55 protein-coding genes and 1 pseudogene (2 of these 56 only partly in view) are annotated in these 55,588 nt (G+C 72.6%); 26 read left to right on the plus strand and 30 right to left on the minus strand.

Annotated elements, in window-relative coordinates:
- The 3 genes from IG86_RS0101360 to IG86_RS0101370 form a co-directional block, all read right to left on the minus strand.
- Positions 1–91, minus strand: the start of a protein-coding gene (locus IG86_RS0101360) for a PadR family transcriptional regulator (protein WP_030817207.1). 560 nt of this gene lie to the left of the window's left edge; 91 of the gene's 651 nt are visible here — the first part of the coding sequence; it begins with the start codon at positions 89–91; its stop codon lies off the left edge, out of view.
- 83 nt (positions 92–174) lie between these two features.
- Positions 175–753 carry a hypothetical protein gene (locus IG86_RS39630; RefSeq protein WP_051784908.1) on the minus strand — a complete coding sequence of 193 codons (579 nt, stop codon included), beginning with the start codon at positions 751–753 and terminating at the stop codon, positions 175–177.
- Positions 754–900: 147 nt separating this feature from the next.
- Complete coding sequence (locus IG86_RS0101370; protein WP_030817211.1) at positions 901–2,559, minus strand: protein kinase domain-containing protein; 1,659 nt, start codon at positions 2,557–2,559, stop codon at positions 901–903.
- Between the two features lie 230 nt (positions 2,560–2,789).
- On the opposite strand from IG86_RS0101370, the gene IG86_RS0101375 reads away from it, so the two are divergent.
- The gene (locus tag IG86_RS0101375) at positions 2,790–4,382 is read left to right on the plus strand and encodes a protein kinase domain-containing protein (RefSeq protein WP_045936290.1); all 1,593 of its coding nucleotides are present in this window, start codon (positions 2,790–2,792) and stop codon (positions 4,380–4,382) included.
- Between the two features lie 58 nt (positions 4,383–4,440).
- Here IG86_RS0101375 and IG86_RS0101380 read toward each other — a convergent pair whose 3' ends face one another.
- The gene (locus tag IG86_RS0101380; RefSeq protein WP_030894078.1) at positions 4,441–4,863 is read right to left on the minus strand and encodes a pyridoxamine 5'-phosphate oxidase family protein; all 423 of its coding nucleotides are present in this window, start codon (positions 4,861–4,863) and stop codon (positions 4,441–4,443) included.
- A gap of 121 nt (positions 4,864–4,984) precedes the next feature.
- Entirely contained in the window at positions 4,985–5,644 is a 660-nt protein-coding gene (locus tag IG86_RS0101385; protein ID WP_030817217.1) for a response regulator, read from the minus strand.
- 326 nt (positions 5,645–5,970) lie between these two features.
- Between IG86_RS0101385 and pdhA the strand changes: the two genes are divergently transcribed.
- The 5 genes from pdhA (at position 5,971) to IG86_RS0101410 (ending at position 11,472) form a co-directional block, all read left to right on the plus strand.
- Positions 5,971–7,179 (plus strand): pyruvate dehydrogenase (acetyl-transferring) E1 component subunit alpha, encoded by a 1,209-nt coding sequence (pdhA, locus tag IG86_RS0101390; RefSeq protein ID WP_030817220.1) that lies wholly within the window; start codon positions 5,971–5,973, stop codon positions 7,177–7,179.
- Positions 7,179–8,159 carry an alpha-ketoacid dehydrogenase subunit beta gene (locus IG86_RS0101395; RefSeq protein WP_030817224.1) on the plus strand — a complete coding sequence of 327 codons (981 nt, stop codon included), beginning with the start codon at positions 7,179–7,181 and terminating at the stop codon, positions 8,157–8,159. The genes pdhA and IG86_RS0101395 overlap by 1 nt, the downstream gene beginning before the upstream one ends.
- Before the next feature lie 13 nt (positions 8,160–8,172).
- Positions 8,173–9,612 carry a dihydrolipoamide acetyltransferase family protein gene (locus IG86_RS0101400; protein ID WP_030894080.1) on the plus strand — a complete coding sequence of 480 codons (1,440 nt, stop codon included), beginning with the start codon at positions 8,173–8,175 and terminating at the stop codon, positions 9,610–9,612.
- Positions 9,613–9,722: 110 nt separating this feature from the next.
- Positions 9,723–10,658, plus strand: a complete 936-nt coding sequence (locus IG86_RS0101405; RefSeq protein WP_030817230.1) for a GNAT family N-acetyltransferase — start codon at positions 9,723–9,725, stop codon at positions 10,656–10,658.
- A 49-nt stretch (positions 10,659–10,707) separates the two neighbouring features.
- Entirely contained in the window at positions 10,708–11,472 is a 765-nt protein-coding gene (locus IG86_RS0101410; protein WP_030817233.1) for a hypothetical protein, read from the plus strand.
- 44 nt (positions 11,473–11,516) lie between these two features.
- Here the strand turns inward: IG86_RS0101410 and IG86_RS0101415 are convergent, their stop codons facing one another.
- Both IG86_RS0101415 and IG86_RS0101420 read right to left on the minus strand, forming a co-directional pair.
- Positions 11,517–11,933 (minus strand): PPOX class F420-dependent oxidoreductase, encoded by a 417-nt coding sequence (locus IG86_RS0101415; protein ID WP_030647703.1) that lies wholly within the window; start codon positions 11,931–11,933, stop codon positions 11,517–11,519.
- Between the two features lie 74 nt (positions 11,934–12,007).
- A complete protein-coding gene (locus IG86_RS0101420; protein ID WP_030894083.1) occupies positions 12,008–13,213 on the minus strand; it encodes a DUF1266 domain-containing protein in 1,206 nt (401 codons plus the stop codon).
- Between the two features lie 104 nt (positions 13,214–13,317).
- Between IG86_RS0101420 and IG86_RS0101425 the strand changes: the two genes are divergently transcribed.
- The 3 genes from IG86_RS0101425 to IG86_RS0101435 all read left to right on the plus strand — a co-directional run bounded on the left by IG86_RS0101425 (position 13,318) and on the right by IG86_RS0101435 (position 16,043).
- Complete coding sequence (locus IG86_RS0101425) at positions 13,318–13,593, plus strand: glutaredoxin domain-containing protein (RefSeq protein WP_045936291.1); 276 nt, start codon at positions 13,318–13,320, stop codon at positions 13,591–13,593.
- Between the two features lie 230 nt (positions 13,594–13,823).
- Positions 13,824–15,695 (plus strand): C1 family peptidase, encoded by a 1,872-nt coding sequence (locus IG86_RS0101430; RefSeq protein ID WP_234348762.1) that lies wholly within the window; start codon positions 13,824–13,826, stop codon positions 15,693–15,695.
- Between the two features lie 15 nt (positions 15,696–15,710).
- Positions 15,711–16,043, plus strand: coding sequence for a hypothetical protein (locus IG86_RS0101435; protein WP_030894091.1), 333 nt, complete (start codon positions 15,711–15,713; stop codon positions 16,041–16,043).
- Here the strand turns inward: IG86_RS0101435 and IG86_RS0101440 are convergent.
- A complete protein-coding gene (locus IG86_RS0101440; RefSeq protein WP_030894094.1) occupies positions 16,006–17,205 on the minus strand; it encodes a DUF418 domain-containing protein in 1,200 nt (399 codons plus the stop codon). The genes IG86_RS0101435 and IG86_RS0101440 overlap by 38 nt on opposite strands.
- Before the next feature lie 194 nt (positions 17,206–17,399).
- Between IG86_RS0101440 and IG86_RS0101445 the strand changes: the two genes are divergently transcribed.
- From IG86_RS0101445 to IG86_RS0101455, 3 genes are read left to right on the plus strand one after another with little or no spacing between them, the layout of a single operon-like run.
- A complete protein-coding gene (locus IG86_RS0101445) occupies positions 17,400–18,050 on the plus strand; it encodes a GntR family transcriptional regulator (RefSeq protein WP_030817245.1) in 651 nt (216 codons plus the stop codon).
- Positions 18,047–19,483 carry an MFS transporter gene (locus IG86_RS0101450; RefSeq protein WP_078905765.1) on the plus strand — a complete coding sequence of 479 codons (1,437 nt, stop codon included), beginning with the start codon at positions 18,047–18,049 and terminating at the stop codon, positions 19,481–19,483. The genes IG86_RS0101445 and IG86_RS0101450 overlap by 4 nt, the downstream gene beginning before the upstream one ends.
- Positions 19,484–19,528: 45 nt before the next feature.
- On the plus strand, positions 19,529–20,518 hold the full coding sequence (locus IG86_RS0101455; RefSeq protein WP_063761484.1) for an AraC-like ligand-binding domain-containing protein: 990 nt from the start codon (positions 19,529–19,531) through the stop codon (positions 20,516–20,518).
- 37 nt (positions 20,519–20,555) lie between these two features.
- On the opposite strand, the gene IG86_RS0101460 is transcribed toward IG86_RS0101455, so the two are convergent.
- Positions 20,556–21,386: a maleylpyruvate isomerase family mycothiol-dependent enzyme gene (locus IG86_RS0101460; protein ID WP_030817251.1), complete on the minus strand. Its 831-nt coding sequence runs from the start codon at positions 21,384–21,386 to the stop codon at positions 20,556–20,558.
- A 163-nt stretch (positions 21,387–21,549) separates the two neighbouring features.
- On the opposite strand from IG86_RS0101460, the gene IG86_RS0101465 reads away from it, so the two are divergent.
- Positions 21,550–22,329 (plus strand): carbon-nitrogen family hydrolase, encoded by a 780-nt coding sequence (locus IG86_RS0101465; RefSeq protein WP_030647720.1) that lies wholly within the window; start codon positions 21,550–21,552, stop codon positions 22,327–22,329.
- A gap of 3 nt (positions 22,330–22,332) precedes the next feature.
- Here the strand turns inward: IG86_RS0101465 and IG86_RS0101470 are convergent, their stop codons facing one another.
- Both IG86_RS0101470 and IG86_RS0101475 read right to left on the minus strand, forming a co-directional pair.
- Positions 22,333–22,695, minus strand: a complete 363-nt coding sequence (locus tag IG86_RS0101470; protein WP_037847085.1) for a hypothetical protein — start codon at positions 22,693–22,695, stop codon at positions 22,333–22,335.
- A 177-nt stretch (positions 22,696–22,872) separates the two neighbouring features.
- A complete protein-coding gene (locus tag IG86_RS0101475; RefSeq protein ID WP_030894102.1) occupies positions 22,873–23,376 on the minus strand; it encodes an LURP-one-related/scramblase family protein in 504 nt (167 codons plus the stop codon).
- A 32-nt stretch (positions 23,377–23,408) separates the two neighbouring features.
- Here IG86_RS0101475 and IG86_RS0101480 point away from each other — a divergent pair, with 32 nt between their 5' ends.
- Entirely contained in the window at positions 23,409–24,209 is an 801-nt protein-coding gene (locus IG86_RS0101480) for an ATP-grasp domain-containing protein (RefSeq protein WP_030894105.1), read from the plus strand.
- Between the two features lie 28 nt (positions 24,210–24,237).
- Entirely contained in the window at positions 24,238–24,783 is a 546-nt protein-coding gene (locus IG86_RS0101485) for a DUF4240 domain-containing protein (RefSeq protein ID WP_030894106.1), read from the plus strand.
- On the opposite strand, the gene IG86_RS0101490 is transcribed toward IG86_RS0101485, so the two are convergent.
- Together IG86_RS0101490 and IG86_RS38265 are read right to left on the minus strand one after the other, a co-directional pair.
- Positions 24,774–25,397, minus strand: coding sequence for an MSMEG_1061 family FMN-dependent PPOX-type flavoprotein (locus IG86_RS0101490; protein ID WP_324610389.1), 624 nt, complete (start codon positions 25,395–25,397; stop codon positions 24,774–24,776). The two genes, IG86_RS0101485 and IG86_RS0101490, sit on opposite strands and share 10 nt — an antisense overlap.
- Positions 25,398–25,460: 63 nt before the next feature.
- Positions 25,461–26,013 (minus strand): annotated as a pseudogene (locus IG86_RS38265) (Uma2 family endonuclease).
- A 141-nt stretch (positions 26,014–26,154) separates the two neighbouring features.
- On the opposite strand from IG86_RS38265, the gene IG86_RS0101500 reads away from it, so the two are divergent.
- A complete protein-coding gene (locus IG86_RS0101500) occupies positions 26,155–27,999 on the plus strand; it encodes an NHL domain-containing thioredoxin family protein (protein ID WP_030894108.1) in 1,845 nt (614 codons plus the stop codon).
- 51 nt (positions 28,000–28,050) lie between these two features.
- Here IG86_RS0101500 and IG86_RS0101505 read toward each other — a convergent pair whose 3' ends face one another.
- Positions 28,051–29,343, minus strand: a complete 1,293-nt coding sequence (locus IG86_RS0101505) for a M18 family aminopeptidase (protein WP_030647744.1) — start codon at positions 29,341–29,343, stop codon at positions 28,051–28,053.
- A gap of 146 nt (positions 29,344–29,489) precedes the next feature.
- On the opposite strand from IG86_RS0101505, the gene IG86_RS45675 reads away from it, so the two are divergent.
- On the plus strand, positions 29,490–29,753 hold the full coding sequence (locus IG86_RS45675) for a helix-turn-helix domain-containing protein (protein ID WP_469999756.1): 264 nt from the start codon (positions 29,490–29,492) through the stop codon (positions 29,751–29,753).
- 146 nt (positions 29,754–29,899) lie between these two features.
- Here the strand turns inward: IG86_RS45675 and IG86_RS0101510 are convergent, their stop codons facing one another.
- Both IG86_RS0101510 and IG86_RS0101515 read right to left on the minus strand, forming a co-directional pair.
- Positions 29,900–30,628 carry a hypothetical protein gene (locus tag IG86_RS0101510; RefSeq protein ID WP_030817276.1) on the minus strand — a complete coding sequence of 243 codons (729 nt, stop codon included), beginning with the start codon at positions 30,626–30,628 and terminating at the stop codon, positions 29,900–29,902.
- Between the two features lie 175 nt (positions 30,629–30,803).
- Entirely contained in the window at positions 30,804–32,630 is a 1,827-nt protein-coding gene (locus IG86_RS0101515) for an acyl-CoA dehydrogenase (protein WP_030894111.1), read from the minus strand.
- A 229-nt stretch (positions 32,631–32,859) separates the two neighbouring features.
- Here IG86_RS0101515 and IG86_RS0101520 point away from each other — a divergent pair, with 229 nt between their 5' ends.
- The 3 genes from IG86_RS0101520 to IG86_RS0101530 all read left to right on the plus strand — a co-directional run bounded on the left by IG86_RS0101520 (position 32,860) and on the right by IG86_RS0101530 (position 35,551).
- On the plus strand, positions 32,860–33,318 hold the full coding sequence (locus IG86_RS0101520) for an SseB family protein (RefSeq protein ID WP_030894114.1): 459 nt from the start codon (positions 32,860–32,862) through the stop codon (positions 33,316–33,318).
- A 36-nt stretch (positions 33,319–33,354) separates the two neighbouring features.
- On the plus strand, positions 33,355–34,317 hold the full coding sequence (locus IG86_RS0101525) for an ArsR/SmtB family transcription factor (RefSeq protein WP_030817282.1): 963 nt from the start codon (positions 33,355–33,357) through the stop codon (positions 34,315–34,317).
- A gap of 238 nt (positions 34,318–34,555) precedes the next feature.
- On the plus strand, positions 34,556–35,551 hold the full coding sequence (locus tag IG86_RS0101530; protein WP_030742353.1) for a pirin family protein: 996 nt from the start codon (positions 34,556–34,558) through the stop codon (positions 35,549–35,551).
- Positions 35,552–35,621: 70 nt separating this feature from the next.
- On the opposite strand, the gene IG86_RS0101535 is transcribed toward IG86_RS0101530, so the two are convergent.
- Together IG86_RS0101535 and IG86_RS0101540 are read right to left on the minus strand one after the other, a co-directional pair.
- A complete protein-coding gene (locus IG86_RS0101535; protein WP_030817285.1) occupies positions 35,622–36,701 on the minus strand; it encodes an AI-2E family transporter in 1,080 nt (359 codons plus the stop codon).
- A gap of 47 nt (positions 36,702–36,748) precedes the next feature.
- Positions 36,749–38,914 carry an ATP-binding SpoIIE family protein phosphatase gene (locus IG86_RS0101540; RefSeq protein ID WP_030817287.1) on the minus strand — a complete coding sequence of 722 codons (2,166 nt, stop codon included), beginning with the start codon at positions 38,912–38,914 and terminating at the stop codon, positions 36,749–36,751.
- Positions 38,915–39,070: 156 nt separating this feature from the next.
- Here IG86_RS0101540 and aspS point away from each other — a divergent pair, with 156 nt between their 5' ends.
- Complete coding sequence (aspS, locus tag IG86_RS0101545; RefSeq protein ID WP_030817289.1) at positions 39,071–40,888, plus strand: aspartate--tRNA ligase; 1,818 nt, start codon at positions 39,071–39,073, stop codon at positions 40,886–40,888.
- 99 nt (positions 40,889–40,987) lie between these two features.
- Here the strand turns inward: aspS and IG86_RS44100 are convergent, their stop codons facing one another.
- The gene (locus IG86_RS44100; RefSeq protein WP_078848062.1) at positions 40,988–42,844 is read right to left on the minus strand and encodes a VWA domain-containing protein; all 1,857 of its coding nucleotides are present in this window, start codon (positions 42,842–42,844) and stop codon (positions 40,988–40,990) included.
- A gap of 294 nt (positions 42,845–43,138) precedes the next feature.
- Between IG86_RS44100 and IG86_RS0101555 the strand changes: the two genes are divergently transcribed.
- The gene (locus IG86_RS0101555; RefSeq protein ID WP_030894117.1) at positions 43,139–45,220 is read left to right on the plus strand and encodes a PhoX family protein; all 2,082 of its coding nucleotides are present in this window, start codon (positions 43,139–43,141) and stop codon (positions 45,218–45,220) included.
- Positions 45,221–45,292: 72 nt separating this feature from the next.
- On the opposite strand, the gene IG86_RS0101560 is transcribed toward IG86_RS0101555, so the two are convergent.
- The 4 genes from IG86_RS0101560 to IG86_RS0101575 form a co-directional block, all read right to left on the minus strand.
- Positions 45,293–46,552, minus strand: a complete 1,260-nt coding sequence (locus IG86_RS0101560) for a sensor histidine kinase (protein ID WP_037847092.1) — start codon at positions 46,550–46,552, stop codon at positions 45,293–45,295.
- Positions 46,540–47,241 carry a hypothetical protein gene (locus tag IG86_RS0101565; protein WP_030817300.1) on the minus strand — a complete coding sequence of 234 codons (702 nt, stop codon included), beginning with the start codon at positions 47,239–47,241 and terminating at the stop codon, positions 46,540–46,542. Before IG86_RS0101565 ends, IG86_RS0101560 begins: the two co-directional genes overlap by 13 nt.
- Before the next feature lie 37 nt (positions 47,242–47,278).
- Positions 47,279–49,273 (minus strand): FUSC family protein, encoded by a 1,995-nt coding sequence (locus IG86_RS0101570; protein ID WP_078848063.1) that lies wholly within the window; start codon positions 49,271–49,273, stop codon positions 47,279–47,281.
- An 80-nt stretch (positions 49,274–49,353) separates the two neighbouring features.
- The gene (locus IG86_RS0101575; protein ID WP_030817307.1) at positions 49,354–50,181 is read right to left on the minus strand and encodes a hypothetical protein; all 828 of its coding nucleotides are present in this window, start codon (positions 50,179–50,181) and stop codon (positions 49,354–49,356) included.
- A 125-nt stretch (positions 50,182–50,306) separates the two neighbouring features.
- On the opposite strand from IG86_RS0101575, the gene IG86_RS0101580 reads away from it, so the two are divergent.
- The 3 genes from IG86_RS0101580 to IG86_RS0101590 all read left to right on the plus strand — a co-directional run bounded on the left by IG86_RS0101580 (position 50,307) and on the right by IG86_RS0101590 (position 51,750).
- Positions 50,307–50,789 carry an RrF2 family transcriptional regulator gene (locus IG86_RS0101580; RefSeq protein ID WP_030817310.1) on the plus strand — a complete coding sequence of 161 codons (483 nt, stop codon included), beginning with the start codon at positions 50,307–50,309 and terminating at the stop codon, positions 50,787–50,789.
- Between the two features lie 91 nt (positions 50,790–50,880).
- Positions 50,881–51,279, plus strand: a complete 399-nt coding sequence (locus IG86_RS0101585) for a RidA family protein (RefSeq protein WP_030817313.1) — start codon at positions 50,881–50,883, stop codon at positions 51,277–51,279.
- 66 nt (positions 51,280–51,345) lie between these two features.
- Complete coding sequence (locus tag IG86_RS0101590) at positions 51,346–51,750, plus strand: hypothetical protein (protein WP_030647794.1); 405 nt, start codon at positions 51,346–51,348, stop codon at positions 51,748–51,750.
- 94 nt (positions 51,751–51,844) lie between these two features.
- Here IG86_RS0101590 and IG86_RS0101595 read toward each other — a convergent pair whose 3' ends face one another.
- The 6 genes from IG86_RS0101595 to IG86_RS0101620 form a co-directional block, all read right to left on the minus strand.
- The gene (locus IG86_RS0101595) at positions 51,845–52,051 is read right to left on the minus strand and encodes a hypothetical protein (RefSeq protein WP_030894119.1); all 207 of its coding nucleotides are present in this window, start codon (positions 52,049–52,051) and stop codon (positions 51,845–51,847) included.
- 90 nt (positions 52,052–52,141) lie between these two features.
- Positions 52,142–52,522 carry a hypothetical protein gene (locus IG86_RS0101600; RefSeq protein ID WP_030817322.1) on the minus strand — a complete coding sequence of 127 codons (381 nt, stop codon included), beginning with the start codon at positions 52,520–52,522 and terminating at the stop codon, positions 52,142–52,144.
- 104 nt (positions 52,523–52,626) lie between these two features.
- Positions 52,627–53,226 (minus strand): class F sortase, encoded by a 600-nt coding sequence (locus tag IG86_RS39640; RefSeq protein WP_051784909.1) that lies wholly within the window; start codon positions 53,224–53,226, stop codon positions 52,627–52,629.
- A gap of 231 nt (positions 53,227–53,457) precedes the next feature.
- On the minus strand, positions 53,458–53,700 hold the full coding sequence (locus tag IG86_RS0101610; RefSeq protein WP_030030486.1) for a hypothetical protein: 243 nt from the start codon (positions 53,698–53,700) through the stop codon (positions 53,458–53,460).
- Positions 53,701–53,721: 21 nt separating this feature from the next.
- Positions 53,722–54,477 (minus strand): CbtA family protein, encoded by a 756-nt coding sequence (locus IG86_RS0101615; protein WP_030817326.1) that lies wholly within the window; start codon positions 54,475–54,477, stop codon positions 53,722–53,724.
- A 47-nt stretch (positions 54,478–54,524) separates the two neighbouring features.
- Positions 54,525–54,740: a CbtB domain-containing protein gene (locus tag IG86_RS0101620; RefSeq protein WP_030817328.1), complete on the minus strand. Its 216-nt coding sequence runs from the start codon at positions 54,738–54,740 to the stop codon at positions 54,525–54,527.
- A gap of 188 nt (positions 54,741–54,928) precedes the next feature.
- Here IG86_RS0101620 and IG86_RS0101630 point away from each other — a divergent pair, with 188 nt between their 5' ends.
- Entirely contained in the window at positions 54,929–55,393 is a 465-nt protein-coding gene (locus tag IG86_RS0101630; RefSeq protein WP_037847098.1) for a histidine phosphatase family protein, read from the plus strand.
- Positions 55,394–55,485: 92 nt separating this feature from the next.
- Here IG86_RS0101630 and pucL read toward each other — a convergent pair whose 3' ends face one another.
- Positions 55,486–55,588, minus strand: partial view of a factor-independent urate hydroxylase gene (gene pucL, locus IG86_RS0101635; protein ID WP_030817333.1) — the end only. The gene runs 815 nt beyond the window's last position; the window shows 103 of its 918 coding nt (coding positions 816–918); its start codon lies off the right edge, out of view; its stop codon occupies positions 55,486–55,488.

A 55,588-nucleotide genomic window follows, 5' to 3' on the forward strand; every position in this document is an offset into this window, starting at 1 on the left:
AGCCGGTCCGGGATTCGAACTCGGTACGCAGCTGGGAGCCGTACCGAGGACCCCGTTCCAGTAGGGCCAGGAGCCCGTGACGGATCGACATACTCGGTATGTATACCGAGTATGTTCACGCAGGGCAACCATCCTGGGGTGTGCTTCGGGCCGGGGGAGGGGTCGGCGGCGGGTCTACGCGCCCCGGCGCAGCCGTACGCCCAGATAGCCCAGACCCAGCCCCATCAGGGCGAAGCCGGTGCCCAGCGGCAGTATGTGCGCGGCCAGGTCCGCGGCGCGGTCGTTCGGCTCGGTGCCGAGCGCGGTGACCGTGTCACGCACCGTCGGGGCGGCCGCCGAGGGCCGCGCCTGCGCCTGCGGCGGCCGCGTGCGCGGCGGGGGCGGCGGGTTCGGCGGTGTGGGCTCGGTGCGCGGGCGCACCGGCAGTGGCCGGGAGGCGATGAGCAGCTCCGGGTTGGCGGGCTCGCCGGCCGGTCGGCCCGGCCGCTCGCGGCCGACCCCGGCGGCGCTCCCCGCCAGCTCCTCGTGGGGTTCGTCGCTCTCGTCCCGCTCGAAGTCCGTGGTGTGCGGCGCCCGCGCGGCCTGGGCCGCCCGGGCCGCCTGGGCGGGGTGCGGCGCGGTGTGCTCGGCGGGGGTGCGGTGCGGATGGGCCGGGCTGAGGGGTCCGGCGTACACGGAGGCGGCGGGCGCGAGGGCGGCGGCGGCCAGTGCCGCGCAGGCCAGCCAGCGTGACGGACGGAAGCCTTGGATCACGGGGAGCCCCTCCCGTCCCGAGCGGCCGGCGTGCTCGCTGGAGTCAGCGATATGCGCTCAGATTTACATAGTGGGGCAAAACCGGCATCCCGGACGCCCTATCGGGTGTCCGGGATGCCGGTGTGTCGTGACGTCAGCGCGGGCCGGCTACTCCGGATTGCCGGTGGACACGGTCAGCGTGTACTCCACGCCTTCCTTGTTGATCTTGTCTCCGGCTGCCGGGGACTGGCTCAGCACCGTGTCCTTGCCGTAGACGGCCTCGTCCTTCGGGACGATGGTGTACTTGCCGCCCGAGGCCTGGATGCACTCCTTCACCGACAGCAGGTTCTTGTACTTGAGGTCCGGCGCCGAGTACTTGCCGGCCTCGCTGTAGTGCTTCGTGGGCTCCGAGCACTTCTTCGGGTCGATCGTGCGCGTGACGTCGGGGCCCTTGAACCCGGCCTTCGCCGACGCGGACGTGGAGGCGCCCGGATCGGCGGTGTCGCCCTTGTCCTTGTCGTCGCCGTTCATCGAGATCGCCGCGATCAGACCGCCGACGGCCAGCAGCGCCACCGCGATCGCGCCCACGACCACCGGCATGTTCCGCTTGCCGTCGCCGCCGGAGCCCGACGGGCTCGCCGTGCCCGTCGGGGAGATCGTGTACGGGGGCGGGGTCTGCGGCGCGTACTGCGCCTGCGGCGGGGGCGTGTGCGGGTAGGCGTAGCCGCCCTGCGCGTGCGGCTGCGGGGCGGGCGTCGGCGCGTACGGGGCCGGCGTCGGGTTGTGCGGCGCCTGGTAGGGCTGCTGCACCGACTGCGGCGGGGCCTGGAAGCCGGAGTCCACCGGCGGGAACACGGCCGAGGACACGCCCGCGCCGCTGCTCAGGGGCCCCTGGCCCTGCACGATGACCGGCGCGCCGGTCTGCCCGGAGCCCAGTACCCGCGCGACCTCGTCGCCCATGGCCGCGGCCGTCGGGAAGCGCTCGTTCGGGTTCTTCTTCAGCGCGCGCGCCACCAGCGCGTCCATCGCCGGGGTCACCGACCGGTTGATGGAGGACGGGGCGACCGGCTCCTCCTGCACGTGGGCGTACGCGATGGCCAGCGGCGAGTCCGCGTCGAACGGGATCCGTCCCGTCAGCAGCTGGAACAGCATGATGCCGACCGAGTACAGGTCGGACCGGGCGTCGACGCCGCGCCCCAGGGCCTGTTCGGGCGAGAGGTACTGCGGGGTGCCGACGACCATGCCGGTCTGCGTCATCGAGGTGACCCCCGACTGCATGGCGCGGGCGATGCCGAAGTCCATCACCTTGACCACGCCGCGCTTGTTGACCATCACGTTGCCGGGCTTGATGTCGCGGTGGACGAGGCCCATCTCGTGGCTGGTCTCCAGGGCGGCCAGCACGTCGGCCGTCACCTTCAGCGCCTTGTCCGCAGGCATGGCGCCGTACTGCCGGATGTCCGCTTCGAGCACCGAGCCGAGCGGCTTGCCCTCCACGTACTCCATGACGATGTACGGCATCACCGCGCCGTCGCCGGAGCGACCGCCGCCGAACGACACTTCGCCTTCACCGGTGTCGAAGACCGAGACGATGTTCGTGTGCGACAGTTTCGCTACAGCCTGGGCCTCACGGCGGAACCGCTCGCGGAAGGACTGTTCCCGGCCGAGGTCGCTGTGCAGGGTCTTGATGGCGACCTGCCGGTCGAGCGCCGAGTCGTACGCCAGGTACACGGAGGCCATGCCGCCGGCCCCCAGCAAGTCCCTTAGCTGGTAACGGCCACCGGCCAGAGAGCCGCCCGCGTACTGGCCCTGAGTGCCGTCCTGGCTCATGACTGTTGCTTCCCCTCGGCGTGTGTCCCCGCGCCCCTGGCGTGGCGCACGTGGCGCCCAGTCTGCCCCAGGGCAAGCACACGTCAAGCCAGGTGCCCGTTCCGTGACCACACGTGCACAGGGTGGCCTTGTCCGAACGGTGACCGGTTCGGAGGCTGTAGCGTTCACCGGAGCACCAATAAAGAGGACTACCGCTGAGCGGCGGCCGAGAGATACGACGGCGAGGACTGATGGCACCCGAACCCGAGGGAAACGGCGCCGGGATGACCGATGGTCCTGAGCACTGGGGCGACGGTGGCCTGGTGGGCGACGGCCGTTACCGGCTGACGCACCGGCTGGGCCGCGGCGGCATGGCGGAGGTGTTCGCGGCCGAGGACGTGCGCCTGGGCCGAACCGTCGCCGTGAAGCTGCTGCGTGCCGACCTGGCCGAGGACCCGGTGTCCAAGGCCCGCTTCACCCGCGAGGCACAGTCCGTCGCCGGGCTGAACCACCACGCCGTCGTCGCCGTGTACGACTCGGGCGAGGACCGGGTCGGCCCGAACACCGTCCCGTACATCGTGATGGAGCTGGTCGAGGGCCGCACCATCCGCGACCTGCTCATCAGCGCCGAGGCGCCGGGCCCCGAGCAGGCGCTCATCATCGTCTCGGGCGTGCTCGAAGCCCTCGCGTACTCGCACCAGCACGGCATCGTCCACCGCGACATCAAGCCGGCGAACGTCATCATCACCGACGCCGGCGCGGTCAAGGTGATGGACTTCGGCATCGCCCGCGCCCTGCACGGCGGGCAGGCGACGATGACCCAGACCGGCATGGTCATGGGCACCCCGCAGTACCTGTCGCCCGAACAGGCCCTCGGCAAGGCCGTGGACCACCGGTCCGACCTGTACGCGACCGGCTGCCTGCTGTACGAACTCCTCGCGCTGCGGCCCCCGTTCACCGGCGAGACCCCGCTCTCCGTGGTCTACCAGCACGTCCAGGACGCGCCCGTACCCCCCTCCCAGCTGCCCGAGGGCCACCACATCCCGCAGGAGCTCGACGGTCTCGTCATGCGCTCCCTCGCCAAGGACCCGGACGACCGGTTCCAGAGCGCCGAGGAGATGCGCGGGCTGGTCCAGTACGCGCTGCAGATGCTGCACGACCAGGGGCCGAACACCGGTACCTGGAACACCGGCCCGGTCACCATGGCGCTGCCGCACGGCCGCGGCGGCGCCGCCGCGACCACGGCCATGCCCGTGGGCGGGGGCGGCGGCGGGCACGGGTACGCCTCGAACGCCTCGACCTCGCAGTTCCAGCAGCCGATGGTGCCGCCGCTGAACCCGGACGACGGAACCGCCTTCCCCGGCGGTCCCGGCGGCGGCCAGGGCGGTCACAGCGGCGGCTACGAGGCCTACGACGACCGGGGCGGCAACGGCAGCCGCTGGAAGATGTGGCTGTTCGCGGTGCTCGCGATCGTCGCGATCGCGGGCGGCGTGGCCTACGCCGTCAACAACGTCGGCGGCGGCAACGGCGGCGAGAAGCAGGACCCGGGCACCAGCCAGACCGAGCCCAGCACCAAGCCGAGCGCATCCGACTCGCCGGACCCCACGCACTCGCGTCAGACGACGGACAACACGCCGTCGAACAACGACACTCCGCCTCCGACGACCCGCACCCGGACGCAGACCGCCAGCCAGTCGCCCACGGCGTCGGCGTCGGCGTCGCCGAGCGCATCGGCGACGAAGAGCGCCACGGCGTCGGCGACCGCCTCGCCGACCAAGAGCGCCCCGGTCACCACGCAGCCCACGAAGTCCCAGCCGCCGCCGGGACCCGACAGCGCGGAGTGAACACGGGACGGGCCCGGCGGAATCAATTCCGCCGGGCCCGTTCCCGTACGACGGCCGGTCAGAGGGCGGGCTGGTACAGCCGGTCGGGATTGCCGTTCCCGGCGAGCGAGTGCACGGTGATGAACTGGGGTTCGATCCGCAGGTAGACGGGGTCGAAGACCTCGCCGTCCACGAAATGCGGACCCGGACCGAAGAGTTCCAGTTCTTCCGTGGTCGGCTCGACGACCTGCGCCGTTCCGGTGAACTGCACCGACCAGAGCCGGGGGTCCGGGGAATTGAAATTGTCGGCCCCGTACGACACCACGCTGCCGTTGCACGCCTGGTGGTGACCGAAACCGGCGTGCATTCTCAGCACGACCCCGCCGTCCACCACGAGGTGGCGGGCCAGCGCGAGGAAGGGCAGCGCGCGCATGCTGGTGGCCACCCGGCCGTACGGCACCCGGCTCAGCAGTTCGATGGCGTGGAGGTCCTCTGGGGGCATGGCGTCCACTGTCCGGTACCGACACCGAGCCGGGAAAGAGGAGCCCGCCCCGACGAACGGGGACGTTGGTCCCGAATGAAACGCCCCGGCCCGTGGAACCGACCGCGCCCCGGACCGGGTGCTACCGCCTCTCCGCCTGCAGCCGGGCCACGTAGGCGGCGGCCTGGGAGCGGCGCTCCATGCCCAGCTTGGACAGCAGGCTGGAGACGTAGTTCTTGATGGTCTTCTCGGCCAGGTGCAGGCGCTCGCCGATGACGCGGTTGGTCAGGCCCTCGCCGATCAGGTCGAGGATCTTCCGCTCCTGCTCGGTCAGGTTGGCGAGGCGGTCGTCGCCCTTGCCGCCCTTGCCGTCGCGCAGCCGCTCCAGCACGCGGGCGGTGGCGACCGGGTCCAGCAGCGACTTGCCGGCGGCGACGTCACGCACGGCGCTGAGCAGCTCGTTCCCACGGATCGCCTTGAGCACGTAGCCCGAGGCGCCGGCCATGATCGCGTCGAAGAGGGCCTCGTCGTCGGCGAACGAGGTCAGCATCAGGCACTTGACGTCCTCGTCCTGGGAGCGCACCTCGCGGCACACCTCCACACCGCTGCCGTCCGGCAGCCGGACGTCGAGGACGGCCACGTCCGGGCGGGTGGCGGGGATGCGGACCAGGGCGTCGGCGGCCGTACCGGCCTCGCCGACGATCTCGATGTCCTCTTCGACCGACAGCAGCTCGTGGACGCCCCGACGGACCACTTCGTGGTCGTCCAGGAGGAATACCTTGATTTTTCCGTCTTCGCGCACGAAGTCAGTTTCACACACTCACCCCTTCCCTGCCGGAGTTACCCGGGATAACGTGCCGTTGTTCCCGGCCCCTGCAAGGCTGTGACCAGTGGTTGTTCCCGTCGCTGCGGATTTACTTGGAAATCCAAGCAAAAACGCAGGTCAAACGGGGTTTCGCAGTTATGCGGCGCACTGGGTAACGTGCATTGCGCAGGGCACTCGCCGGGACGCCTGTCACGCCTGAATCCCGTACGCGACGCGCACCCACCCCGTGCGCTCGTTACGGATGCAGGTGAGCCGCACTGGACCCCGGAGAACCCGGGTGCCGGACCGACGGAGGAGCACAAGTGACCGTGGAGAGCACTGCCGCGCGCAAGCCGCGACGCAGCAGCGGCACCAAGCGGGCGGCAGGTGCGGCGAGCGCCGCCAAGCCCGCCGCTGCCACCGCGCAGACGCAGGACGCTGAACCTCAGCTCGTACAGCTGCTGACGCCCCAAGGGGACCGGGTCGACAACGCGGAAAACGCGGAGTTCGCATCCTTCGTCGCAGACATCACCACCGAGGACCTGCGCGGCCTGTACCGCGACATGGTCATGACCCGCCGCTTCGACGGTGAGGCGACCGCCCTGCAGCGTCAGGGCGAGCTGGGCCTGTGGGCCTCGCTCCTCGGCCAGGAGGCCGCGCAGATCGGCTCCGGCCGGGCGCTGAACGACGAGGACTACGTCTTCCCGACCTACCGCGAGCACGGCGTGGCCTGGTGCCGCGGGGTCGACCCGACCAACCTGCTCGGGATGTTCCGCGGCGTGAACCACGGCGGCTGGGACCCGAACCTCAACAACTTCCACCTCTACACGATCGTCATCGGCTCGCAGACGCTCCACGCGACCGGTTATGCGATGGGCGTGGCCAAGGACGGCGCGGACGCGGCCGTGATCGCCTACTTCGGCGACGGCGCGTCCAGCCAGGGCGACGTGATGGAAGCCTTCAACTTCTCCGCGGTCTACAACTCCCCCGTGGTGTTCTTCTGCCAGAACAACCAGTGGGCGATCTCCGAGCCGACCGAGCGCCAGATGCGCGTGCCGCTCTACCAGCGCGCGCAGGGCTTCGGCTTCCCGGGCGTCCGCGTCGACGGCAACGATGTCCTGGCCTGCCTGGCCGTGACCCGCTGGGCCCTGGACCGGGCACGCCGCGGCGAGGGCCCGACCCTGGTCGAGGCGTTCACGTACCGCATGGGCGCGCACACCACCTCCGACGACCCGACGAAGTACCGGCGGGACGAGGAGACGGCGGCCTGGGAGTCCAAGGACCCCATCCAGCGCCTGAAGGCCCACCTGCTGGCCAGCGGCGGCGCCGACGAGGCGTTCTTCACCGAGCTGGAGGCCGAGAGCGAGGCCATGGGCAAGCGCGTGCGCGAGGCCGTGCGCGCCATGCCCGACCCGGACACCATGGCGATCTTCGAGAACGTCTACGCGGACGGGCACGCGCTCGTCGACGAGGAGCGCGCACAGTTCGCCGCCTACCTCGCGTCCTTCGAGTCGGCCGAGGAGGGTCACTGATGGCTGTCGAGAAGATGTCGATCGCGAAGGCGCTCAACGAGTCGCTGCGCAAGGCCCTGGAGCAGGACCCGAAGGTCCTGATCATGGGCGAGGACGTCGGCAAGCTGGGCGGTGTCTTCCGGATCACCGACGGCCTGCAGAAGGACTTCGGCGAGGAGCGGGTCATCGACACCCCGCTCGCCGAGTCGGGCATCGTCGGCACCGCCATCGGCCTGGCCCTGCGCGGCTACCGGCCGGTCGTGGAGATCCAGTTCGACGGTTTCGTCTTCCCCGCGTACGACCAGATCGTCACGCAGCTCGCGAAGATGCACGCGCGCGCCCTGGGCAAGATCAAGCTGCCGGTCGTCGTGCGCATCCCGTACGGCGGCGCCATCGGCGCGGTCGAGCACCACTCCGAGTCCCCGGAGGCGCTGTTCGCGCACGTCGCGGGCCTGAAGGTGGTCTCCCCGTCGAACGCGAGCGACGCCTACTGGATGCTCCAGCAGGCGATCCTCAGCGACGACCCGGTGATCTTCTTCGAGCCGAAGCGCCGCTACTGGGACAAGGGCGAGGTCGACACCGAGGCCATCCCGGGCGAGCTGCACAAGTCGCGCGTGGTGCGCGAGGGCTCCGACCTCACCCTGGCCGCCTACGGTCCGATGGTGAAGGTCTGCCTGGAGGCGGCGGCCGCGGCCGCCGAGGAGGGCAAGTCGGTGGAGGTCCTGGACCTGCGCTCGATGTCCCCGGTCGACTTCGACGGGATCCAGGCGTCGGTGGAGCGGACCCGCCGGCTCGTGGTCGTCCACGAGGCGCCGGTCTTCCTCGGCGTGGGCTCGGAGATCGCCGCCCGCATCACGGAGCGGTGCTTCTACCACCTGGAGGCCCCGGTGCTGCGCGTGGGCGGCTTCCACGCCCCGTACCCGCCGGCCCGCCTGGAGGACGAGTACCTGCCCGGCTTGGACCGGGTGCTCGACGCCGTCGACCGCTCGCTGGCGTACTGAGGAGCCACGTTCCATGACCATCCGCGAATTCAAGATGCCCGACGTGGGCGAGGGCCTCACCGAGGCCGAGATCCTCAAGTGGTACGTCCAGCCGGGTGACACCGTCACCGACGGCCAGGTCGTCTGCGAGGTCGAGACGGCCAAGGCCGCCGTCGAGCTGCCGATCCCGTTCGACGGCGTCGTGCACGCCCTATTCTTCGAGGAGGGCACCACGGTCGACGTCGGCCAGGTGATCATCTCGGTGCAGACCGGTGACGCCGGCGCCGGGGCCCCGGTCCAGACGGCCGCCGCGCCCGTCGCCGAGGCCGCTGCGGCGGCCGCTCCGGCCGCTCCGGCCGAGGAGCCCGTCGCCGAGGCCCGCCAGCCCGTCCTGGTCGGCTACGGCGTCTCCACCGCCTCCACCAAGCGCCGCCCGCGCAAGGCCACGGCGGCCACGGCCGCGCAGAACGGCACGGCCGCCCCGGCCGCGCCCGCCGCCCCGGCCGCGCCGGTGCTCCCCGCGGTCCCGGCGCAGCCCACCGGTGAGCGTCCGCTGGCCAAGCCGCCGGTGCGCAAGCTCGCCAAGGACCTCGGCATCGACCTGGCCTCGGTGGTACCGACCGGTGACGGCGGTGTCGTGACCCGCGAGGACGTCCACGCGGCGGCCGCCGCGGCGATCGCCCCGCAGGCCGTGCCCGCCGCCGCGGCGCCCGTCGCCGCGCAGGCGCAGGCCCAGGCCCCGGTGGCCGAGGCCGCTGTGACCGAGACCTCGGCGCGGGAGACCCGCATCCCGGTCAAGGGCGTCCGCAAGGTCACCGCCCAGGCCATGGTCGGCTCGGCCTTCACCGCGCCGCACGTCACCGAGTTCATCACCCTCGACGTGACCCGCACGATGAAGCTGGTCCAGGAGCTCAAGGACGACCCGGACCTCGCCGGTCTGCGGATCAACCCGCTGCTCCTGATCGCGAAGGCCGTCCTGGTGGCCATCCGCCGCAACCCGGACGTCAACGCGTCCTGGGACGAGGCGGCCCAGGAGATCGTGCTCAAGCACTACGTCAACCTGGGCATCGCGGCGGCCACGCCCCGCGGGCTGATCGTCCCGAACATCAAGGACGCCCACGCCAAGACCCTGGGCGAGCTGTCGGAGTCCCTGTCCTCGCTGGTCGCCACGGCCCGCGACGGCAAGACCTCCCCGGCCGACATGCAGAACGGCACCATCACCATCACCAACGTCGGCGTCTTCGGCGTCGACACCGGTACGCCCATCCTGAACCCCGGCGAGTCCGCGATCCTCGCGGTCGGCGCGATCAAGCTCCAGCCGTGGGTCCACAAGGGCAAGGTCAAGCCGCGCCAGGTCACCACCCTGGCCCTGTCGTTCGACCACCGCCTCATCGACGGCGAGCTCGGCTCCAAGTTCCTCGCCGACATCGCTGCGGTCCTGGAACACCCCCGCCGGCTGATCACCTGGTCGTAGCGGACCCCTGCACGAAGCCGACGGCCGGTCTCCCCCGAGGAGGCCGGCCGTCGGCCGCTGCGCGCCCGAATTCCCTGGTCGGCCGCCCGACTGCGTGTGATCATCACCGGATGCTCTTCCGCGCCGCCACCGCAGACCCCGCAGACCTGGACCGCGCCGTCGCCCACCCCGCCGACGGCCCCGTCCCCGCCCTGACCACCGAGAAGATCCGCGAGGAACTCGCCGGGAACCGGATCCGACCCGAGTGGGTCTGGACCGCCGAGGACGAGGACGGGGAGATCCTGGCCCGCGCCCTGTGGTGGGGCCGGGCCGACAGCGAGCGGCCGATCGCGCTCGACTGCCTCCAGGTGGGCGCCGGGGTGGCCGACCCGGCCGCGGTCGCCGCCGGGCTGCTCGACGCCGGGCACGCCGCCTTCGGCAGGCGGCCCGGCTACAACATCTCCCTGCCCCGTGGCTGGCGCGCCGACCCGGAGCTGGCCGCGGCGGTCGCCTGGCGCCGGGAGGCCGCGAACCGGACCGGCCTGACCCGCGAGATCGAGCGCCTGCGCTACGAGTGGACCCCGGCGGCCGGGACGGCTGAGCCCACCGGACGGCTCGTCTTCCGCGAGGGCACCGACGAGGAGGTGCTCGACGCCTTCGTCCGGCTCTCCCGGGACAGCCTCGACCTGGCCACGCAGCACGAACTGGAGCTGATGGACGCCGAGCAGCTGGCCCGCGAGGACTTCGAGTTCTACCGCGACTGCCCCGGCGAGCGCTCCTGGTGGCGCCTGGCCCACCTGCCCGACGGCCGCCTCGCGGGTCTGGCCGTGCCCTCGGCGACCCCGTACCACCGCAACGTCGGCTACCTGGGCGTCGTACCCGAGCAGCGCGGTCAGGGCCTGATCGACGAGATCCTCGCCGAGATCACCCGCTTCCACGCGGCCGCGGGCGCCGAGCGCATCACCGCGACCACGGACACCGTGAACCTGCCGATGGCCGCCGCCTTCGACCGCGCCGGCTACGAGGTCACCGAGATCCGCCTCGTCCTGGAGGACCCGGCCCGGTGAACCGCCCGCCCCCCGGGAGGTAACCTGCCGCCCGGGGAAGGGGGCCGGGGTGTCCATCGCCGAGCTGCAGGTCTACTCCGTCGAGGAGGCCGACGTCACGGGTGGGGTGTGCGTGGTCCGCTGCATCGGCGGGACGGCCCGCGCCGGGCAGGTATACGCCGCCGGCGAGTCGAGGATGGGCCTGCGCCACATCGAGCGGTACGGGCGGCCCGTCGACTCCTTCGACGCCGGGCACTGCGCGAAGGCCCACTTCACCGGCGCCATGGTCGCGTTGCTCTCCCGCGGGCAGGTGCTGACCTCGGTGCCGCCCGGCGGGCACGCGCTGGAGGACCTGGAGGCCTGGCTTGCCACCGGCCCCCCGCTGCGGGACGAACCGCATCCGCGGACCCTGCGCGTCCTGGCCGGCGTACGGATGCGCGACGAGCGGCTGCCGGACGAGGTCCGGCTGCGCTGGGGCCGGGTGGCACTGGCCGCCACCCACCGCTGCGCGGCGGCCGAGGCCACGCCCGAACTGGCCGGCGCGCCCGAACTGGCCTGCGTACGGGCCTACTTGATCGAGCAGTTCGGCCCGGACCGCGGCGGTGACCCGGCGGCCCTGTGCCGGGAGCTGCTCGCGCTGATCGACCTGGCCCCGGACCAGGCGGCGGCCCAGGGCCGCGTCTGGCGCGACCTGCCCCACCACCGCATCCGCCACCTGCGCCGCATCAAGGCTCTGATCCCCTGGCTGGCGGCGCTGCGACCCCACCTGGCGGACGACGGTCCGCCGGCGACGGCGGTCGACGCGTGGGTGCAGGTCAGAGCCCTGCTGCCGTGAGCGCACCGGCCGGTGGTGACGCACCGGCCGGTGGCGCGGCCGGGTCAGCCCTGGCGGGCGGCGTTGCCGAGGACCTTGGTCGGGGTGATGCGGACGATCACGCGGACGTCCTCCGGCGGGGCGTCCTGGTACTCCTTGCCGGCGCCCGGGCCCATGTACTCCTCGGCGATGCGGACGGCCACCGCCCGGCCGACGTCCTCGGTGACGGTGGCGGTGCCGCGGATCTCGGCGTAGAGGAAGGGGTTGGCCAGGTCGAAGACGGTCAGGCCGACCCGGCCGTCGCGGACGATGTTGCGCTCCTTGCGGCGGCCCTGCTCGGTGGAGATCAGCAGATCGCCCCCGTCACGGGTCACCCAGATCACGGAACTCTGCGGGCTCCCGTCGGGGTTGATGGTCGACAGGACGGCGGGGTGCGGCGCGTCGAGCAGGCCCCGTACGGTTTCGTTCAGCTCAACAGTCATGCGCCCGAGGCTAGTTGCCTTCCGTGGCGCGCCGCGGGCGGATTTCGGCCGGGACGGCGACTACCCGAGGTCCGTCACTTCCAGGGGATGTTGCGCCAGGGGCTGGCGGGGTCGGTGGTCAGCGTGACGTGGGCGGCGAGGGCGCCCGTGTACCAGGTGCCGAACTCCTCCTCGTCGAAGTGCAGGCACCGGCCGAGGACGTATCCGGCGGAGAACTCCTCCCACGAGCGGTACGTCTGGCGGGCCGACTCCCCGGCGCGCAGTACGGCCTTCTCCGCCTCGTGCAGGGTGCCATAGCGGCAGCCGATGCCCCAGCGGGCCATCTGGGAGGCGCGTCCGAGGTCCCAGGCCTCGACGGAGCGGACCCAGCCGTCCTCGGGGAGCAGTCCGTCGGCCCGGAAGCGCTGTTCGTAGCGGGCTATCCGGCCTATGAGGCGCTTGACGCCGGCTATCTCCCCCTCGACCTCGGCGGGCGGACGCGGCCGGGCGACGGTGACCCCGTCGGGGGTGAGCTGCGGTTCGGCGGCCCGTTCGGCGTTGCGGCGCATGCTCGCCTCGGCGGCGTGCCGCCAGTGCTCCACGTCCACGGCCCCCGCGAAGTCGGAGGCCAGGACGCGGCGGACGCGCAGCGCGAACTCCCACACGGGGCTGACCACCGAGGTGTTCAGGAGCTCTTCGAGGGTGGCGAGCCAGTCGGCCCGGTCGGTGATGCCCCAGCTCTTCGCGACGCGGCGGCGCTCGTGCCGGTAGCCGCTGCCGTGGTATGCGAGGGCGTTCCAGAACTCGCCGTTCGTGACGGCGAGATGGCCGCCCACGGCGAGGCCGTGCGCGATGTCCCCGTGCAGGGGCCCGCCGGTGAACAGGGCGTGGACCTTGCCCTCGGGCAGGCCGTAGCGTGGCGCGGCGTCCGCGTGCGCCCGCCAACGGGCCAGGTCGGCGGGGGTGGTGGTGAGGTACGCCTCGGCGGGTGAGCCCGGGTTCACGGCGAGGAAGGCGGGGTCGTCGGCGGCCCACACCTTGGAGAACCAGCCCAGGCTCCGGGACTCGAAGACCGTCTCGGGGGTGGGCGCGGGCAGCATGCCGGCGGTGCGGACGACGAGCATGCGGTCCGGGGTGGGGTGGAAGAAGACCGAGTCGGGGTGTGCGTCGGCCTGCACGCGGGGCTGCACGAGGAAGAGCTGGGCGCGGGCGAGCACGTCGAAGTACGCCGCCCAGTCTCCCGCCGTCTTGGCCTCGTACAGCTCTCTCTCGATGACGCTCGGCGCGATCCAGGTGCCCATACGGGGACCTTATACGGACCCCTCGCGGGCCGGGCCGACCCGTTACGCCTTCCCGCGGGTACTGTCGTCCGGGCAGGTGGGACACGGGCCAAGGGGGTTGGGGAATGGGGCGGTTCGGTTTCAGGGGGTCCGGCGGCGGTGCGGTGGTCACCCTGTACTGGCGGCCGGGATGCGTCTTCTGCATCAAGCTGCGCACACAGCTCCGTGCGGCGCGGATCCCCTACCGCAAGGTGAACATCTGGCGGGACCCCGACGCGGCGGCCTTCGTCCGCGGGGTGGCCGACGGCAACGAGACCGTCCCCACGGTGGTCGTCCCGGGCCACCCGCCGATGGTGAACCCCTCCCTGGCCCAGGTCGGACGAGCCCTCGCCGCCGGCTGACCGACCCCTCACGCCCGGTACGCCCTTGACGGCCCGTCGGCGGTGGCGGTGGCGGTGGCGGCTGCGACTGAGGCGGGGTCGGCCAGGTACGTCGGCACGCCCCCCGCGTGCCACCGCGCGACCGTGCGGACCCCCTTGACGGTCCCCGGCGGGGGAGGGACGCTCCCCGGATCTCGGATCCGAACGGTTGCAGCTGGGGGGCCGCCATGCCGCAGGAGTCTGTTCAATCGGTGGGGGAGCTGCGCGCGCAGCTGAGCGCGCGGGGGGCGCGCTGGTCGGTGCTGGAGCACCTGGCCGACGAGGAGCCGGTGCCGCGGCCCTCGCTCGGTCTGGAGCCCGGGGCGAACCTGACGCCCGCCGCGGAGGCGGGCACGATCGACCTGCGGGCGCTCATCGGGCACGCGAGCGGCAACCCCCACCTGACCCGCCGCCGCGCCGCCCACGGGCTGCTCGGCGGGGCGGGGGACCCGGTCTTCGGCGCCCGGCCCGCCGCCGTGGACTGGCGCAACCGCTGGGGCTGGCCCTGGATCACCAAGGTGAAGGACCAGAACCCCTGCGGTTCCTGCTGGGCCTTCGGCGCCGCCGGCCTGGTGGAGTCCATGGCCCGCATCGAGCACGACGTGTGGGCGGAGCGTTCCGAGGGGGACGTCCACGACGGTCTGCGCTTCAGCTGCGGGCAGGGCAGCAACCCGGAGACCGCCCTCGACTGGATCACGGCGAACGGCGGTCTCGCCGACCCGGACTGCTGGCCGTACAGCATCCCGCCCGCTGGGCTGCCGGCCGCCCGCCGCGACGCCTGGCGCGCCGAGTACACGCCGAGCTGGGACCGGTCCGGCCGGACCGTGCGGGTCACCGACTACGTCCGGCTCGGCGACGTCGAGCAGCAGAAGGTGTGGCTGGACACGGTCGGCCCGCTGACCGCCTGCTTCGACGTCTACGACGACTTCTTCGGCCTCGGCTCCGGGGTCTACCACCGCACCAGCGACCGGCTCGCCGGCGGACACTGCGTGCTGGTCGTCGGCTACGACGACGCGGCGGGCTGCTGGCTGTTCAAGAACTCCTGGGGCACGGGCTACCACGTCGGCGGCTACGGACGGATCGCCTACGGCGAGGTCGACATCGACCACTGGGCCAAGTGCGGGCTGCGCGGCACCAACCCCGACCCGTGGACCAAGCGCCGCCTGCACACCGGCAACGTCTACGAGAGCGGCAACGGCCGCGCCCACCGCAACTTCGAGCTCCTCGCCACCACCACGGGCGCCCGGCTCCAGCACTGGTGGCGCGAGGGCGACGCGCCCTTCGCCTGGGCCCGCGCGGGCGCCTTCGGCAACGACGCCTCCGGCCAGCCCGCCTTCACCGGGACCACCTACAACCGCAACATGGAGTCCCTGCACGTGACCACGGGCGGCCGGCTGCGCCACTGGTACTACGAGCAGTCCGCCGCCGTGTGGCGCGACGGCGGCGTCTTCGGGCCGGGGGACGCGGCCGTCGGCTCCACCCCGGCGTTCATCCAGAGCGACTACGGCAAGCCCGGCAACTTCGAGGTGGTCGTCCGCACCGCCGACGGCCGGCTCAACCACTGGTGGCGGATCAACGGCGCCCCCTGGACCTGGAACGACGGCGGACGCTTCGCCTCCGGCATCGCCCACTACGGCCCCGCCCTCGTCCAGACCCGCTCGCGCCACCTCGACCTGGTCGCCGCCCGCACCGACGGCCTCATGCAGCTGTGGTGGCGCGACGACCCCGACGGCTTCGCCTGGCGCGCCGGGGAGGTCTTCGGCAGCGGTACGCCCGCCATCTCCGCGCCCTGCCTGATCGAGGGCCAGTACGGGGCCGCCGACGAGGACACCGCCGGGAACTACGAGCTGTGCGTGGCCGTGGCCGGCGGCCGGGTCGAGCACTGGTGGCGCGGCAACGCGGGCGGCTCGCCGTGGCGGCGCGGCGCGGTCTTCGGCCACGACGTCGCCTCGGTCACCGGGATGCTCCAGGGCAGCTTCGGGTTCAATCTGGAAGTCGTCGTCCTGCGCACCGACCGCCGCCTGCAGCACTACTGGCGCGACGGCGCGGGCTGGCACGAAGGGCCGGTGATCGGCCCCGTCTGAGAGGACCGGGCGGCCGTGGAGGTACGCAGTGTCGTGCTGAGCCCCGGTGAGCCGTACGAGCTGCGGCTCATCGGGCGCGGGGCGCGCGGGTACGTGTGGACCTGGCAGGTCACGGGCGACGTGGACGTGGTCTCGGTGACGCAGGCCGCGGGTGCGGCGGGCGGAGCGCCGCCCGGGGCCGCGGTGGAGCTGAGCTACGTCGTACGGGCCCGGCCCCCGGGCGGGGGCCGGGCCAGGATCCGCTTCGCGCAGGTCCGGCCGCCCTACCCGGACGAGGCCCCCTACGACGAGTTCGTGCTGGACGTGGAGGTCAGACCGGGAGCCGGCGACGCGGACGGCGCGGGCTGAGGACCGCGTGCTGCAGGGCCTCCAGGGGGCCGCGGTCGAAGCGGCGCAGCCACAGCCACGACCCGGCAGCCAGGGTCAGGCTCACGCCCGCCCACAGGCCCATCACCCACCAGGGGCCGCTGCCGGCCGCCCGGTCGGCCAGGCCCAGCCCGATGCCGTAGCAGAGCAGCATGCAGAGCAGGTTCTGGGCGACGTAGCAGGACAGGGCGGTGCGGCCGATGGAGCCGAGGGCGCGGGCCGCGGATCCGGGGATCCACAGCCGGTCCAGGGCGATGCCGATCAGGCCGATGTAGCCGAGGGCGAGCAGCGGCGCCGCCCCGTAGCGGGCCAGGAGGTAGAAGTCGCCGCCGCCGAGGGCGGTCGCGGCGTTCAGGGGCAGTCCGAGGCCCAGGCCCCAGGCGGCCAGCCGGGTCCGGACGCGCCGGCCGCCGTCGGTCGCGGCGAAGGCGCCGGCGCGGTGGAGGCGTACGCCCAGGAGGAAGAGGAAGACCAGCAGCCCGAAGGAGATGACGGGCTCGATGCGCAGGGCGAGGAAGTGGTCCAGGCGGAAGGCGACCTGCGCCGGCCAGCTCCCGTGGGCGTAGAGGTCGACGGCGGCCGCGTCGGGGTGCTTCGGTGCGCCGTCCGGCCGGGCCGTCGCGTCGAGGGTCAGCAGGCCCATCAGGGCCAGGTGCACCCCGCCGGCCGTCCACATGGCCGCGCGCCGCACCTTCTCCGAGCGGGCCAGCAGCCAGGCGACGAGCAGGGCGGTCACGGCGTACCCCATCAGCACGTCCCAGGCGAAGACGAGGACGAAGTGGACGGTGCCCTCGGCGAAGAGGAAGGCGGCGCGCTTCGGATAGCGGCCGGGCCACGGTTCGCCGCGCCGGGCGGCGGAGTCGTACTGGATGGCCAGGCCGACACCGAACAGGACCGTGAGCAGGGCCAGGAACTTGCCGTCCGCCAGGAAGCGGAAGACGGCTTCGGCGATGGTGGCGGCGGACGGGTCGGCGAGTGCGTCGGGCGCCTTCATGCCGCCCTGGAGGACGCTCCACTCCGAGCCGGGTGAGGCGAAGATCCAGACGTTGGTCATGAGCGTGCCGAGGATCGCGGCGCCGCGCAGGACGTCCAGAAGGGGGAGCCGGGTGGTCGTGCGGACCACCGGGGCGAGGGTGTCGGCCATGACTCCAGGCTCCCGGCGCGCGGGGCCGGGTACGTCCTGCGGGCGGACGAAGACGTCGTACATCCTTCGGTGCAGGCGGTCGGGGCCGAGGTCGTAGACGCCCGGCCGCGTCCCGGCGGCCCGGGGCCCGGCCGCGTGGTCCACATCCCGGACCGGGCCACGGGTTGCACCCCTGTTGTATCTATGCTGTGCGCATGCCCGCCGCCACCAGCACCGCGACCGCCGCCGACCGCGTCTACCAGCACGTCAAGCACGGTGTGCTCGACCGGCGCTACGAGGGTGGGACCCTCCTCACCGAGGGCGAACTGGCCGAGGCGGTGGGGGTGTCCCGCACCCCGGTCCGCGAGGCGCTGCTGCGCCTGGAGACCGAGGGTCTGCTGAGGCTGTACCCGAAGAAGGGCGCCCTGGTCCTGCCGGTCTCCGCGCAGGAGATCAACGACGTCCTCGAAACCCGGCTGCTGGTCGAGGAGTTCACCGTACGCAAGGCGGTGCCGGCGCCACCCGGCCTGCTGGACCGGCTCGGAGCGCTGCTCGACGAGCAGCGCCGGCACGCCGCCGCGGGGGACCTCGCCGCGATGATGGCGGCGGACCGGGGCTTCCACGCCGAGATCGTGCGCAGCGCCGGGAACCAGATCCTGTGCCGCCTCTACGACCAACTCCGCGACCGGCAGCTGCGGATGGGCGTGGCCCTGCTGCACGCGCATCCCGACCGGCTGGAGCGGACGCTGGCCGAGCACGCCGAGATCCTGGACGCGCTGCGGGCCGGGGACGCCGGGGCGGCGGCCGCCGCGGTGCGCGGGCACATCGGCCGGGTCGAGTCGCTCGTGCGGGGACCGGGCCTGTGAGCGCCGGCTCGCCGAGCGCCGGGCCCGTGGGCGCCGGGCAGCTGAAGGACCCGCCGGGTGGCGGGAGGGCCGTCGCCGTCTGGTGCATCGGCGTCGCGGTCTACTTCGTCGCGGTGATCTTCCGTACCAGCCTGGGCGTGGCCGGCCTCGAAGCGGCGGACCGCTTCCACGTCGGCGCCTCCGCCCTGTCCACCTTCTCCCTGCTCCAGCTCCTGGTCTACGCGGGCATGCAGGTCCCCGTCGGCCTGATGGTGGACCGGCTCGGCACCAAGAAGGTGCTGACGCTGGGCGCGGTGCTCTTCACCACCGGGCAGCTCGGCTTCGCGCTGTCGCCCTCCTACGAGATGGCCCTCGCCGCCCGCGCGCTGCTGGGCTGCGGCGACGCGATGACCTTCATCTCCGTGCTGCGGCTCGGCACCCGCTGGTTCCCGGCCCGGCGCGGGCCGCTGATGGCGCAGCTGGCCGGGCTGGTCGGCATGGCGGGCAACCTCGTCTCCACCCTCGTCCTCGCGCCCGTCCTGCACGGGGTCGGCTGGACCGCGGCCTTCGCCGGCAGCGCGGTGGCCGGGCTGGTGGTGCTGGTGCCGCTGGTGCTGTTCCTGCGCGACCATCCGGAGGGCCACGAGCCGGCGCCGGCGGCGCGGACCGGCGGGGCGGGCTTCGTGCGGCGCCAGATCAGGGAGTCCTGGAGCGAACCCGGCACCCGGCTCGGCCTGTGGGTGCACTTCACCACGCAGTTCCCCGCGATGGTGTTCCTGCTGCTGTGGGGCATGCCCTTCCTGATCGAGGCGCAGGGGCTGACGCGGACCACCGCGGGCGGACTGCTGACGCTGGTCGTCGCCTCGAACATGGCGCTCGGGCTGGTCTACGGCCAGGTCATCGGCCGCCGCCAGTCCTCCCGGATACCGCTCGCGCTGGGGACGGTCGCCCTCACGGCCCTGCTCTGGGGGGCGGTCCTCGTCCACCCGGGCGGGCACGCGCCGATGTGGCTGCTGATCACCCTGTGCCTGGTGCTGGGCGGCTGCGGCCCGGCTTCGATGATCGGGTTCGACTTCGCCCGCCCCGCCAACCCGGCCGAACGCCAGGGCACCGCCTCCGGGATCACCAACATGGGCGGCTTCATCGCCTCGATGACGACCCTGCTGACGGTGGGCGTCCTGCTCGACGCCACCGGCGACGACTACCGCATCGCCTTCTCGACGGTGTTCGTGCTCGAAGCGCTCGGCGTCACCCAGATCCTGCGGCTGCGCCGCGCGGCACTGGCCCGCGAGGCGGCCCGCGGCCGCGTCACCGTCCCCGCGCAGGCACCCGCACCGGCGTCCGTACCGGCGCCCGCGCAGGTTTCCGTACAGGCGTCCGGCCCGGAGCCGGAACCGCGGCCGCGGTCCACCGCGTGTCCTCTGCCGGAAACAGCAGGGCGCGAGACGCCGTAGGCCGCGCCGCCCACCGTGGAGCGGCGGTCGGGAGGGGGTGCCGGAATGTGGACGAAGATCTCCGCCACCGCCGTGCCGGCGGTGGAGCGGTTCGACTGGTTCACCGACATCATCTCCAGCTCCCTGATGCCGACGGCCCTCAGCAGCGAGCGCTCCGCCGACTTCCAGGCGGACGCGGCCGTACTGGACCTCGGCGCCGCCCAGGTCTCGTCCTTCGAGTACTCCCACGTGCGCTCGCGGCGCACGCCCGCGCTCATCAGGCGCGGCGACCCAGAGCAGTACCACCTCGCCCTGCTGACCCGCGGCCGCATGTGGATGTCCCAGTGCGGCAGCGACGCGGAACTCTTCGCCGGCGACATGATCCTCTGGGACACCTCGCACCCCTTCGAGGCGGACTGCCACCCGGGCGAGGGCACGCTCAACGCGCTGGTCGTCCAGCTCCCGAGGACCGCGCTGCCCCTGCGCTCCGGCCGGACCGACCGGCTGCTCGGCCGGCGCATCGCCGCCGACAGCGGTATGGCGGCCGTCCTGGCAGGGTTCCTCTCCTCGCTCGCAGAACACGGCTCCACCTGCGGGCCGCAGGAGCTGCGCCGGCTCGGCGGCGTGGTGACCGACCTCGCCGCGGCCTGTCTCGCGCAACGCCTCGACAACTACGGGGAGCTGCCCGCGCAGACCCGCGCCCGAGTCCTGCGCGAGCGGATCGACGCCTTCATCGACCACAACCTCGCCGACCCGGCGCTCACCCCGGGCCTCATCGCCGCCGCGCACGGCATCTCCGTACGCGGCCTGCACCTGCTCTTCCGCGAGGAGCCCGAGAGCGTCGCGGCCACCGTCCGCCGGCGCCGCCTGGAACGCTGCCGCACCGACCTGGCGCGGCCCGAACTGGCCGGCCGCCCGGTCCACGACATCGCCGCCCGCTGGGGCTTCGCCAACGCCCCCGCCTTCAGCCGCGCCTTCCGCGCCGCCTACGCGATAGGCCCGGCCGAATTCCGCCGCGCGGCCGCCGCGGCCGTACGGCTGAGCCCCACCGCCTGAGCCGGATCACGCGGACGGGGGGCACGGGGTCAGGGGGTCACGGGGTCACGGAGAACTGCGTCAGGATGGCCTCCGCCAGCTGTGCGTCGCCCTCCACCTTCACCCGGTCGGCGACCGTGTGCGCCCGTACCCGGCCCGCCGCGAGCCGGACGTACGTCTCCCAGTCCATGGTCAGCGTCACCGCCGGGCCCAGCGACGGGGACTTGTCCACCGTGCCGCGGCCGTCCGCGTCCACCCGTACGGTCCGCATGAACTCCAGCTGCCCGTGCACGTCGATCACCACCGCCGAGTTCGCCGGGGCGCCCGCCCGCTTCGCCACCACCTTCGGCAGCCCGGACAGGAGGATGTCCCGCGCCACGTACGCACCCGGAGAGTCCCAGTTCCCCGGCGCCCCCAGCGCCCACCGCAGGTCCTGCTCGTGGATCCACACGTCGAACGCCCGCAGCCGCAGCGCGTGTTCCAGGGTCACCTGGTCGCCCAGCGGCCCGCGCACCATCGTGTCCGGATCCCGCTTCTCGTTGCGCAGCTGGCGCGCGCGGCGGATGACGGTGTACTCCAGCTCCGAGGTCATCTCCGGCGCGGTGTGGTGGCGCCGCACGTCGACCTGGACCTCCATGTACCGGCTGAACTCGTCCACCACGTGCCGCAGGTCCCGCGCCACCGTGTGGATCGGCCGGGGGTCGCCGAGCTGCTCGCATTCGATGCCGATGACGTGGGAGACGACGTCACGGACCGACCAGCCGGGGCACGGCGTCGCCCGGTTCCACTCGCCCTCCGTCAGGGGGAGGACCAGCTCGGATATCGCCTCGATCGAGTGCGTCCACGCGTCGGCATAGGGCTGAAGGCTGGGATGCGGATGGACGGTCAACGGGACCCCTCGCGGTGCTGTTCAGTGGCGTCGTTCAGTGGCGCGTTTCGGAAGCAGTGGACTCAGTTTCCAAAACTACGCTGCCTGTGAGCACCCCGGCAGTGCTTTCGTGTGACGATTCGTAGGCCCGAGTTGACGGCTTGAACGCCAGGACGGTGGTAGTGTGCGCGCCTCGTTGATCCAAATCGCAGTGAACGAGGGCGAGTCGGTGTCTTCCCGGCGCGCCCGTGCGGCCGATCTCGTACGGGAACAGGACGATTCCGATCTCGTCGTGCTGCCCGAGCTGTGGACGGTCGGTGCGTTCGCCTACGAGCAGTTCGAGACCGAGGCCGAGCCGCTGGACGGACCGACCTACGAGGCCATGTCCAAGGCGGCCCGCGACGCCGGGGTCTGGCTGCACGCGGGCTCGGTCGTGGAGCGCGCGGGCGACGGCTCCCTCTACAACACCGCCCTGGTCCTCTCCCCGGCCGGCGAGCTGGCCGCCACCTACCGCAAGATCCACCGCTTCGGCTTCGACCAGGGCGAGGCGGTCCTCATGTCCGCCGGCGACTCCCTGACCACGGTGGAGCTGCCGGAACAGACCCTCGGCATCGCCACCTGCTACGACCTGCGCTTCCCCGAACTGTTCCGGGGCCTGGTCGACGCCGGCGCGACCACGATGATCGTCGCCGCCGGCTGGCCCGCGCGCCGCCGCGCGCACTGGACGCTGCTCAGCCGGGCGCGCGCCGTCGAGGACCAGTCGTACGTCCTGGCGTGCGGGCTGGCCGGCACCCACGCGGGCGTCGAACAGGCCGGGCACAGCCTGGTGGTGGACCCGTGGGGCGAGGTCCTGGCGGAGGCGGGCCCCGGCGAGGAGGTCCTCACCGTGGACCTGGACCCGGCCAAGGTCGCCGACACCCGCTCGCAGTTCCCGGCCCTCAAGGACCGCCGCCTGGGCCGCTGACCCTCAGCCGGTCCAGACCCAGAGCCACACCGCGAGGGCGGTGGGGACGGGGCACGCCAGCGCGCCGAGGAGCAGCATCCGCGAGGACGCGGCCATCTCGCGGACGCGGGAAGTGCGGGCCAGGGCGGTGAGCGCGGCGGCCCCCGCCGGGATCAGGAGGAGCAGCGGGATCAGGCCGCCGAGGGGCTGCCCGGCCGCGGCGGTCCAGAGCAGCACGATGCAGGCGAGGCCGCCCACCAAGGAGACCGAAAGGGCGGTGAGCGCCCACAGCAGGCCCGCGAGCACGACGACGAGGGGGCGGTCCCTGCGGACCGGCGCGGAAGGCTGCCACGGACCGTAGAGTGCCGCGTGGGTGCTGGGGTTCACCGTGGGTTTCCTTCCGTGTTCGGCGGGGACGACCACGATCCTCGCCGCCGGCCCGCCGCCACCGCATGAGCGCGGATGCTCATCTTTCCGCGGGCCCGTACTCAGTCCCGCAGCCCCGCAGCCCCGCAGTCCCGCAGTCCCATCAGTCGCGCTGTCGCGCAGTCCCCGCTGTCCCGCTCACTCCGGGAGGGCGTCCTCCCGTTCCTTCTCGGCCATCCGGATCACGCACACCGCGACCGCCACCAGCAGCGCCGCGTCCGCGTCCTCCCGGACCACGTCCACCGCGTACGTCTCCCGCACCCGGTACCACTGCCGGGAGACGAGCGCGAGCAGCTCCCCGTCGTACTCGACCTTGAACTCCCGGTCCAGGATCCGTCCGCTGACGTCGAGCTCCGTGCCCTCCACCAGCGTCACGCGGAAGTGGTTGCGCAGCAGCGAGAAGCGCTTGCGGCGGATCACCGCGAGCCGCCGCTCGTCCCGCTCCAGGGTCATGGCGTCGCGGAAGGCGAAGAGCTTCTCCCGCAGGGTGATCACGATCCGGCCGTCCGGATCCTTCAGCTCCAGCGTGTCCCGGAAGCGCAGCGCCTTCCCGTCGACGAGGAAGGCGTGCCGCCCGTCCTCGTCCTCGATCCAGTAGTCGTCCCCGATGGCCAGCATTTTGTCCCGAACGAGGTATTTCATGCGCTGATCAGTGCCCGCGATAGGTTTCCCCCATGCCACTCCTCTACGTGACCGACCTGGCGTACCCCGCACGCGGCCGCCGATACTGCGACGAGGACATATTCCTCACCTCGCGCCTGCGCGAGCACTTCGCGCTGGCCCTGTGCCACCCCGCCGACGCGCGCGCCCTGATGCCCGGCTTCGACGCCGTGATCGTCCGCAACAGCGGCCCGGTCCTGCACTACCAGGAGGAGTACGACGCCTTCCGCGCGGCCGCCCTCGCCGCCGGCACGCCCGTCTACAACCCCCTCACCGGCCGTGCCGACATGGCCGGCAAGCAGTACCTCCTCGACCTGACGACCGCCGGCTACCCGGTCATCCCGACCGTCGACGACCCGGCCCGGCTCGCGGAACTGCCGCAGGCGCCCGAGTACGTCGTCAAGCCGAAGCAGGGCGCCGACTCCATCGGCCTCACCTTCACCGCGACACCGACCGGCCCGGCCGGGGCCGTGCTGATCCAGCCGCGCATCGACTTCACGTACGAGGTGTCCTTCTACTTCGTCGACGACGCCTTCCAGTACGCGCTCCACGCCCCCGACCCGGCCCGCCGCTGGGAGCTGCGCCCCTACGAACCGACCGGTGAGGACCTGGCCTTCGCCCGCTCCTTCGTCGAATGGAACACCCTCGGCCACGGCATCCAGCGCGTGGACGCCTGCCGGGCGCCCTCCGGCGAACTGCTCCTCGTCGAGCTGGAGGACCTCAACCCGTACCTGTCCCTCGACCTCGTGCCCGCGCACGTGCAGGACGCCTTCGTCACGGCCCTCACGGGATCTCTCCACTCCTTCCTCGGCTGATGTCAGTGCCGGGTGCCAGGCTCTTCCCATGGACAAGACGACGTTCTGGCAGCTGATCGAGACGGCCCGCGCGGACACGGCGGCGGACGCGGACACGGACGAGGACGCGGTGGCGCAGCGGGCGGGCGAGCTGCTCGCGGCCCGTCCGCAGGCGGAGATAGCCGCGGCCCAGCAGGTGCTGTGGGACCTGCTCGCGGAGTCCTACCGCAGCCCGCTCTGGGCCGCGGCCTACATGATCAACGGCGGCTGCTCGGACGACGGCTTCGACTACTTCCGCGGCTGGCTCCTCACGCAGGGCCGGACGGTCTTCGACGCCGCCCTGGCCGACCCGGACTCCCTCGCGGACCACCCGGCGGTCCGCGAGGCGGCCGCGGAGGGGCTGGAGCTCTGGGACGAGGACGCCCTCTCGATCGCGTGGACCGCCTACGAGAGCGCCACCGGCCGCGAGCTCCCGGCGGACTCCTTCACGATCAGCTACCCGCCCCTGGACCCGTCCTGGGACTTCGACTTCGACGACGCGGCCGAACTGGCGACCCGGCTGCCGCGGCTGAGCGCCCTCTTCGACTACTCGTAGCGGTACAGCAGGGATTCCCGTTCTTGCCGGCGGACGTCCTCGATGGTCAGACCGGGCATGTCCAGGTGGGCGAGGGTGATCTCGGCGGAGCTGGGGGCGGCGTCCTCGGCGAGCCACTGCTCGGGCTTCCACGCGCCGCTGCGCAGGAAGGCCTTCGGGCAGTGCTGGTAGGCCTCCTCGACCTCCACGACGATCGCGCTGCGCGGCGGCTTGCCGACGGCGGTCAGCTGCTCCAGCAGCCGCGGATCGGCGGAGACGCAGGCCCGCCCGTTCACCCGCAGCGTGGTGGTCCGGCCCGGGATGACGAAGATCAGCCCGGCCCGGCCCGTCTCCACGATGTTGTGGGCGGTGTCGAGCCGCTTGTTGCCGGTGGCGTCGGGGACGGCGAGGGTGAACTCGTCGAGGACGGCCACGAAGCCGGGCGGCCCGCCCCGGGGCGTCACGTCGCAGTGCCCGCCGGCCCCGGCGCTCGCGACGAACACCAGCGACGACCGCCCGATGACCGCGCGCGCGGCCTCGTGGATCCGGTCGACGGCCTTGCGCCGCGCCATCTCCCCCGGCTCCTCGTACAACTCCCGCAACTGCGCGGCGTCCCGCACGGCGCCGGCGTTCAAGGCCTCGAATGTCCGCCCCCTGGGCGGCCTGCTCCCCGTCACCCCCCGCACGCTACCCGCCTCCTAGAGGCCGCCCGTGTCGAGGTCGATCCCGAACGGCTCCGGCAGCCGCACGGACGTCCCGAACGGATGCGGCCCGTCGGCCTTGGTGTACCCCAGGCTCCCGGGCTCGGCGAACAGGGTGACGGACCGCTCCAGCCGGTCGACGAGCAGATAGAGCGGCGCCCCGTACTCGGCGTACCGCTTGCGCTTCACGACGCGGTCGGTCTCGGCGTTGGACTCGGACGTCACCTCGACGACGAGCAGCACCTGGTCCGGCAGCAGAGCGCCTCCGCCTTTCGCCAGTGCCTTGGGGACGACGGCCAGGTCAGGGGCGAACCAGTTGGATGAGCCAGGAAGGTCGAGGTTGCCCGACCCCGTGACGCAGTCCAGCTCCGACCCGAGGCCGAAGCTGGTCGCGGATCTCCTCCGCCGCGTTCTCGTGGTCCCAGCTCGGCGTCACGTGGGTGATGACCCCTTCGACGATCTCGGTGCGGTCTCCGCTGTGGTGCTGGATGGCGTACTTCAGCGCGCTCTCGGGGTCGATGCCTTCGCCGTAGTCGTGCGCGGTGGTCATTCCGGACGCCTCCCTTGCTTCCCGTGACCAGGCTCCCACGGGCTGTCGCTCCATGTCGTCACCCCGGCGGGGGCCCTGGCCCCGCAGGGAACGTCGTACCGGCGTGACGGGGCGTTCACGGGCGGATGGCAAGCTTGAAGGATGAACGATGCTGCCCCGGCGCCCACCCCCGCGCCCGCACCCCGCAAGCGTGCCCGTGTCCGTGCCCCCGAGCTGATCGGCAAAGGTGGCTGGCTGAACACCGGCGGGAAGGACCTGAGCCTCGCCGACCTGCGGGGACGCATCACGATCCTCGATTTCTGGACCTTTTGCTGCATCAACTGCCTGCACGTCCTCGACGAGCTGCGCGAGCTGGAGGAGAAGCACCGCGACACCGTCGTGATCATCGGGGTGCACTCGCCGAAGTTCGTGCACGAGGCTGACCACGCGGCAGTCGTCGACGCCGTCGAGCGCTACGAGGTCCACCACCCCGTCCTCGACGACCCCGAGCTCGCCACCTGGAAGCAGTACGCCGTGCGCGCGTGGCCCACGCTCGTCGTGATCGACCCCGAGGGGTACGTCGTCGCCCAGCACGCGGGCGAGGGGCACGCCCACGCCATCGCGAAGCTGGTCGAGGAGCTGGAGGCCGAGCACGGCGCCAAGGGCACCCTGCGGCGCGGCGACGGCCCGTACGTGGCGCCCGAGCCCGTCGCGAGCGACCTGCGCTTCCCCGGCAAGGCGCTGCTGCTGCCCAGCGGGAACCTCCTCGTCTCCGACTCCACGCGCCACCAGCTGGTGGAGCTGGCCGCCGACGGGGAGAGCGTCGTACGCCGCATCGGCAGCGGCGAGCGCGGTTTCGCCGGCGACAGCTTCAGCGAGCCGCAGGGGCTGGCGCTGCTGCCCGACGGCCGGGTGGTCGTCGCCGACACCGTCAACCACGCGCTGCGCGTCCTGGACCTGGAGACCGGGGCCGTCGAGACGGTCGCCGGCACCGGGCGGCAGTGGTGGCAGGGCTCGCCGACCTCCGGGCCGGCCCTCGAGGTGGACCTGTCCTCGCCGTGGGACGTGGCCTGGTGGCAGGGCAAGGTGTGGATCGCCATGGCCGGTGTCCACCAGCTGTGGACCTGGGACCCGGCGCAGGGGACCGTCGAGGTCGCCGCCGGCACCACCAACGAGGGGCTGCACGACGGTCCGGCCGCCGAGGCCTGGTTCGCCCAGCCGTCCGGGCTCGCCGCCGCCGGGGACCGGCTGTGGATCGCCGACTCCGAGACCAGCGCCCTGCGGTACGTCCACCCCACCGACACCGGCTACGCCGTCACCTCAGCCGTCGGCACCGGCCTGTTCGACTTCGGGCACCGGGACGGGGACGCCGCCCAGGCCCTGCTCCAGCACCCGCTCGGGGTGACCGCCCTGCCCGACGGCTCGGTCGCGGTGTGCGACACCTACAACCACGCGCTGCGCCGCTACGACCCCGCCACCGGCCAGGTCTCGACGCTGGCGACCGACCTGCGCGAGCCCAGCGACGCCGTGCTCGTCGGCGAGGACATCGTGGTCGTCGAGTCCGCCCGGCACCGCCTGACGCGGCTGCGGCTCCCGGAGGAGGCGGTACGGGTGGACGCGGTCGCCCACCGCACCCAGCGCGCCGCCACCGAGGTGGCGCCCGGCACGCTGCGCCTCGACGTGGTCTTCCGGGCCCCGAGCGGGCAGAAGCTCGACACCCGCTACGGGCCCTCCACCCGCCTGCTCGTCTCCTCGACCCCGCCGGAGCTGCTGGCGGGCGGCGAGGGCGCCGGCAGCGACCTGTTCCGCGAGCTGGCGCTGAACCCGGACGTCACCGAGGGCGTGCTGCACGTCTCGGCGATGGCGGCGTCCTGCGACGACGACCCGGCCAACGAGTACCCGGCCTGCCACGTCCACCAGCAGGACTGGGGCGTTCCCGTCCGTGTCACCGCCGACGGCGCCTCCCGGCTGCCCCTCGTCCTCGCGGGCATGGACGACGAGGGATAGCGGCGGGGGACAGCCGGGCGCACCCGCCTTCCTGGTGGGCTTCCCGGGGGGTCAGCCCTCCAGGAAGGCCACCAGGGCGTTGGCGAGGAGGTACGGGTCGTCCGCGCCGCACAGCTCGCGGGCGCTGTGCATCGAGAGGATCGCGACGCCGATGTCCACGGTCTGGATGCCGTGGCGGGCGGCCGTGATCGGGCCGATCGTCGTGCCGCACGGCATCGAGTTGTTGGAGACGAACGTCTGCCACGGGACGCCGGCCCGCTCGCACGCGGCGGCGAACACCGCGCGCCCGCTGCCGTCGGTGGCGTACCGCTGGTTGACGTTGACCTTCAGGATCGGGCCGGCGTTGGCCCGCGGGTGGTGGGTGGGGTCGTGCCGCTCACCGTAGTTGGGGTGCACGGCGTGCCCGGTGTCGGAGGACAGGCAGATGGTGCCGGCGAAGGCCCGGGCGCGGTCCTCGTAGGTGCCCCCGCGCGCGAAGACTGAACGTTCCAGCACGTTGCCCAGCAGCGGGCCGTCGGCGCCGGTGTCCGACTGCGAGCCGTTCTCCTCGTGGTCGAAGGCGGCCAGCACCGGGATGTGGTCGAGCTTCTCGGCGCCGGAGACGGCGGCCAGCGCGGCGACGCCCGCGTGCACGGACAGCAGGTTGTCCATCCGGGGGCCGGCCACGAGCTCGCGGTCGCGGCCCAGGTAGGCGGGCGGCTCGATCGAGTGGACCATCAGGTCCCAGCCGGCCACCGAGCCGTGTTCCAGGCCCTCTTCCTCCTCCAGGAAGGCGATGAGGTCGCCCTCGTGCGCTTCGCCGAGGCCCCAAATGGGCTGCATGTGCCGCTGCTTGTCGAGCTTGAGGCCGTCGCTGTTCACCGACCGGTCCAGGTGCACGGCGAGTTGGGGTACGCGCAGCAGCGCCCGGTCGATGTTGACGAGGCGCTCGGTGCCGTCGCGCAGGGTCAGCCGGCCGGCCAGGCCCAGGTCCCGGTCCAGCCAGGTGTTGAGCAGGGTCCCGCCGTAGATCTCGACCGCGATCTGCCGCCAGCCCTGTGAGCCCGTGTCGGGCAGCGGCTTGACCCGCAGGTTCGGCGAGTCGGTGTGGGCGCCGATGATGCGGAACGGGGTGTGGGCCGCGGCGCCTTCGGGGACGTACCAGGCGATGAGCGCGCCGCCGCGGAGCACGAACTTGCCCCCGGTGCCCGAATCCCAGGCGTCCGTCTCCGACAACTGCCTGAAGCCTGCCTTCTCCAGCCGCTCGGCCGCGTTGGCCACGGCGTGGTACGGCGACGGACTGGCCGTCAGGAAGGTCATCAGATCGTCGGTGTGGCCGCGGTCGAAGCGGGCGGGAGAGCTCATCGTATTTCCCTTGTGTGGAAGCCCCCGGCTTCAGCCGGGTGAGGAAACGCAGTTCCGGCTCGGAGCCTCGCCGCGGCGGATTGCCGAAGCGTGAGGCTGTGACCTGTGCTGGTGTTCGGATCGTGACCGACCGTAGCGTCGGCGGTGTGGGTGTTCCTTCCGCGCAGCGGTCGTGCAAGTACCGTTTCTATCCGACGGACGCGCAGGCCGTGGAACTGTCGTGGACGTTCGGGTGGCTGTGGCCGATGCGCCCGGTTTGGGGGGCCGCTCACGACCGGGACGGGAACGCCGCGACCGGACGTGCGGCCGCCGGGCCGGCTGTTGCCGCCCGTGGAGCGGGTGTCAGACCTCATCGTGAGTCCTCCTCTCGGTCGGGGCGGTCCGTGGCGCAACGGGACCCTCACGCGTGAGTGTGGGAATCCCCTCCGTCAGGGAGGGGAGGAAGCCGAGTGGTTCACCTTAACGAGGGTCGGGTTCCTGTTCGTCATGGCCGGACCGGGCGCGTTGCCGGGAGAACCGGCTCCGCGCCCGCGCGAGGAGGCACTCCCGCTGGTTCTCAGCCGGGCGGGCGGTCGAATCTGCGCTGCAGTTGCCTGCGCTCGCCCCGGCGGATGCGAGGGAGCATCTCCGGGGTCTGCGGGGAGCGCTGCGCGCGTCTCCTGCGTCCGGCGCAGAAGATACAGGCCTCGCCGGGGGGCGCGTCGGGGTCGATGGGGGCGCCGGGGTGCTCGGAGCAGCCCGAGGCGTTGCGCGGGCGGGACAGCTCGCGGGCCACGATGAAGGCGCGGTGCAGGTCGTCGGCGATGCGGACGAAGTCCTCGGCGGGGGAGGACAGGCCCAGGTGGAACCGCTGGTCCTCGACGGTGCGCAGGTGGGCGCGCAGCGCCTGGAGCGTGTACGGGCCGTCCGGTACGGGGTAGCCCAGGCGGCGCTGCTCGCCGGCGGGGGCGGCTCCGGGGCCGCCGCGGTGGCGCTGTCCGAGGCGTCGGCGGTCGTTGCAGATGAGGCAGCGGCCCCAGCCCTCGGGGGCCTCGGGGTCGAGGGCGCCGTTGGGGTGTTCGGGGCAGCCGGTGTAGCTCTTGGCGGGGGCCAGTCCGGCGGCCGTCTGGAAGGCCACGTACAGCGCGTCGGCGATGGTGTCGTACTCGGCGGGGTGGGCGCCGTCGTAGAGCTCGCGCAGGTGGTCGCCGAGGCTGCCCAGGCTCGCCTGCAGCTCCTTGAGGGCGTACGGCCGCCCGGTGGGGACGGAGTACCCCCTGCTGCCGTGCTGATCCTGTGGACTCATGCCTACGAGCGTCCCATGAACGACTGACATCGGGGAAAGCCGCAGTACAGGGCGCCGGTCAGGGCCCGTGCACGCGGCAGCGGCCGGGTCCCTGTGCGGGGGACCCGGCCGCTGTGCGTGTGCGGCGTGGCGGTGCCGGTGGTGGCGGCGGTGCCACGGGCGGGGGCGGCGCCTCCTAGAAGGCGGCCTCGTCGAGCTCCATGAGGGAGTTGTCGACGGACTCGGCGAGCCGGCGCTGGACCGAGACGCCCGGGAGGACCTCCGCGGCGAAGAACTTCGCGGCGGCGATCTTGCCGGTGTAGAAGGGGACGTCCTTCGCGGAGGCCGTCGCCAGCTTCTCGGCGGCCACGGCGGCGCCCTTGAGCAGCAGGTATCCGACGACCACGTCGCCGGAGGCCATGAGCAGGCGGGTGGTGTTCTGGCCGACCTTGTAGATGTTCTTGACGTCCTCGCCGGTGGCGGTGAGGTCGACGATCATCTGGCCGACGATGCCCTCGAGGTCCACGGCGGCCTTGGCGAGCGCGTCGCGGGCACCGGCCAGCTCCTCGCCGCCGACGGCCTCGGCCAGGAACTTCTTGATCGTCTCGGAGACGATGTTCAGCGAGGCGCCCTGGTCGCGGACGATCTTCCGGAAGAAGAAGTCCTGGCCCTGGATGGCCGTGGTGCCCTCGTACAGGGTGTCGATCTTCGCGTCGCGGATGTACTGCTCGATCGGGTACTCCTGCAGGTAGCCGGAGCCGCCGAAGGTCTGCAGGGACTGCGCGAGCTGCTCGTAGGACTTCTCCGAGCCGTAGCCCTTCACGATCGGCAGGAGCAGGTCGTTCAGGCCGATGAGGGAGGAGGCGTCCTCGCCGGCGGCCTGCTTGACCTGGATCTCGTCCTGGACGGTCGCGGTGTAGAGGACGAGGGCGCGCATGCCCTCGGCGTACGCCTTCTGCGTCATCAGCGAGCGGCGCACGTCGGGGTGGTGCGTGATGGTGACCTTGGGCGCGGTCTTGTCCATGAAGTTCGCCAGGTCCGGGCCCTGCACGCGCTCCTTGGCGTACTCCAGCGCGTTCAGGTAGCCGGTGGAGAGCGTGGCGATGGCCTTCGTGCCGACCATCATGCGCGCGAACTCGATGATCATGAACATCTGGCGGATGCCGTCGTGCTTGTCGCCGATCAGCCAGCCCTTGGCGGGGTGCTGGTCGCCGAAGGTCATCTCGCACGTGTTGGAGGCCTTGAGGCCCATCTTGTGCTCGACGTTCGTGGCGTAGACGCCGTTGCGCTCGCCCAGCTCGCCGGTCTCCCAGTCGAAGTGGAACTTCGGGACGAGGAAGAGGGACAGGCCCTTGGTGCCCGGGCCGTGGCCCTCGGGGCGGGCGAGAACGTAGTGGAGGATGTTCTCCTCCATGTCGTGCTCACCGGAGGTGATGAAGCGCTTCACGCCCTCGATGTGCCAGGAGCCGTCCTCCTGCTGGACGGCCTTGGTGCGGCCGGCGCCCACGTCCGAGCCGGCGTCCGGCTCGGTGAGGACCATGGTGGAGCCCCAGCGCTTCTCGACGGCGATCTGCGCGATCTTCTTCTGCGCCTCGTTGCCCTCCTCGTGGAGGACGCCGGCGAAGGCCGGGCCGGAGGAGTACATCCACACGGCCGGGTTCGAGCCGAGCAGGAGCTCCGCGTAGGCCCAGACGAGGGAGCGCGGGGAGACGGTGCCGCCGATCTCCTCCGGGATGCCCAGACGCCAGTACTCGGAGTCCATGAAGGCCTTGTAGCTCTTCTTGAACGAGGCCGGAACCGGCGCGGTGTTGGTCGCCGGGTCGAAGACGGGCGGGTTGCGGTCGGCGTCCGCGAAGGACTCGGCCAGCTCGTTCTCGGCGAGGCGGGCTATCTCGGACAGGACGCTCTTGGCGGTCTCGGTGTCCATCTCCTCGAACGGACCGGTGCCGTACTGCTGGTCGCGGCCGAGCACCTCGAAGAGGTTGAACTCGATGTCGCGGAGATTCGACTTGTAGTGCCCCATGGCGACGGCTCCGTTAAGGCTCGGGGAGACAGGTTCCTCGTACATACCAATCGGTAACGTCATGATGCTACCCGCGGGTAATAACGGCAACCCTCCGGTCCGCAGTGTGACCAGGGTCAAGCTCGCGCGGGGTGCCGAAGGCGCGGGATCCGTCCGGCAAGGGCCCCCGCCGGGCGGTGGTGGCCGGTACCGGCCGGTATGGGGCCGCCCGCTCGGTAGGGTGGGCCGCATGTACGGCTACGACCAGAACCCGGGTGCCCAGCAGCAGTACGCGCAGCAGCCCCCGCAGGGCTACGCGCAGCAGGCGCCGCCGCTGTACCCGGAGCCGTCCCCGCCCTCCCTCGCGGACGCCGTACGGGCCTTCACCACGGGGTCCATGTCCGCCGAGGACTTCCAGCAGGTCTTCGCCACCTCGAATGTCTACTGCCCGCGCGGCGAGACCCCCGGGTTCCTGGCGCTGCACAACACGCAGCAGCCGGTCATCCCCATGTTCACCACGCTCAAGGAGCTGCGCCGGTACGCCGGCAAGGAGTCCAAGTACTTCGTCATCACCGGCGCAGAGGTGATCGACCTGCTGCCGACCGGATACGGCTTCGTCCTCGACATGGAGGGCGACCACCGGATGGTCTTCGACGCCAAGGCGGTCGAGCAGATGGTCGACTTCGCCATGCGCCGCATGTACGGCTGATCGCCGTACGCCGTAGCCACGTGGGGGGCGGGCGCGATGCTGAGGGTGCACTTCACGGTCGAGGACCTGTTCAACGTCACCTTCGCCGGCGGGCCGCTGCCGATGGTGGAGCTGGCCATGGCGATGGTGGCCTGGCAGCGGACCGACGAGGCGGCGGTTTTCGGCCGCTGGCGGGCGCGCGTCGGCCAGGAGCTCCGCCCACAGCAGGTGCGGCCCCTGCTGGACCTGCTGCGCCCCGACGGTGACAACCCGCAGTTCGTCGAGCCGTACGCCCGCACCCTGGAGGAGGGCCTGGCCGCCGTACGGGCGGCCGCGCCGCTGCTGACCGGCGAACAGTTCGCCCGCGCCGCCGCCCGGGCACCCGGGCCGGACACCTGGCTGCGGGCGCTGTGGGGCCGGGACCGTGAGGCGTGGAACCAGCTCGACGGCGCGCTGACAGCGGCCCACGAGGGCGTGGTGGCCCCGTACTGGGCCCGGATCAGGCAGTCCTTCCAGGCGGACGTCGCCTGGCGCACCCGGCTGCTCGCCGCCCACGGAATCAGGGCCTGCCTGGCCAGTACGCACCCGGACGCCGCCTGGTCGGGCACCGTCCTGGAGGTCGACCGCCCGCCGCACTACGAGGTCCGCCTCGGCGGGCGCGGGCTCGTGCTGATGCCCTCGCCGTTCTGGACGGGCCGCCCGCTGGTGGCCGAGCACCCGGACGGGCCGCACGTCCTGCTCTACCCGGCGCTGACCCCGCTGCCGCTGACCTCCCCCGGCCCGGTCGAAGGCGCGCTCGACGCGCTGCTCGGCCGGACCCGGGCGGCGGTGCTCCAGAGGCTGGTGCAGCGGCGCACGACCACCGAGCTGGCCCGGGACCTCGACATCAGCCTCCCCTCGGTGTCCGAACACACCCGCACCCTGCGCGCGGCGGGCCTGATCACCACCGAGCGCGACGGCAAGGCGGTCCTGCACTCGGTGACGGGCCTGGGCGCGGACCTCCTCCACAGCGGCGGCTGACCGACGCTTCGGCCCTGCCCGAAAGGATCGCCGCCCCCGCCCCCGGCCCGCAGTATCGGTGCGGCGGGGGACCCACGGGGGAGTCCCCCGCCCCGTCACGAGGAGGCGGGCCGGTCGGGACACGCAGGTCGGAGCGGGAATGGCCCTCGGGGAATGCCCCCGGGGGCCACTCTGTTGTCGGGGGTGTGGCAGAAAGTTCGAGTTTCAACTAAACTCGGATCAGAAGGAGGTCCTGACCATGCCCGCAGTGACTGTTGAGAACCCGTTGACGCTTCCGCGCGTGGCCGAGCCGCAGGCGGTCGTCCCGCGCAAGGTGCTGGCCGTCGTCTCCGCTCCGAGTGGGTTCGAGGGTGAGGGATTCCCGGTGCGGCGCGCGTTCGCCGGGATCAACTACCAGTACCTCGACCCGTTCATCATGATGGATCAGATGGGCGAGGTGGAGTACGCGCCGGGCGAGCCGAAGGGCACTCCCTGGCATCCGCACCGCGGCTTCGAGACCGTCACGTACCTGATCGACGGAACCTTCGTCCACCAGGACACCAACGGCGGCGGCGGCACCATCAACGGCGGCGACACCCAGTGGATGACCGCCGGTTCGGGCCTGCTGCACATCGAGGCCCCGCCGGAGTCCCTCGTCGTCAGCGGCGGGCTCTTCCACGGCCTCCAGCTGTGGGTGAACCTGCCGGCCTCCGACAAGATGATGCCCCCGCGCTACCAGGACATCGGCGGCGGCAAGGTCACCCTGCTGTCCACCCCCGACGGCGGCTCCCTGCTCCGCGTCATCGCGGGTGAGCTCGACGGCCACGAGGGCCCCGGCATCACCCACACGCCCATCACGATGATCCACGCGACCGTCGCGCCCGGAGCGCAGATCACCCTGCCGTGGCGCGAGGACTTCAACGCCCTGGCGTACGTGATGGCCGGGCGCGGGTCGGTCGGCGAGGACCGCCGCCCCTTGCACACCGGGCAGACGGCCGTCTTCGGCGAGGGCGGATCGCTCACGGTGCGGGCGGACGAGTCCCAGGACTCCAACGCCCCGGACCTGGAGATCGTCCTCCTCGGCGGGCGCCCGATCCGGGAGCCGATGGCGCACTACGGGCCGTTCGTCATGAACAGCAAGCACGAGCTCCAGCAGGCCTTCGACGACTTCCAGGCGGGCCGCCTGGGCCGCATCCCCACCACGGCCCGCACGGGCCTCGGCCACCGCGGCACGGGCGAGGCCGCGCAGGACTGACGCCCCGCGACAGCGGCACGGGCCGCGCCCCCGGACCGGGGGCGCGGCCCGTGCCGCTGTCGGCTTCCCGTCAGGCGGGCTCCACGGGCTGCGGCTGCGCACCCGGTTCCGCCTCGGCGTCGGCGTAGCGGGCGCGCAGTTCCGAGATCACGCCGAAGAGCGCCGCGGTCAGGGGGACCGCGAGGAGCATTCCGAGGATGCCGGCGACGCTCGCCCCGGCGGTGATGGCCAGCATCACCACGGCCGGGTGCATCTGCACCGTGCGGCTCTGCACCACGGGCTGCAGCACGTACCCCTCGATCATCTGGACCAGCAGCACCAGGCCCAGCGCCCACAGGCCGATGACCCAGCCGCGGTCGGCGAAGGCCACCAGGACCGCGACGGCGCCCGAGAGGATGGCGCCGAGGTAGGGGATGTAGGCCGTCACGAAGACCAGGGCGGCCAGACCCAGCGCGCCCGGCACGTCGAGGACCAGCAGCCCCGCTCCGATCAGCACGCCGTCGATCAGGGCCACGAAGGTGGTGCCGCGCATGAAGCCCTCGACGGCCTCGAAGGCGCGCCGCCCCATCGCCTCCATCAGGTCGCCGGAGCGGCTCGGCACGATCGAGCGCAGCGCGCCCACGGCCCGGTCGGAGTCGCGCAGGAAGAAGAAGATCAGCACCATCGCGAGCAGGACCATCGCCAGCATGGAGCCCACCACGCTGAGTCCGGCGACCACGCCGGAAGCGGCCGTGCCGCCGAACTTCGCCAGCAGGTCCTTGGAGTTCGAGGTGATGTCCTCCAGCGAGGTGCCCACCGCCCCGAAGTGCTCGGCGAGGGTCTGGCCGGCCCGCCGCAGCGCGTCGACGATCTGGTCGCCGGTCTCGATGAGCGCGAGGACGACGACGTACGAGGCCCCGCCGACGACGGCGACCACGGCCAGGCAGGTCAGCACCGCGGCCAGCGACCGGTTCACGCCCATGCCCACCAGCCGCCGGTGCATCGGCCCGAGCAGGGCCGTCCCGAGCACGGCCAGCAGTACGGGCGTGACGGCGGTCTGGAAGACGGTGCACAGCCATACGCCGACGGCGAGGACCGCGGTGACCAGCAGGACGACGGCGCACCAGGCGGCGAGCCGCCGCACCGGTTCGGGGAGCAGGGAGTTCGGCACGGCGTCATCCAACCACGGGGCGCCGCGGCGGCCCCGGCCGTACCGCCCTAGGGGGCGTCCGGCCGCTTGGACTGCTCGTACAGCTCGAACCAGATCGACTTGCCCTCACCGCGCGGGTCCACGCCCCACGCGTCGGCCAGCATCTCCGTCAGCAGCACCCCGCGGCCGCTGGAGGCCATCTCGCCCGGGTGCCGCTTGTGCGGGAGTTCGTCGCTGGAGTCCGCGACCTCCACGCGCAGCCGGCGCTCGCCCAGCTCGCCCACCGCCTCCGCGACCAGCAGGGCGTCGCCGTCCGTGTGCATGAGGACGTTGGTGACCATCTCGGAGACCATCAGGACCGCCGAGTCGACCTGTTCCTCGTCGGCCCAGTCGTGCAGCAGCTCCCGGACCTGCCGGCGCGCGCCGGCGATGCGTTCCGGTTCCGCCTGGGCCACGGTCAGCATCGTGCGGCGGGCCGGGCGGACCGGGTGCGCCGGCAGGGTGCCGCAGCCGCAGCCCGCGCCCTCGCGGCACAGCAGGACCACGGCTATGTCGTCCTCGCGGCGGTCGGCGAGCGGGCCGGTGGTGTGGTGCGAGGACGGCCCGTGCACGGCCTGCACCAGCAGGTCCGCCAGCGTCTCCAGGTGTCCGGGCTCATGGCCGCCGGCCTCATGCGTGTCGGCCTCCAGGACGGCGCGCAGCCGGGCCCAGCCGGTGTCCAGGTCGTGCCCGCCGGTCTCGATGAGCCCGTCGGTGCACAGCATCATCGTCTCGCCGGGCTCCAGCGTGAACCGGGTCGTCGGATAGTCGGTGTCGGGGACGATCCCGAGGGGGAGCCCGCCGGCGGTGGGCCGCATCAGCACCGTGCCGTCGGTCATCCGCACCGCGGGGTCGGGGTGGCCGGCGCGGGCCACCTCCAGCGTTCCGGTCTCCGGGTCGCACTCCACGTACAGGCAGGTCGCGAACCGAGGGCTCTGCGCGTCCGGGTCCTCCTCCGCGGGGGACTCCTGGGAGGCGCACAGCCCGGCGAGGAAGCGGGAGGCACGCGAGAGCACCGCGTCCGGCCGGTGCCCCTCGGAGGCGTACGCCCGTACGGCGATCCGCAGCTGGCCCATCAGGCCGGCCGCCCGGACGTCGTGGCCCTGCACGTCGCCGATGACCAGCGCGAACCGGCCCGACGGCAGCGGGATCATGTCGTACCAGTCGCCGCCGACCTGGAGGCCGCCGCCGGTGGGGACGTAGCGTGCGGCGATCCGCATGCCGGGGATCTCCGGGCCGAGCTGCGGCATCATCGACCGTTGCAGGCCCGTGGTGAGTTCCCGCTCGGATTCGGCCACCCCGGCCCGCTGGAGCGCCTGGGCCAGCATCCGGGCCACGGTCGTCAGGACGGACCGCTCGTCGGGCGAGAAGGACGCCGGCTGCTTGAAGGCGGCCATCCAGGCGCCCATGGTCCGTCCGGCGACGATCAGCGGCAGGAAGGCCCAGGACACCCGGTCGAAGCGCTGAGCGAGCGGCCAGGTGGCCGGGAAGCGCCGTTTGTAGTCCTCGGGGGTGGGCAGGTAGATCGCCCGGCCGGTCCGGACGACCTCCGCGGCCGGGTAGTCCGTCTCCAGCAGCATGTCCGTGAAGGGGCCCTCGTCCCCTGCGTCGTGCCCGTGGTGCCCGATGACGGACAGCCGGTCCCCGGCCACGCCGAAGACGGCGAGCCCGTCGGGGTTGAAGCCCGGCATGGACAGCGAGGCCGCGACCCGCAGCACCTCCGCCGTGGACCGGGCCTCCGCCAGCGCCCGGCCCGCGTCCAGCAGGAAGGCCTCGCGCGAGCGCCGCCAGTCGCCCGTGATGGGCGTGTGGACGGCGGTGGTGCCCGGCTGGGGCTCGGCGATCTCCTGGATGGTGCCGATCAGCTCGTAGTCCAGGCTCCCGTCGGCCGACCACCTCTCCAGGGGCTTGGAGCGGCTGCGCACGGTCCGCAGGACGCGGCCGTCCACGTCCATGATCCGCAGCCGGGCCTCGGCGAGGGTGCCCTCGGCGACGGCCAGGTTCACGATCCCGTTGATCTCGTTCCAGTCCACCGGGTGGAAACGGGACCGTACGGCGACCTCCGGCAGGACCACCGGCTCGGCGGGCAGCCCGAGGAGCCGGGCGGCCTCCCCGTCGAGGGAGACCGTCCCGGAGGCGTTGTCCCATCTCCACAGACCCGTCGCGACGGCGGCCAGGACATCCTCGGTGCGCACCCGGTCATCTTTACAGGTCGCATCCGGTACGTGCCTGTTCGCGCATTGTCGGCCCGCTTTGCGCAGGTGGACGACAGTGCCCGACCCGCCACCGTCCCGGACGGTAACCTTGGGACGGTTGAATCCACCCTGGTATCGCGTAGAACTGGATGACTGATGCATCGGTACAGGTCCCACACCTGCGGCGAGCTCCGCGCCTCTGACGTCGCCGCCGACGTCCGACTGAGCGGCTGGCTGCACAACCGTCGAGACCTGGGCGGCATCCTCTTCATCGATCTGCGCGACCACTACGGCATCACGCAGCTGGTCGCCCGCCCCGGCACCGCCGCGAACGAGGCCCTCAGCAGCGTCTCCAAGGAGACCGTCGTCCGCATCGACGGCAAGGTCGTCTCCCGCGGCACGGACAACGTGAACCCGGACCTGCCGACCGGCGAGATCGAGATCGAGGTCTCCGACGTCGAGGTGCTCGGCGCCGCCGCCCCGCTCCCCTTCACGATCAACACCGACGACGGTGTGAACGAGGAGCGCCGCCTGGAGTACCGCTTCCTCGACCTGCGCCGCGAGCGCATGCACCGCAACATCATGCTGCGGTCGGCGGTCATCGCCTCGATCCGCTCGAAGATGGTGGCCCTCGGCTTCAACGAGATGGCGACGCCGATCCTCACCGCGACCTCCCCCGAGGGCGCCCGTGACTTCGTGGTGCCGTCCCGCCTGAACCCGGGCAAGTTCTACGCCCTGCCGCAGGCCCCGCAGCAGTTCAAGCAGCTGCTGATGATCTCCGGCTTCGACCGGTACTTCCAGATCGCGCCCTGCTTCCGCGACGAGGACGCCCGCGCCGACCGCTCGCCGGGCGAGTTCTACCAGCTCGACGTCGAGATGTCCTTCGTCGAGCAGGAGGACGTCTTCCAGCCGATCGAGCGCCTGATGACCGAGCTCTTCACCGAGTTCGGCAACGGCCGCGAGGTCACCTCGCCGTTCCCGCGGATCCCCTTCCGCGAGTCGATGCTGAAGTACGGCAACGACAAGCCCGACCTGCGCGCCAAGCTGGAGCTCGTCGACATCACCGACGTCTTCGAGGGCTCGGAGTTCAAGGCGTTCGCCGGCAAGCACGTGCGCGCCCTGGCCGTCCCGGACACCGCCGCCCAGCCGCGCAAGTTCTTCGACGGCCTCGGCGAGTACGCGATCTCGCTCGGCGCGAAGGGCCTGGCCTGGGTCCGCGTCGGCGAGGACGGCGCGCTGACCGGCCCGATCGCGAAGTTCCTCACCGAGGAGAACGTCAAGGTCCTCACCGAGCGCCTGGGCCTGGTCCCCGGCCACGCCGTGTTCTTCGGCGCGGGCGAGTTCGACGAGGTCTCCAAGATCATGGGCCCGGTCCGGGTCGAGGCCGCCAAGCGCGCCGGCCACTTCGAGGAGAACGTCTTCCGCTTCTGCTGGATCGTCGACTTCCCGATGTACGAGAAGGACGAGGAGACCGGCAAGATCGACTTCTCCCACAACCCGTTCTCCATGCCGCAGGGCGGCATGAAGGACCTGGAGGAGAAGGACCCGCTCGACATCCTGGCCTGGCAGTACGACATCGTCTGCAACGGCATCGAGCTGTCCTCCGGCGCCATCCGCAACCACGAGCCCGAGGTCATGCTGAAGGCCTTCGCGATCGCCGGCTACGAGGCCGAGACCGTCGAGCGGGAGTTCGCGGGCATGCTGCGCGCGTTCCGCCTCGGCGCCCCGCCGCACGGTGGCATCGCCCCGGGCGTGGACCGCATCGTGATGCTGCTGGCCGACGAGCCCAACATCCGCGAGACCATCGCCTTCCCGCTCAACGGCAACGCTCAGGACCTGATGATGGGTGCGCCGACGGTGCTGGAGGAGGCCCGCCTGCGCGAGCTGAACATCGCCCTGCGCAAGCCGGTGGAGACGAAGGCGGCCGACGCCAAGCCGGTCACCGAGTCCGTCCACCCGGACGCCGCGCGCTAAGCGGCAGTCGGCACGTAGCCATGCGGAAGGGCCCGGGGGCGATGCCCCCGGGCCCTTCCGTGTGGTGGTGCCCTGTCGGGCCGTTGGGCCCTGCTGTGGCTAGAACTTCTCCAGGACGCCCTTGAGGAGGGCCGCGGAGGTCAGTTCGGCGGGGGCGGGGCCGGCGTGGAAGAAGCCGGCGTTCTCGGCGTCCAGCTTGCGCAGGAAGTCGAAGGCCTTGGAGTCGTGGTCACCGAAGGCGACGAACTGCCAGTGGATGCCGGGTGCCGCGGCGGCGGCCTCGGTCAGCGCCTGCCGCGCGGGCTGGCGGTTGTCGGGGGCGCCGTCCGTCTGGAAGACGACCAGGGCCGGGCCCTCGCCGCCGTCCTTGCGGTAGTGCTCGACGACGGCCTCGACGGCCACGTGGTAGCTGGTGCGGCCCATCCGGCCGAGCTCGGCGTGGCGGCCCTCGACCCAGGATCCGTAGTGGCTGTCGAGGGTCAGGTCGGCGGTGCCGTCCACCTCCGTGGAGAAGAACACGGTGTGCACGGTCGCCTCGTCGTCGAGGTGCGCGGCGAGGGCGAGGGCGTGGTCGGCGAGGTGCTGGGCGCTGCCGTCCTTGTAGAACCCGCGCATCGACCCGGAGCGGTCGAGGACGAGGTAGACCTTGGCGCGGGCGCCGGCCTTCCCCTTGCCGCGGAGCACCTGGCCGGCGGCCTTGTACGCGGCGGCCACCTCGGGCGCACGCCGCCGCACGGCGGCAGCCGTGTGAGCCGGCCCCTCCACCTGCGTCTGCGTCTGCGCCTCGGGCTCCGTCACGACGGCGGTGTCCGCCTCCGGCGCAGCGACCTCCGCAGCGGCGGCCTCCGCCTCGATGCCCTCAGCGGGCGCGGCGGGGGCGTCGGCCTGAGCCTCGGGCTCCGCCACGGCGGTGGTGTCCGCCTCCGGCTCGGCGTCGTCCTGCTCCGCAGCGGGGGCCTCGGCGGGCTGCGCCTCCGCCACCGCGGTGGCGTCGTCCTGCTCCGCAGGAGCGGCAGCCTCCGGCTCGGCCTGAGCCTGCGGCTCCGGGGCTTCCGCCTCCGGCGATGCGGGCCCCTCCGCCTCGGTGCCCTCAGCGGGCGCGGCGGGGGCGTCGGCCTGAGCCTCGGGCTCCGCCACGGCGGTGGTGTCCGCCTCCGGCTCGGCGTCGGCCTGCTCCGCAGCGGGGGCCTCGGCGGGCTGCGCCTCCGCCGCGACGGCGGCGTCGGCCTGCTCCGCAGGGGCGGGGGTCTCGTCCTGAGCCTCCGGCTCGGCGGCTTCGGGCTCCGCAGGAGCGGCAACCTCTGCCTCGTCCTGAGCCTGCGGCTCCGGGGCTTCCGCCTCCGGCGATGCGGGCTCCGCAGGAGCGACCGGGGTCTCGTTCTGAGCCTCCGGCTCGGGGGCCTCGGCGGGCTGCGCCTCCGCCGCGACGGCGGTGTCGGCCTGCTCCGCAGGAGCAGCAGCCTCCACTTCGGCTTCCGCCTGCACCGCGGTAGCGGTGGTACCCGCCTCCGGCGCGTCCTGCTCCGCAGGCTCCGGGGCGTCCTGCTCCGCAGGCTCCGGCTCGGCCTGAGCCTGCGGCTCCGGGGTCTCCGCCTCCGGCGATGCCGGCTCCGCGGGAGCGGCTGCGGCTTCGGCGGCAGCCGGCTCCGGGGCAGCGGGGGATTCAGAAGCGGGCTTCGCCGCAGGCGAGGCGGCAGGCGCGGGGCGGCGCGCCTCCGGCACCGTGGGGTCGGCGGCCGGGGCGGGGGCCGTCAGGACCGTGCCCGCTTCGCGGTCCCGCGTGGTCTGCGGGGGAACGGTCGGGTTGTCGAAGGACGCCGCCACGAGTTCGGCGGCGGCATCCAGGGGGTTGCGTTCCGCCTGGTTGGGGACAGCCGCCGAGGTGGCGTCCGAAGTTTCCGGAACCGGTTCCGCAGACCGTCCGAACACCTTGCGCAACAAGCTCCGAATACCCATGGGCCAGGCCTTTCGCATGAGTGCGTGCGTCATTTGTCCGTGCTGCGCGGTTGATCCCTGCCCAGAGTGGACACGTAAGGTTATCGGCCGCCCGGCTGGATCTTCGGCAGGGGCGCCTTTCGTGGCGTCCGGCTCCCAAAGGCGCTCACACCGACCGTGAACTGCCGCTCCGACGTGCCGGGTTCACCAATCGTTCATCCCCGCGCCGCCGCTTCGGCGCAACCCGGGCCTACCGTCGCGGCTGGATTGTTCCGACACGTTGTCGGCGGCCACGCAGCTACTCGGAGGACACTCGTGCGCAAGCTTCTGCCGTTCATCGGCAACCCGCATGGGAGCGGCCGTTCCGCTCTCACCTGTCGTTACCGCTGTGGCGACGCCTGCTTCCACGAGGTGCCGAACACAAGCGACAACGAGTACGCGGGCGATGTCATAGCCCGTGCCTACTCCCGCCGCTCGATGCTGCGCTCCGCCGCGGTCGTGACGGTCGCCACCGCCGCCGGTTCCGCCGTCGCGCTCAGCGGCCCGGGGCAGACGGCCAACGCGGCCCCCGCCGCCGAGGCCTCCGGTGCCGGCAAGGGCGGTGAGGCCGCCCGCGGCCTGCGCTTCAAGGCCGTCGCGCCGAACACCGACGACAAGGTCACCATCCCCGAGGGCCACGAGCAGAACGTGGTCATCCGCTGGGGCGACCCGATCATCAAGGGCGCTCCGGGCTTCAACGCCGACAAGCAGACCGCCGCCGCGCAGGCCGGTCAGTTCGGCTACAACAACGACTTCCTGAGCCTCCTCCCGCTCGGCGGAGACTACGAGCGCCAGCAGCTGCTCGTGGCCAACCACGAGTACACGGACGAGAACCTCATGTTCAAGGCCTACGACCCGGCCAACCCGACCCGCGAGCAGGTCGAGATCGCCTGGGCCGCGCACGGCCTGTCCGTGGTCGTCGTCCAGGAGGACCACCGCAGCGGCAAGCTGACCGCGGTCTCCCGCCACCAGCTCAACCGCCGCCTGACGGCCACCAGCGAGTTCCGGATGACCGGCCCGGCCGCGGGCAGCGCCCTGCTGAAGACCTCTGTCGACCCCACCGGCACGAAGGTGCTCGGCACCCTCAACAACTGCGCCGGCGGCACCACCCCGTGGGGCACCACCCTCCACGGCGAGGAGAACTTCAACCAGTACTTCGGCAACGCCGGCCAGGTCACCGACCCCGCCCAGGCCGCCCGCCTGAAGCGCTACGGCATGACCACCGGCGCCACCGAGCGCAAGTGGGAGCGCTTCGACAAGCGCTTCGACGTGGCCCAGGAGCCCAACGAGCCGCACCGCTTCGGCTGGGTCGTCGAGCTGGACCCGTACGACCCGAACTCCGTCCCGCGCAAGCGCACCGCGCTGGGCCGCTTCAAGCACGAGGCCGCGCAGCCCCGCCTGACCGAGGACGGCCGTCCGGTCGTCTACATGGGCGACGACGAGCGCTTCGACTACTTCTACAAGTTCGTCTCGTCGAAGCAGATGAAGAAGGGCAACTCCCGCGCGGCGAAGGAGCACAACCTCACGCTGCTGGACGAGGGCACCCTCTACGTCGCCAAGCTCACCGGTGACACCCCGGCCGCCGAGCTCGACGGCACCGGCAAGCTCCCCTCCGACGGCGAGTTCGACGGCTCCGGCGTCTGGATCAAGCTGGCCACCGGCAACGTCTCGCACGTCGAGGGCATGACCGCCGAGGAGGTGTACGTCTTCACGCGCCAGGCCGCCGACAAGGTGGGCGCCACCAAGATGGACCGCCCCGAGGACGTCGAGCCCTCCCCGCGCACCGGCCGCGTCTACGTCGCGCTGACCAACAACACGGACCGCGGCAAGGCCGGCAAGGAGGGCGCCACCGAGGCCAACCCGCGCAACCTGAACAAGCACGGCCAGATCCTGGAGCTCGCCGAGAACTTCGACGACCCGGCCGGCGACGGCTTCGCCTGGCGGCTCTTCCTCGTCGCCGGTGACCCGGGCGACCCGGCGACCTACTTCGCGGGCTTCCCGAAGGACAAGGTCAGCCCGATCTCCTGCCCGGACAACGTGGCCTTCGACCCGCACGGCAACCTGTGGATCTCCACCGACGGCAACCAGCTCGGATCCCACGACGGCCTGTTCGGCGTCGCGACCAGCGGTGAGCGCCGCGGCGAGCTGAAGCAGTTCCTGACCGTGCCGCGCGGCGCCGAGACCTGTGGCCCGCTGATCCAGGACAAGCGCGTCCTGGTGTCCGTCCAGCACCCGGGCGAGATCGACGGCGCGTCCGTCGAGAAGCCGCAGTCGGTGTGGCCCGACGGTCCCGGCAAGATCGTCCGCCCGGCCGTCGTCTCGGTCTGGCGCAAGGACGGCAAGAACATCGGCGTCTGATCCCCTGCGCCGAGCAGATGTTTCACGTGAAACACGGTTCGTGCGGAACGTCTGCCCGGCACGTCGACTTCCCTACGGCAGCCGCCCGACGGGAAGCCTGAGCGTCGTCAGCGCACCCCCGTCCGGGGCGTTGGCGAAGCTCAGCGCGATCTCCAGGACCGCCGCCTGTCCCGCCACGATCGTCAGCCCCAGTCCATGGCCCCGCCCGCGTCCGGGGTCTCCGGTACGGAAGCGCTGCGGCCCCTGCTCGATCAGTTCGGGCGGGTAACCGGGCCCGTGGTCGCGAACCGTCACCACGGGGCCCTCCACGGTCACCTCGATCGGTGGCCGGCCGTGCTTGTGGGCATTGACCAGCAGGTTCGTCAAGATCCGGTCGAGGCGCCGTCGGTCGGTGAGCACCGCCGCGTCACGGACCACCCGTACCGAGACGGCGGGCCCGGCTCCGGCGACGGCCCGTTCCACCGCCCGGCCCAGTTCCACCAGGGCGAGGTCGGCCTGCTCCACGCCCGATTCCAGCCGGGAGATCTCCAGCAGGTCCTCGGTCAGCAGGTGCAGGGCCTTCAGCCGGTCGTTGATCATCTCCTTGGGGCGGCCCTCCGGCAGCAGCGCCGCCGCGGCCAGCGACCCGGTGAGGGGGGTGCGCAGCTCGTGCGCCACGTCCGCCGTGAAGCGTTTCTCGGCCTCCAGCCGTTCCTGCAGCGACCCGGCCATCAAGTCCAGTGCCTGCGCCACGTCCCGTACCTCGTCCCGGTCCCGGGAGCGGCGGCCCTGCCGCCGCTCGTCCGCGCGGGAGGGGAAACCCACCCGGGCATCCAGGTCCCCGGCGCTGATGCGGCGGGCCACGGCGGCGGTGGTCGCGAGGCGCCGGCTGATCCGGTCGGCGAGGAAGAGGCCCGCCAGCGCCACCACACCGGCGGCCAGCAGGGCGGAGGCGAGGATCGCCGTGTCGATGTCCCGCAGCCGGTTGCGGGTGCCCTCGAAGGGGATCCAGACGGCGAGGGCCTGCTTGTCGGCGGGGGCAGCGGCCCACATGACGGGCTTGCCGTCGAACGAGCCGACCATGCTGCCGGTGTCGCCGCGGGCGACCAGGTCGCGCAGCGGGCGGGGCAGCTGGGGCGGGGCGAGGACGATGTTCACGTCGCCGTGCGTGGTGCCGTACTCGTAGTGGCTCAGGGCGTGTTCCAGAGCCGTGTCCGCGTCCTTGCGGACCTCGCCGACGATCTGCCGGGCGACGACGTTGTGCACCAGGATCCCGAGTGCGGCGGCGACCATGCAGCACACCGCCGTGGTGGTCAGCGCGATCTTCCAGCGCAGGCTGCTCAGCGCGTGCATCGCCGCGCGTCCGGGCTGAGCGGGACGCCGGTGAGGGACGCGCAGTCGTCGAGCGTGAGCTGGCTGAGGTTCATGATCCCGGCCTTGGGGTCCCACACGTAGTCGGAGACGGCGAAGTAGGCGGGGTTCGAGGTCGGTTCGCGGACGGCCAGGTGTTCCGCGGCCACCTCCACGCCCTCCAGCACCGCCCGCCGGGACAGGATCCGGGCGATCCGCCCGTCGTCCTGCACGGTGTAGACGCGCAACTCGCTGAGCCGGCCGTCGAGGTCCAGGGCGGTGATCAGCTCCTCCCTGCCGTTGCCCGTCAGGTCGTGGAAGACCGCGGGGCGCACCGGGCAGTCGGGGCCGCCGTCCTCGGCCCGTGTGCAGAGCGCCATCCGCTGGACGGCCCGGGGGTCGACGAGCCGGCCCGTACCGCTGTCCTGTTCCGTGGCGGAGGTGACGTCGGCGCGTACGACGTTCACCGGGTTCACGCCGCGCAGGCGCAGGTCGGGCACCTTGGGCAGGCCCGGGACGACGGCGGCCGTGCCCGGCTTCTGAGCCGCGTCGGGCGGGTCGGGGCGGATGTCCTTCCACAGGCTCTGAGGGGCGTGCACCGTGCCGAGGTCGCCCTCGCTCTGGAGCCCTTCCACGTCGGCGCACCCCGCCAGGGCCAGGGCGAGGGCCAGGACGGCCGGGGCGCGGTACATGCTCCGATGCTCCCCCGTCCGGTCCGGCCCGGCCCGGTCAGCGCTCCGGCTGGGTGATGGCGCGGGCCGCCGCGAGTTCCTGGTGGACGGGTGCCAGGACGCCCGACTCCTCGCCCGCCGGTTCGCCCTCGACCCGTACCGGGACGGTGCTGCTGCGTACGCGGACGGCCAGCTCCCGCAGCTGGCGGGCGATCCCCGCCACCTCCTCGGCCGCCGGGGGCGGGGCGCCGTGGTTGACGCGGACCCGGGCGGCGGTGACCGCGTCCACGATCCGTTCGACGGCGACGACCAGCGGCCACCAGGCGGCGGCACGGGTGCCGGTCGGCGGCGGCTCGGTCAGCGCCCGCTGGAACTCGCTGCGGACGCCCGACAGGTCGCGGTAGAGGCGCCGCCGGGCCTGGAGGCGGCCGGTCCGCGCCGCCGCGAGCGCCGCGTCGTCCGCGGCCGGCGCGAAGGCCCGTTCCACGTAGCGGGCGGCGTCGTCCACGGTGTCGGCGAGCCGGTCCCCGATCCGGGTGTGCCAGCTCTCGGGCCACAGCAGGTACCCGGCGATCAGGGTGATGGCGCAGCCGATCAGGCTGTCGAGCAGCCGGGGGCGGATCAGGTCGAACCCCTGGTGGTTGAGCAGGTCCGAGAGCAGCAGGATCACCGGGGTGATCGCGGCGGTCTGGAAGGCGTACCCCTTGGCGGAGAAGACCGGGATCAGCGCGCCGAGGACCATCATCACCGGCACGTCCCACCAGCCGCGCGGTACCTCGGCGAGCACGGCGGCGGCGACGACCAGCCCGATCGCGGTGCCGAGCGCGCGCAGCAGGGCCCGGGAGAACACCGAGCCGAAGTCCGGTTTCAGGACGAAGGTGACGGTCAGCGCGACCCAGTAGGACCGCTCGATCTCGACCACCGACACGAGGGACTGGGCGAGGCCCACGCACAGCGCGAGCCGCAGTCCGTAGCGCCAGGAGGTTCCGGACATCATCATGTCGCGCACCGCCCGGCGGGCGCGCACGCGCAGCGCGGCGGGCCGTCCGAGGCGGTCGTCCACGTTGTACGGGTCCGGTTCGGCGAGGTGCACGATGGTCGCGGCGTGCCGCAGAGCCGCGTCGAGGGCCCGTTCGGCGGGGGTGCGGGCTTCGGGCAGGTCCAGTACGGGCGCCTCGGTGCGGCCCTCCTCGACGGCCGTCGCGAGCTCCCGCACGGCCGCGGGAATCTCGGGGGGCAGCGGCCGGCCGCGCAGGTGGGCGGCGGGCGCGGCCTCCACCAGCGGGATCACCACGTTGAGCTGGGAGAGCATGCGGACGAGCGACTGGCTGCGGCCGTGCACCCGGGCCCGGCGGCCCAGGATCAGGTCGTAGGCCTGGTTGAGTTCCTGGGTGACCCGGCGGCGCCGTTCGTCGTACAGGTCTCCGGGGCCGCCGGCGGCTTCCAGGGTGTCCGCCAGGGCGCGGTAGGCGGCGGCGACCGCCGCCCGTTCGGGCCGGCGGCCGCGCAGGGGCCAGCCCAGCAGGGTCAGGCCGAGGACGAAGAGTCCGCCCGCGCCCAGCAGCAGCGGGGCCGTCCACCAGGGCTGCGGCATCGGGAGCCCGGCGCCGACCACGGCGTTGAGCAGGAGCAGCAGTCCGGACACGGAGGCGACCGTGCCGATGGAGGAGATCATCCCGGAGACGAGGGCGATGAGGGTGAGCACGCCGACGGCCACCCAGCCGTGGCCGTAGACGAGGGTGCCGAGGGTCACGCCGACGGCGCCGAAGAACTGCGGGACGGCGATGTTGAGGACGCGCATCCGGTAGGCGTCGGCGGTGTCGCCGATGACCCCGGACAGGGCTCCCATGGAGGCGAGCGCGCCGTATTCGGGCTCGTTCAGGGCGAAGCCGACGGCGAGCGGGACGGACAGCGCGACCGCCGCTCGTGCCGCGGCGGCCCAGGGGACGGGGGCGGTGGTCGGCTTCAGCCCCTGGAGCAGCCAGGCGGGCGGGGCCAGCGGGTGGTGCCGGGGGCGCCGCGACGATATGTGTTCGGTGCGTTCGGTGCTCATTCCCGCTTCCGTGCCGCCGCTCGCGAATCGGTTCTTCTGGGCTCTTCTGCGTCGTTCTGCGCGTGTTGTACCTTCCGAGCTTATGGGGTGCGGCGCAGTCGTCCCGTCACCCATGCCGCGAGGGCGGCCGCGAGCCCGATCAGCAGCACGACCCAGGCGGTGGTGCGCAGGAACGCGGTGAGGGCGTCGTAGACCGCGCCGGCCGCGGCACGGTCGATGTCGGCGGGCAGGTCGTCCAGGGTGAGGCGGCGGCACACCTCCACCGTGAGCCAGAGCAGTGCGGCCCCGACCGCCAGGCCCAGGCCGGTGGCGATCACGGCGCGCCGCCGGCGGACGGCGACCGCGACGGCCGACACGGCCAGGAGCAGGGTCAGTACGGGGAGCCAGACGCCGGCGATCTGGAGCATGCGGAACCCCTTCCGGAGAGCGCCGAGGTTGTCGTACTCCATGACTTCCACGGACAGCCGGGTCACCGGGATGCGGTCCGCGAAGGGCACCTCGTCGGCGACGAGTTCGCTCTTGATCTGGGCCACGACGGGCGCGAGGTCGATGGTGACGGCGTTGCCGTGGCCGGTGGTGAGGGCGTCGAGGAAGGCGGCGTGGGCGGCGCGGTTGGCCGCGTCCCAGGCCGTCCGGTAGGCGGGGGTGTCGGCGAAGGAGTGCAGCGCCTCGCCGAGCAGGGCGTCCACTCCCGCCTGGAAGGGGCCCGCGTCGATCTGCCCGGTGAGGGCGCGGGCGGTGTGGGTGACGACGACCTCCTGCACGGCCGGGTTCTCGGCGAGGGGCGACATGGCGGCGGTGTAGCGGTCGGCATCGCCCAGATCGCGGTCGGCCCAGTACGCGACGGCGCTCGCGGGCACGAGGAGGGCCACGAGCACGATGAGTACCGCCGACAGGATGGTGCGCACGTCACCAGGGAAAGCGGGGACGGGCCGGGGCGCGAGCGGTGTTGCTGCGGGCGGGTGGTGGGTCCGGCGCCGGCGTGGGATCCTTGCGTTCCTGATTCTGGATATTTAGTATCCAGATTATGAGGATGAGCGAGGGCGTCGAGTGGGCGCTGCACAGCTGCGTCAACCTGGCCTGGAGCGGACCGGACCGGGCGGTGTCGGCGGCGCGGCTGGCCGCGTGGCACGACCTGCCGGCGGCCTACCTCAACAAGCAGCTCCAGGCGCTGGCCCGGGCGGGCATCCTCACCTCCAGCCCCGGTCCGCGCGGCGGCTTCCGGCTCGCCCGCCCGCTCGCCTCCATCTCCCTCATGGACGTGGTCGCCGCGGTCGAGGGGCCCGAAGAGGCCTTCCGCTGCACGGAGATCCGCAGGCGGGGACCCGGCGCGGGCGACCCGGCGGCCGAGGGCGCGGACGCCGCCGACTGCGCCGTCGCGCACGCCATGACCCGGGCCGAACTGGCCTGGCGCAGGGCTCTCGCGGCCCAGAACCTCGACGAGATCCGGCAGCAGGCCGAACAGCAGGCCCCCGAGGCCGCGGGGCGGCTCCGCGCCTGGCTCGCCGCGCAATAGCCCCCGGCACACCCCGACACGCAGGCACGCACGGACACGCCGGACACGCAGGCACGCACGGTACACACGGACACGGAAGCAGGAGCTCGGCATGACGCGCAGCATCATCAACCCGGCAGGACTCCACACCCCGACCGAATACGGCTACAGCCACATCGTCTCCGCCCCCGGCGAACAGGTCTTCATAGCCGGCCAGTACGGCTCCGACGAGAGCGGCCACGTCGTCTCCGACGACTTCGCCGACCAGGTGGAGCGGGCCTTCGCCAACCTCCGCACCGCCCTCGCCGCCGCCGGCCTCGGCCCCGCCGACGTGGTCCGGATCGGTACCTATGTCGTCGGCCACGACGAGCGGAAGCTCCAGGTGCTCCTGGGGCACCTGCACGCCACTTGGGGCACCGAGCTTCCCGCGCAGACCCTCATCGGGGTGGCCGCCCTGGCCCTGCCCGGGATGCTCTTCGAGATCGACGCCGTGGCGGTGCGCACGCCCTGACCGCTGATCCACTTGCCGGTCGGTGGCGGCGGGTGTGCCCTGGATGATGGGAGAGAGGAGCCCGTCATGGCACATGCGGCACCCGCTGCCCCCCGGCAGCACCGGCAGATGGCGGACATGACCCACCTGAGCAAGGGCGCCTACGTCAGGCCACTGCTCCTCGGACTCGTCTACGGCGTCTGGTGCGCCTTCATCGAGCGCCAGGAAGGCCCGGTCACCGTGGCCAACGTCTTCTACGGGATCCTGTGCGGCGTGATCTTCGCCGGGATCATGTTCGCCCTGGCCAGGATCGGCCCGCGGATGATGCGCGAGGTCCACGCCGCCGCCTACGGAGCCTTCGGCGGCATCGCGGTGGGCTACCTGCACAGCCTCACCGACGAGTCGATCCTGAAGTCCGTCGTGATCGGCCTGGCGGTCGCCGTCGGCGTCGGGGCCACCGCCTTCTACCGCTACTACACGCACGAGGACTGAGCGGGGCCGCACGGCCGGACGCACAGGGGTGCCGGCTCGCCCGCCCGCGGTCGGGGCGGGGGAGCCGGCGCCCCTCCATGTCTGCCGGCGGGTCCTACGCGGCCGAGCCGCCGGTCGCGCTCCGCGCGCCGACCGCCCGCGCGGACGCGGCCGCGGTCTCCTGCGGATCACCCTCGTCCTCGGCTGCCGGGGCCGGGGTCTTCGGCGGAGCGATCGGCTCGGCCTGGCGCACGGGCGGCGCGAAGCGCGAGACCTCGGCGCGGAGCATGGCGTTCAGTGCGGCGTACGGGTCGATGGGCATGGCGGAACCTCACGGTGCTCAGGGGGGTGTGGGGATGCGCTGGGGACTAGGGGGTGTCCGGCGGATCATGGCCGGGCCCCCTAGGTCCGCTCAGCAGCGCAGGACCACACTCCGCACCGTCCGCAGGGACAGGGCCGGTTCGGCCGCCGCTCCCGCACGGGGCCCGCACCCCGGGGCAACGCCCTGTTTCACGTGAAACACCGCGAGCGGGGCCCGCTGCACGCCGGTGAGCCCGCGCGCGGGCGCCCGTACGGCCGCGCGCGCCTCGGGGTCGGCGGCCGGATCGGAGGAGCCCTCCGTGGGCTCGGTGGGCTCGGCGGGAGCCGCGGGCTCCACGGGGGCCGAGGAGGCCGGGCGGTGCTCGGCGGCGGCCGCGCCGGCCGGACCGGCACCGAAAACGCACAGCAGCACGACGCAGGTCGCGGTGAGCGCCCTCGTCAGTGCCGCGCGTGCGTGTCGCCTCCAGGTCATGCGAGGGGTCTGCCCCGCCACGCCGGAGGACTCCCGGACGGACCTCCAGAAGCCCCCGACCGGGGGACGAAGACGCACCACACGGCTGACAGGGCCGCCAGGCGTCAACTGCTGCTGCGGTGACCGGTCAGCCGGGCCAGCACGGCGGTCTCGCCGCCGATCACGCGCAGTTGGGCCCAGCCGGGCAGGTCCTCGCGCCCGGAAGTCCGGCCGGGCGAGACCCCCACGACGGTGAACACGGCCGTACGGCGGTCCGCGCGCGGGATCTCGATGGTCCGGCCCCGGCGCAACTCCCCCAGCCGCAGCCCGGTTCCGGTGACCACGGCCGTTCCGGCCGCACCGGGTGCCGGACCCGCGGAGTCCCAGGAGGCCTCCTCGCCCTCGCCGCCGAACGGCACGTCGACGCCCAGGCTCGGGATGCGCAACCGCAGCGGCCGGGCGGCCCGCAGGGGCCCCGAGACCGTCCGCAGCGGACCGGCCGCGATCCTGCGCGGCCGCGTCACCTCACCGGGGTCGTCCTCGCCGGACTGTTCCAGCTCCCGTACGAGACGGCGGTGGCCGGACAGCCCCAGCGCCCGCGAGGGCAGCGCGTCGTCGGTGGTCGCGGCTGCGGGCGCGGCACCCTCGGTCCGCTGCAACACCACGACGGTGGTGGACAGCAGAGCCACTGTCAGAGAGGCGACGACCCACTTGGCGCGGGGCATGGGATTCCCTCCTGTCCGGCTCGTGCGGCCGGGTCATGTGAGCAGTGGACACTTCCTCTGCCCATCGGCACACCGTGAAACACGGGAGACTGACATGGAGTCACGGGCGTGTCGTCGCACGATCGGGGAGTCTTCGCAGTTCGCGCCGGTGGGGGGCGCCGGCCGCCGGGTTCGGCGCGGATACGCCCGAACGGGTGAGGGCCCGCGGCACGCCGAGGCCCCGGCGCGGGGTCACATGACGACGGCCGCCGTGCCCGCCCCCATGGCCACGGCGGCCAGGTGCACGGCCGGATGGCCGTAGTCGCCGTACCAGAGGTGACGGGCCAGACCGCCCAGTGCGGCCAGGGCGGCGATGATGCCGATCTGGCCGAACAGTGTGACGGCGCAGCAGGGGGCCAGGAGCAGCAGGAAGGAATTCAGCCAGAAGGGTGCGGCACCCGTCCAGCCCCGCCATTCCCTGATCGCCGTCGCCATGGACTATCGGCCCTTTCATCGTCAACTCGTCGGCTGCACAGCCTCCTTGGGTGCGCGGGTGGGCACAAGGGCCCGGTCGGCTAGAAAACCGAAGGCCAGGCCGAAAGTCGTCCACAGTGTGGTCTGGATGGCCAGGGACGCCAGGCGGAAGTCCCAGATCAGCGCCGCCGGGAAGCCCGCCGGCACTTCGTTCACGCCGGGCAGGACGGCGTAGGAGATCCCGATGGCCACGACGAAGCCGCCACCGGCGGCGAGCGACGCGTTCCAGTTGCCGAGCCCCGGTGCGAGCCGGCGCCCGAGGATCACCGCACCCGCCGCCAGCAGCGCGCTCAGGACGATCATCAGGAGGTAGAGGGCGGTCCGCCGGGCGGCCGTGTCGGGATCGCCGACGGCCGGTGGGTTGGCGGGGTACTTGAAGTAGGGCACCAGGGTCACGGTGACCCACAGCCCCGCGGTGACCACTACCGCCGTGGCCCGGGGGCCGAAGCGGCCGATGCGGCCGAGCGCGAAGCAGTGGACGAGCGCGGCGATGCCGCCGAGCGCGACCCCGTAGAGCACGACGCCGGTGCCGAGACCGGCCGTGGCCTGGAGGGCCCGGCTGACCGGGGCCTCCCCGCCGTGGTCGTGTCCGGCCCCGGCGGCGGCCTCTTCGATGGCGATGGCCGCGTCCACCTTGGACTCACCGAGGAGGTACGCGACGAGGAAGGCGGCCACGCCGGCCAGCAGGCCGGCGAGCATGCCCCGGACGAGCAGGGTGCGGGGGGATGCGGAGTTCATGTTCGGTTCCCTTGCCGAGACGGAGGTCAGTGAGCAGGGGAAGCGGATCAGTGGCAGGGGAATCCGAGCAGGTGGCGGCCGTCGTGCAGCCACTCGTGGACGGTTTCGCCCTCGAAGACGGCGGTTGCGCCCTGCTCGGCGCCGACGAAGTAGAGCAGGACCAGCATCAGGATGCCGACGAACACCGCCCAGGGGGCGAGCGCGGAGAGCGAGATGGGGGCGATGGCGGGGGCGTTCGTCGTGGGCACGGCGGAGTTGGCCATTGCAGAACCTCCAGAGGGAACACGCGTCCCGGTCAGTGGTGCGCTCGACGACGGTGGCGGGTCTGACTTGCCTCCCCCTCCGGGAGGATTCACAGTGGCGCGACCGTGCCGGATTCTCACCGGTGCTTCCGCGTCCCGTCGTCATGGACTTGTCTCGTTCGCGACGGTACCGCGCTTACGCTCCCCGTATGAAGAGTCAGTTGGTGCGTGTCCACCTCGTGCGCCCCCCACTGGACACTGCCGCCCGCCAGGGCCGCTTCGGTCACGCGCGGCCGTGCCCCGGCTACGGGGGCCTGCGCGGTCCGGACACGGGAGAGTGGGCCGGACGCACCCTGGACGAGGTGGCGGCCGAGGCTCCGGAGGCCCTGCACGCCTGGCTGACGGACCCCGGCTACGCGCCGCCGGGCGGGGAGTCCGTGGACGCGCTGATCGCCCGCGTCGGGGCGGAGCTGGCCGGCCTGGCCCCGGGCACGCACCGGGTCGAGGTCGAGCAGGCCGTGGTACGGGCGGCCGTGGTGCACGCCCTGGAACTCCCGGCGGCGGCCTTCTGGCGCCTCGACGTACGGCCGGAGTCGGTGACCACCCTGACCGGGCGGGCCGGGCGCTGGAACCTCCTCGTGGGCCGTCCGCAGGACGACCTGCCCGGCGCGTAGCGGAGGACCCGCGGCCACGCGTACGGGCCCGGACCCCGCGACGCGGTCCGGGCCCGGTCCACGACCGGCGCGGGCCGGTCACGCGCTCCGCGCTACGCCACGATCCAGTCGGACGTCGCGATCACGGGCTGTACGCCGTCACGGTGGACGGTGCCCTCGATCAGGCCGTACATGCGGTCGGCCGCGAAGTAGACC

The organism is Streptomyces virginiae, assembly GCF_000720455.1.
Classification (GTDB): Bacteria; Actinomycetota; Actinomycetes; order Streptomycetales; family Streptomycetaceae; genus Streptomyces; species Streptomyces virginiae.

Bases quoted from the DNA above. Each gene is read 5' to 3' on its own strand.
- IG86_RS0101370 (WP_030817211.1), bottom strand. From the start codon at position 2,559: ATGAGCCAGGACGGCACTCAGGGCCAGTACGCGGGCGGCTCTCTGGCC.
- IG86_RS0101375 (WP_045936290.1), top strand. From the start codon at position 2,790: ATGGCACCCGAACCCGAGGGAAACGGCGCCGGGATGACCGATGGTCCT.
- IG86_RS0101380 (WP_030894078.1), bottom strand. From the start codon at position 4,863: ATGCCCCCAGAGGACCTCCACGCCATCGAACTGCTGAGCCGGGTGCCG.
- IG86_RS0101395 (WP_030817224.1), top strand. From the start codon at position 7,179: ATGGCTGTCGAGAAGATGTCGATCGCGAAGGCGCTCAACGAGTCGCTG.
- IG86_RS0101400 (WP_030894080.1), top strand. From the start codon at position 8,173: ATGACCATCCGCGAATTCAAGATGCCCGACGTGGGCGAGGGCCTCACC.
- IG86_RS0101405 (WP_030817230.1), top strand. From the start codon at position 9,723: ATGCTCTTCCGCGCCGCCACCGCAGACCCCGCAGACCTGGACCGCGCC.
- IG86_RS0101415 (WP_030647703.1), bottom strand. From the start codon at position 11,933: ATGACTGTTGAGCTGAACGAAACCGTACGGGGCCTGCTCGACGCGCCG.
- IG86_RS0101420 (WP_030894083.1), bottom strand. From the start codon at position 13,213: ATGGGCACCTGGATCGCGCCGAGCGTCATCGAGAGAGAGCTGTACGAG.
- IG86_RS0101425 (WP_045936291.1), top strand. From the start codon at position 13,318: ATGGGGCGGTTCGGTTTCAGGGGGTCCGGCGGCGGTGCGGTGGTCACC.
- IG86_RS0101440 (WP_030894094.1), bottom strand. From the start codon at position 17,205: ATGGCCGACACCCTCGCCCCGGTGGTCCGCACGACCACCCGGCTCCCC.
- IG86_RS0101445 (WP_030817245.1), top strand. From the start codon at position 17,400: ATGCCCGCCGCCACCAGCACCGCGACCGCCGCCGACCGCGTCTACCAG.
- IG86_RS0101455 (WP_063761484.1), top strand. From the start codon at position 19,529: ATGTGGACGAAGATCTCCGCCACCGCCGTGCCGGCGGTGGAGCGGTTC.
- IG86_RS0101475 (WP_030894102.1), bottom strand. From the start codon at position 23,376: ATGAAATACCTCGTTCGGGACAAAATGCTGGCCATCGGGGACGACTAC.
- IG86_RS0101480 (WP_030894105.1), top strand. From the start codon at position 23,409: ATGCCACTCCTCTACGTGACCGACCTGGCGTACCCCGCACGCGGCCGC.
- IG86_RS0101485 (WP_030894106.1), top strand. From the start codon at position 24,238: ATGGACAAGACGACGTTCTGGCAGCTGATCGAGACGGCCCGCGCGGAC.
- IG86_RS0101500 (WP_030894108.1), top strand. From the start codon at position 26,155: ATGAACGATGCTGCCCCGGCGCCCACCCCCGCGCCCGCACCCCGCAAG.
- IG86_RS0101505 (WP_030647744.1), bottom strand. From the start codon at position 29,343: ATGAGCTCTCCCGCCCGCTTCGACCGCGGCCACACCGACGATCTGATG.
- IG86_RS0101510 (WP_030817276.1), bottom strand. From the start codon at position 30,628: ATGAGTCCACAGGATCAGCACGGCAGCAGGGGGTACTCCGTCCCCACC.
- IG86_RS0101515 (WP_030894111.1), bottom strand. From the start codon at position 32,630: ATGGGGCACTACAAGTCGAATCTCCGCGACATCGAGTTCAACCTCTTC.
- IG86_RS0101520 (WP_030894114.1), top strand. From the start codon at position 32,860: ATGTACGGCTACGACCAGAACCCGGGTGCCCAGCAGCAGTACGCGCAG.
- IG86_RS0101525 (WP_030817282.1), top strand. From the start codon at position 33,355: ATGCTGAGGGTGCACTTCACGGTCGAGGACCTGTTCAACGTCACCTTC.
- IG86_RS0101530 (WP_030742353.1), top strand. From the start codon at position 34,556: ATGCCCGCAGTGACTGTTGAGAACCCGTTGACGCTTCCGCGCGTGGCC.
- aspS (WP_030817289.1), top strand. From the start codon at position 39,071: ATGCATCGGTACAGGTCCCACACCTGCGGCGAGCTCCGCGCCTCTGAC.
- IG86_RS44100 (WP_078848062.1), bottom strand. From the start codon at position 42,844: ATGGGTATTCGGAGCTTGTTGCGCAAGGTGTTCGGACGGTCTGCGGAA.
- IG86_RS0101560 (WP_037847092.1), bottom strand. From the start codon at position 46,552: ATGCACGCGCTGAGCAGCCTGCGCTGGAAGATCGCGCTGACCACCACG.
- IG86_RS0101565 (WP_030817300.1), bottom strand. From the start codon at position 47,241: ATGTACCGCGCCCCGGCCGTCCTGGCCCTCGCCCTGGCCCTGGCGGGG.
- IG86_RS0101570 (WP_078848063.1), bottom strand. From the start codon at position 49,273: ATGAGCACCGAACGCACCGAACACATATCGTCGCGGCGCCCCCGGCAC.
- IG86_RS0101580 (WP_030817310.1), top strand. From the start codon at position 50,307: ATGAGCGAGGGCGTCGAGTGGGCGCTGCACAGCTGCGTCAACCTGGCC.
- IG86_RS0101585 (WP_030817313.1), top strand. From the start codon at position 50,881: ATGACGCGCAGCATCATCAACCCGGCAGGACTCCACACCCCGACCGAA.
- IG86_RS0101590 (WP_030647794.1), top strand. From the start codon at position 51,346: ATGGCACATGCGGCACCCGCTGCCCCCCGGCAGCACCGGCAGATGGCG.
- IG86_RS0101595 (WP_030894119.1), bottom strand. From the start codon at position 52,051: ATGCCCATCGACCCGTACGCCGCACTGAACGCCATGCTCCGCGCCGAG.
- IG86_RS0101600 (WP_030817322.1), bottom strand. From the start codon at position 52,522: ATGACCTGGAGGCGACACGCACGCGCGGCACTGACGAGGGCGCTCACC.
- IG86_RS39640 (WP_051784909.1), bottom strand. From the start codon at position 53,226: ATGCCCCGCGCCAAGTGGGTCGTCGCCTCTCTGACAGTGGCTCTGCTG.
- IG86_RS0101610 (WP_030030486.1), bottom strand. From the start codon at position 53,700: ATGGCGACGGCGATCAGGGAATGGCGGGGCTGGACGGGTGCCGCACCC.
- IG86_RS0101615 (WP_030817326.1), bottom strand. From the start codon at position 54,477: ATGAACTCCGCATCCCCCCGCACCCTGCTCGTCCGGGGCATGCTCGCC.
- IG86_RS0101620 (WP_030817328.1), bottom strand. From the start codon at position 54,740: ATGGCCAACTCCGCCGTGCCCACGACGAACGCCCCCGCCATCGCCCCC.
- IG86_RS0101630 (WP_037847098.1), top strand. From the start codon at position 54,929: ATGAAGAGTCAGTTGGTGCGTGTCCACCTCGTGCGCCCCCCACTGGAC.